Below are 54,791 nucleotides of genomic sequence, written 5' to 3' on the forward strand. Positions count from 1 at the left end.
GCGGTAGGCGATGGTGCGAATAGCCGCCATGTTCGAGCGGCGCAGTTCCATGTTGCCGGCCTTGGCGAGGTTCAGCGAACGTTCCCCGTAGGTCAGGCGCGCGGTCTCGGTCGCTTTCAACGGGCGATAGGCGGCGGAAATGGTGAACCCTCCAGGGCTGTTGCAGGCCTCGATCACAGATCCGCTCTGGCCTGTTTGCGCCACGACGGTGGTGTCAGGGCGCACCCAGCAGGCGACCGGCACCACAGCGCGCAATTGGTATGTGCTTCCAGCTTTCGGGCCGGCCGTGGCGATCTGCGGTGCAGCCACGGCCATCAGGCCAACGGCGGCTGCGAGAAGCGCGCAGCGGTGCTGCCGCATCAACTTGGTCATGGCGTCCTCATGGGCTCCTGATTGCGGAGGATCCATAAAGGTCGGGCTCTTAACGCCCGGCCATCAGACAGCCTTAGCGCGCGCTTAAGCGCTATGCTGAACCGCTGTTAAGGCTCCATCACCCGGACCAGATGCCAGCCCCGCGCAGGCGAAGCCGCCATTGCGGGGGAGCCGATTGACCATCGCGCTCGTCCGATCTCGCAACAATCGCAAAGCCAACGTCACCCAAACGTGCCGGGAATGTAGCCGAACCGTGGGCTAGCGATCATGGACGCGCCCTAGACCCCCTCCTCATCGCAGGGGGCAGGGATGAAGTTTGGTAAAGCGTCGCTGAAGCGGGCAGGCGTGACGTTCGTCACTGTGACGTGCGCCGCATTGCTAACCGTCCAGGCGGGGGCCGCGAAGGCCGAGCAAGATCCTCTGGCTGACTTGCCGTCGATCCATCACGGCGGGACGTGGGATTCCGGACATGTGCAGGGCGTGGCCGTCGATCTGGAACGCGGCCACATCTATTATTCCTTCACCAACCTGCTCGCCAAATACGACCTGCAGGGCCGGCTGATCGGCACGCTGGTCGGGTGGACCGGCCACCGGGGAGAACTGGCCTTTAATCCGGCCGACGGGAAGCTCTACGGCTCGCTGGAGTACAAGGCGGATCAGGCCTTCTACATCGCCGTGATCGATGTCGCCGGGCTCGACCGGGTCGGCGTCGAGGCGAGCGAAAGCGATCTGTTCAAGACAGTGCACCTCGATGAGGTGGCCAAGGATTACGCCGCCGACCTTGTCGGCGATGGTCGTTTCGACGGCGACGTGGCCGCGACGCGCGACTGGCGCGACGCAACCCGCCGGTTCGGGGAGGGTTGAGCCTGCATGCGCTTCGTCAACCTGCTTCCATCGGCCCTGATCGGCGCTGTCGCCAGCGCGCGGTCGATGACCCCCATGGCCGCCATCGCCGCAGCGCGGCTCGGCCGCCGCGCCACTCCAGGCAGGCTCGTGCTGCTCGATCACCCGTTGTTCAGGTATGGCGCGCTGGCGATGGGCCTTGGCGAACTGCTGGGCGACAAAATGGAATCCGCGCCGGATCGCACGGTTTTCCTCGGCTTGCTGGCCCGGTCGGCCAGCGCTGCGATCGCCGGCGGGGCGCTAGCGCCCAGAGGCCGCGAACGGGCCGGCGCCGCCCTTGCGGTGAGCGTCGCCATACCGCTGGCCTATCTGACGCTGGCCGGTCGAAAGGCCGCCATGCGTCGGATCGGCCAGACCCGCAGCGGGATCATCGAGGACTTTGTCATCGTAGCCGTTGGCGCCGCAACGGTCGCGGGTGCGACGCGACGGGCACGGCGCTAGGGAACGCGCAGGCGCCGTTGCGGTTTGGCGGACAGAGTGGGATTCGAACCCACGGTAGGCTTCCACCTACGGCGGTTTTCAAGACCGCTGCCTTAAACCACTCGGCCACCTGTCCAGCGCGACTCGGCGCGCCCGCGTGCATAGCCGTAAAGCCACGACCGATCCAAGCGGAAAGCGCGGGTCAGGCGCGCCTGGCCGGGGGTGTGGAGCGGGTGACCAGCCAGATTCCGCCGCAGACCAGGATCAAGGCGATCAGATAGCTCCATTTGAACATCGACTCGCCGAGGAATGCGGCAGACAGCGTCACGCCGAAGACCGGGATCAGGAAGTTGAAGGCCGCGATCAGGCCGACGGGATGGTGCTTCAGCAGCACGCTCCAGACAGCGAAGGCGATCGCTGACAGCAGCGCCAGATAGATCAGCAGCGTGCCCGAGGCCGCGTTCAGCGCCTCCAGATGGCCGCCCGCCGCCCAACCGGCGCTGGTCAGGACGGCGCCGCCGATGAACAACTGCCAGCCCGTCATGACCATGGGGTCGAGCCGGCGCGAAATCCGCTTGCCGTAGATAGAGGCCGCCGCCAGCACGAAGGCGGCGATGACGATGAAGCCCTCGCCCATTAGGCTGAAGTCGAACCCCAGGCCTGCTCCGCCCAGATTGACGACGACAACGCCCAGAAAACCGACCAGGCAGCCGAGCGCCTTTCGCCCGTTGAGGCGGTCGTCGGCATACAGATAGTGGGCCAGAACCACGCTGAAGAAGACGCTGGTGGAGTTCATGATCGACGACTTTACGCCGCTGGCGTGCGCCAGACCTATGTAGAAGAACACGTACTGGATCGCCGTCTGCGTCAGGCCCAGCAAGGCGACCTGCGCCGCCTGTCGTCGTTCCAGCTTCAACACCGGCTTCTTCAGCGCGACGGCGACGAACAGCAGGATCAGTCCCGCCAGGGCGAACCTCCACCCGGCGAAAACCAGCTGACTGGCGATGTCGTCCTGAGCGATGTGCAGCAGGGCGTAGCCGCCCTTCACAGCAGGAAAGGCGCTGCCCCACAGCGCGCAGCACAGGGTAGCGAGAATGAAGACCCCAAAGCGGGTCTGATACAGCGAGGGGGTCAAGATCGGCTTCAGCGAGGGGGAGGGAGACGACGCGCGACGTTCCGCCGCGCTCATAAGCGCAAACGCGACGTTAACCAAACCGGAAACCGTTCGGCCGCATAAGCAAGGCCTGTCAGTTGGTCGGAGTGCGTTGAACCATGTGGGCCCGGATCCTGAGAGCGGCGGTCGTCGCCGCCGCCTTTTCGACCCTGGCGGCGTGCGCCAGCCTGGGCGGAGGGCGCGAGGCACCCTTGAATCCGCCGGTGGTGACCGACCCTGCGCCCTTCGTTTCGGGGACCATGCGGCCCTATCAGATCCGGGGGCGTTGGTATCATCCGAAGGAGCAGCCCAACTATGACGAGGTGGGGCAGGCGTCGTGGTACGGGTCCTACCATCACGGCCGATCGACCTCGACGGGCGAGCGTTTCGACATGAACGGCCTGACGGCGGCGCACAAAACCCTGCCGCTGCCCAGTCTGGTCGAGGTCACCAACCGGGCGAACGGGCGTCGGGTGATCCTGCGAGTCAATGATCGCGGCCCCTTCGTTGACGGGCGGATCATCGACCTGTCGCGCGGGGCGGCCGAGGAGCTGGGCCTGTTGAACCAAGGCGTGGGCGAGGTGCGAGTGCGCTACGTCGGCCGCGCGCCGCGCCAGGGCGGCGGGATGGCGATGCAGCGGGCGGAGGCGGCGCCTGCACGCAACGACGCCGCGTCGAGCCGAGCGGCGGGGCCTCGTCCTTATTATGAAGTTGCGACGGCGCAGCCTGCGGCGGTTCCGGCCCCTGCGCCTGCGCCGCAACCAGCCCCTCAGCCGGTGCCGTCCTATGTCGCCCCTGCCGCCGCCTATTGGGTGCAGGCCGGTTCCTATGCGGATCGACGCGGTGCAGATCAGGTCGCCCGTCGTCTCGGCGACCGGGCGTCCATTCAGAACGTCGATCGGGATGGACGCACCCTGTTCCGCGTTGTTGTCGGCCCCTGGCCCGATGCGACGGCCGCCGAACGCGCGCGGCAGGCCGTGATTGCGCGCGGTTTCAGCGACGCCCTGTTGATAGGCGGCTGACGGGTCTTGCGTCCGCCGCGCGGGTCGCCATTGTGCGCGGGTGCAGCGAGGCAGATTCATTACGTTCGAAGGCGGCGAAGGCGCCGGCAAGACCACACAGGCGCGCCTGTTGGTCGAGCGGCTGCGCGCCGCTGGGCTGGACGTCGTTCAGACGCGGGAGCCGGGAGGCTCGCCGGGGGCTGAGGAAATCCGCAACATCGCCGTCTCGGGCGAGGCCGACCGCTGGTCCGCACGCACCGAGACCCTGCTGATGTACGCCGCCCGGTCAGACCATCTGGAGCGCACCATCCGCCCCGCGCTGGAATCCGGGCGCTGGGTGGTGTGCGACCGCTTCGCCGATTCGAGCCGCGTCTATCAGGGCGCAGGCGGCGGCGCGCCCGAGAGCCTGATCGAGGCGCTGGACGCTGCGGTGGTCGATGGCGACCAACCGGACCTGACCCTGGTGTTCGACCTGCCGGTGGATGTGGGACTGGAACGCGCATTCGGTCGCGGCCTGTTCGAGACGCGCTTTGAATCCAAGGGCATGACCTTCCATCAAAAGCTCCGCGAAGGCTTTCTGCAGGTAGCCGAACGCCACCCCGACCGCTGTGTCGTCATCGACGCGACGGGCGAGGTCGATGAGGTGTCGGAACGTCTCTGGACGGTGGTGGAGGCGCGGCTGCTTTGAGCGAGCATCCGCGCGACCGGTTCGATCTGATCGCGGACCTCAAGGCCGAAGAGGCCTTTCTGGACGCGCTGGACCGCGGTCGTCTGCACCACGCCTGGCTCTTGTGCGGGGTCGAGGGATCGGGCAAGGCCAGCTTCGCATATCGCGCTGCGCGGCGTCTGCTGGGCGCGGCGCCGGACGCTTCACGCGGGCCGCTTGGCGTAGCGCCGCATGATCCCGTCAGCCGTCTGGTTTCGGCCCAGTCGCACCCTGATCTGCTGGTGCTCGAGCGCCTGATCGAGGGCGGCAAGCAGAAGAAGTCGATCTCGGTCGAACAGGCGCGCGACCTGCCGGAGTTCTTCGCCAAGAGCCCGTCCCAGGCGCGGCATCGAGTGGCCATTATCGATGCCGCCGACGATCTGAACGTCAATGCCGCCAACGCCTTGCTGAAGATTCTTGAGGAACCGCCTGAGAGCGGCGTCCTGTTCCTGGTGACGCACGCGCCGGGCCGCCTGCTGGCGACCATCCGGTCGCGGTGTCGCCGTCTCAGCTTTCCGGTTTGGTCTGAACATCGTTTGGCGGAGCTGGTCCAGCGCCGCACGGGCGTTTCGCCGTCCGAGGCGGACGAGGCGGCGCGCATGGCCGGCGGCTCGCCGGGGGCCGCCCTGGACCTGGCGTCCGGGGCCATGTCCGAGACGGATCGTCTGGCGCGCAGTTGGGTCGAAGGCGGTGCCGTGGACCGCGCCGAGCAACTGGCCGTGGCTGACGGTTTTCGCGGCGCCGAAGGGCAGGCGCGGTTCGACGCCCTGATGGATAGGCTGATCGCGGCGGTGAAGCGGCGCGCGGTAGAGACCGGCGGCCGCGAGGGCGCGTTGTGGGCGGAGCTGTGGGGGCGGCTGTCGGAAATGCCGGACCGCGCGGCGGGCCTGAATATGGACAAGGGAGACGTGTTGGCCGGAGCTCTGGCCGACATCGCCCGCGTCAAGGCATCGGTATGAGGGCGTTCACCTGAAATGATCATCGACAGTCACGTCAATCTTCACGCGCCCCAGTTCGATGAAGACCGCGACGCCGTGATCGCGCGCGCGAGAGAGGCGGGCGTGCGGCTGATGGTCGAGATTTCGGACAAGCTGTCGACCTTTGACGCGACCCATGCGCTGGCGATGAACAACGCCGACATCTGGTGCACGGTCGGGGTGCATCCCCATGAGGCCAAGGACTACGCCGACCTGACGGCGGATCGCCTGGTCGAACTGGCGCAGCGTCCGCGTGTCATCGGCATCGGCGAGTGCGGGTTGGACTTCCATTACGACCTCAGCCCCCGTGACGTGCAGGCGGCGGTGTTCCATCAGCATATTGAGGCGGCGCGCCGCACCGGGCTGCCGCTGGTCATCCACACCCGCGAAGCGGACGAAGTCATGGCCGACATTCTGCGCGAAGAACATGGGCGGGCGCCGTTCAAATTCCTCATGCACTGCTACACCAGCGGCATGGAACTGGCTGAACTGGCGATGGAATTGGACGGTTGGTTCTCTGTTTCCGGCATCGCCACCTTCAAGGCGGCCGAAGAGGTGAGGGCGGTGATCCGGCGGATGCCCGAAGACCGTATCATCGTCGAGACGGACTGCCCCTATCTGGCGCCGATCCCGCATCGGGGCCGCCGCAACGAGCCGGCCTATGTCGGCCTGGTGCTGGCCAAGCTGGCCGAGATTCGAGGATGGACGCCGGAACAGGCGGATCGCCTGACGACCGACGCCTTCTTCAACCTGTTCGACCGTATCCCCCGGCCCGCCGAATGAGAGAACTGGAGGTCGTCATCCTGGGCTGCGGTTCGTCGGGCGGTGTGCCGCGCGGCGATGGCGACTGGGGCGACTGCGACCCGGCCGAGCCGCGCAACCGGCGCACGCGCTGCTCCATGCTGGCGCGCCTTCATGGTGACGATGGCGTCACCAGCGTGGTCATCGACACCTCGCCTGACTTCCGCCAGCAGATGCTGGCGGCGAACGTCCGACACATCGACGGCGTCCTCTTTACCCACGATCATGCCGATCAGACCCACGGCATCGACGACCTGCGGGTCTTCGCCGCTCACGCTCGCCGACGCATTCCGGCCTGGATGGATCAGCCGACCCATGCGGCCCTGACGCGGCGGTTCGACTACATCTTCGAGAGCCAGCACGGCTATCCAGCCATCGTCGAGGCTCACTCATTGCCGCCGCATGGCCATCGATGGAGCGTGCCCGGACCCGGCGGCGAACTGCCGGTCGTGACCTTCGACCAGGCGCACGGTCCGATTCGCTCGGTCGGCTACCGGATCGGCGGCGTGGCCTATTCCAGCGACGTTTCTGATCTCGACGAGCACGCGCTGGAGGCGGTGCGCGGAGCTGATCTGTGGATTCTGGACGCCCTTCGCTACACGCCGCATCCGACCCACGCCCACGTCGACAAGGCGCTGGACTGGATCGCTCGGGCGGAGGTGAAACGGGCCGTCCTGACCAATCTGCACATAGATCTGGACTACCAACGGCTGAGGAGCGAACTCCCGGCCAACGTCGATGTCGCGTTTGACGGCTGGAGCGAGCGACTCGCTCTCGCAGGGCCCGAGGTCAACGCATAGGCTTCGCCTGTCCATGCAAAAATATGTGATGCGCCCCCGGGCGTTTATCGTCTATTCGCTCCGTCGAGACGCGGGCGGGTGGGGCCCTCCGTTGGTGTAATGGCGGCGTGGGGGAGTTCTGCGCCGCGAACCTGGACGACTGTATGAAACGTATGTTCGCTTACCTCATCGTCGGGGCGATGGTCCTCGGCGTTGTGACAGGCTGGGGCCTGAACCATTTTCTGACGGCGGATCAGGCTTCGGCCGCGGCGTCGAACCTCAATCTCATTACCGACATCTTCCTGCGCCTGATCAAGATGATCATCGCGCCGCTGGTGTTCACCACCCTGGTGGCGGGCATCGCCCATATGGAGGACGCCGCCTCGGTGGGGCGGATCGGCGTCAAGACCATGACGTGGTTCATCGGCGCCTCGATCGTGTCGCTGGTGCTGGGCCTGGTGATGGTCCAACTGCTGCAGCCGGGCGCGAACATGCACCTGCCTGAGGCCGTGGCGGCCGCGGCCCCTGCGGCTTCTACGGACGCCTTCTCGCTGCACGGCTTCATCGCCCACCTGGTGCCGACGTCGATCTTCGACGCCATGGCGCGCAACGAGATCCTGCAGATCGTGGTCTTCTCGGTGTTCGTCGGCACGGCGGTCGCCGCCCTGGACGACAAGGCGCCGGCGGTGCTGCACCTGGTCGAACAGGCCGCCTCCATCATGCTGAAGGTGACCGAGTTCGTGATGAAGCTGGCGCCGTTCGCCATCTTCGCCGCCCTGGCCTCGACCATCGCCACCCAGGGGCTGGAGATGCTGGGCACCTACGCCAAGTTCGTGCTGGGCTTCTATGGCTCCATGGGCGTGCTGTGGGGGCTGCTGTTCCTGGCCGGCGCCGTGGTTCTGGGCAAGCGGGTGATCCCGCTGTTCCGCGAGATCCGTACGCCGACCCTGCTGGCCTTCTCGACGGCCAGCTCGGAAGCCGCCTATCCGCGTATTCTTGAGGCCTTGCCCAAGGTCGGCGTGCGCCGTCGCATCGTCAGCTTCGTCCTGCCGCTGGGCTATTCGTTCAACCTGGACGGGTCGATGCTCTACTGCACCTTCGGCACTATGTTCATCATGCAGGCCCACGGCGTGCACCTGAGCGTGTCGCAGCAGATCTTCATGCTGCTGCTGCTGATGGTGACGTCCAAGGGCATCGCCGGCATCCCGCGCGCCTCTCTGGTGGTGATCATGGCGACCCTGACCTACTTCGGCCTGCCGGAAGCGTGGATCGCCATCGTGCTGGGCGTCGACCACCTGCTGGACATGGGACGCTCGGCCACAAACGTCGTCGGCAACTCGGTCGCCGCCGCCGTGGTCGCCAAGTGGGAAGGCGAACTGGACGACATGCCCGAAGCGGATAGCGCGGACGGACAGGCGCAGCCCGCCGCCGTCTGACGACGCGGTCATCAGGGATCAGGGGCGTGGAGATCATCTCCACGCCCCTTTTTCTTGGGCGTAGCGCTCCGGCACAGGCGCTCTGGTTGACCTGAGGGGCTGGCGGTCCTACTGCGACGGTCGCGTCAGGTTCCCCTCAGGGGGATTAAGAGGGAACGGAGTGTGAAACTCCGGCTGTTCCCGCAACTGTAAGCGGTTAGCCCGCGCGTCAAACGCCACTGGCGGCTCGAGAGGTTTCGGCCTCCGACTGCTGGGAAGGCGACGCGCACCGGCCTTGATCCGCGAGCCAGGAGACCTGCCTGTCGCCGTCGTTCTCCGCGCGGTCGGGATGTGCCGAGCGGTCGAGGCAACTCGTGTGACGACAGTCGTAAACCAAGCCGCGTCAGCGGCCGCTTTCGCTCATCCGGGCGATAGTCGGTCCGGCGCGGCGTCGTCATATGGAGAACCGGAAATGAACCGGACCGCATTCGCCGCCCTGGCCGCCGCAAGCCTTCTGGCCGCCGCCCCATCTTTCGCCGCTGAAGCGCTTGATCAGCAAGCCGCCGCCCCGGACGTGGCGGGCCGCGCCGGCGCGACCGCCGTCGAAGACGTGATCGTCACCGCCAACCGCTCGCCCCAGCCGATCGAGCGGGTCGGCGCTTCGGTCGCCGTCCTGACCCAAGCCGCCATCGAAGCGCGCCAGACGACCGCCGTGGCCGAGCTTCTGTCGCAGACGCCGGGCGTCAGCTACAGCCGCAACGGCGGCGTCGGCGCTGCCAACAGCCTGTATGTCCGCGGCGCCGAAGGCCACCACACCGTCGTCCTGATCGACGGGGTCAAGCTGAACGACCCGTCCTCGACCCAGGGCGGCTTCAACTTCGGCAATCTGCTGGTCGGCGACGCGGCCCGCATCGAGGTTCTGCGCGGCGCCCAATCGACCCTGTGGGGCAGTCAGGCCATCGGCGGCGTGGTCAACATCGTCACCGCCGAGCCGACGGAGGCCCTTCAAGGCAGCCTCGACGCTGAGGCCGGCGCGCGCGGCACGACCTATTTCCGAGGCGGCGTGGGCGGCGCCAATGAGCGCCTGAGCTGGCGCCTGGCGGCCAGCCGCTACTCGACCGACGGTTACTCGGCCTACGCTACGGGGACTGAGGACGACGGCTATGACAACACAGGCCTGTCGGGGCGGTTGAACCTGAAGATCACCGACGCCGTGTCGCTGGACCTGCGCTCGGTCTGGTCCAGCGGCCGCGCCGACTTCGACGCCTGGAACGGCGACAGCCGCGACTATGGCAAGACTCAGGAACTGGTCGCCTACGCCGGGCTGAACATCGACCTGCTGGACGGCCGTTTCCGTAACCGCATCGGCTATGCCCACACCGATACGGATCGCCGCAACTTCAACCCGGAAAACAAGATCCAGCCCCTGACCTTCGACGCCGAAGGCCAGAACCGCCGCTGGGAGTATCAGGGCGCCTTCGCCGTCACCGAGACGCTGAACACGACCTTCGGCGTCGAGCACGAAAAGTCTGAAATGAAGTCCCGCTCGCTCGGCGACTGGAATCCCAACGCAGACTACGGGCGCGGCGAGGCTGAGCTGAACAGCGTCTATGGCCAGGTTCAGTGGACCGTGCTGGACGGCCTGACCCTGACCGGCGGGCTTCGCTATGACGATCACGCCCAGTATGGCGACCATCTGCTGGGCCAGGTCGCGGCCGCCTGGTCGCTGAACGACGGCGCGACCGTCCTGCGCGCCAGCTGGGGGCAGGGCTTCCGCGCGCCGGGCCTGTACGAGCTCTACAGCGAGTACGGCAGCCTGGATCTGCAGCCTGAAGAGGCCGACAGCTGGGAGATCGGCGTCGAACAACGCCTGTTCGACCGCGCCGTCGTCTCGGCGACCTATTTCCAGCGCGATAGCGACAACGAGATCAACTACGCCAACTGCCTGCCCGGCGACGCTCACCCGATCTGCAGCCAGCCTTACGGCGGCTACTATCAGAACATCCAGAAGGCCGAGACCAAGGGCGTCGAACTGATCGGCCGTCTCGACGTGACCGAGCGTCTGCACCTGAACGCCAACTACACCTGGACGGACGCCAAGAACGCCGTCGGCGACCATGAAGGCAAGCGTCTGCGCCTGCGCCCCGAGCACATGGGCAATCTGGCGGCGGACTACGACTGGACCTTCGGTCTGAGCACGGGCCTGTCCGTCCGCTATGTAGGCGAGACGTTCAATGACCTGGCCAACGCGGTGAAGGTCGACGCCTACACCCTAGTTGACCTGCGGGCCTCCTATCCGATCGACGACCATCTGGAAGTCTACGGCCGGATCGAGAACGCCTTCGACGAGGAATACCAGACCGTGCTGGGCTACGGCACGGCCGGTCGCGGCGTCTTCGGCGGCGTGCGCGTCCGCTTCTGATGCGAAGGCCGGGCCGCCCTGACATCGGGGCGGCCCGGCCGAACCTCTATTCCCGTTCGGCCCAGCGCAGCAGGGGGATGAGCGGCACGCCCCAGCCGATGCCCGCCACGGCGAAGAAGATCAGGTCGATCCACCAGGCCTTCGGCAACAGGGCGTGCAGCGTCACTGCGCCCCAGATCCAGAAGATCAGGAAGAACACCACCGCCACGGTGGCGACGAACCGGCGCGCGCGGGGCGGCATCAGCGCTTGTTCCTGAACAGGAAGAAGGCCGCCAGGCCGATCACCGTGGTCACCAGCGACCACAGCAGCCACTCCCAATCGGTGAGAGTGGCGACCGCGAATACCCGAATGGCTAGAAAGGCGCCGCACGCCGCGCTGACCAGGGCCACCAGGATGACGGCCCCGATGCCCCGGCGTCCGGTCAGAAGGTCGGCGATCCACGCCAGAGCCACGGCGCCGACAACGGCGATGGCGATCTCGATATATTGCACCGACCGGCGCTCCCTGACTGCTGTGCGACGCTTTGGCGAAGAAAGCGACTCGATCTTGCCACGCGGGAGGGGCATATCCCTCGGTTCCGCCGCCTGTGAAGAGGCGGCAAGCATATCGGGGCGAACGGCAGGCGTCGAATGAAGCGTATTGGGGATTTGGATCGCAGCCGCGCTGTGGCGCTGTGGCTGTTTTTCTGCGCGACTCTGGTGTTCGCCATGATCGTGGTCGGGGGGGCGACGCGCCTGACCGGCTCGGGTCTGTCGATCACCGAATGGAAGCCCATCATGGGCGCCCTGCCGCCGATGAACCACGCGGACTGGGTCGAGGCGTTCGACAAGTACAAGGCCATCCCCCAGTACACGGAAGTCAACGCCGGCATGAGCATGGCGCAGTTCCAGTACATCTTCTGGTGGGAGTGGGCGCACCGCCTGCTGGGACGCCTGATCGGCGCCGTCTTCGCCTTGCCGTTCATCGCCTTCCTGGCCTTCCGCGCGATCCCGCGTCGTCTGATCGGCCGCTGCGCCGTGCTGTTGGCTCTGGGCGGCCTGCAGGGGCTGATCGGCTGGTGGATGGTGTCCAGCGGCCTGGCCGATCGCATCGACGTGGCGCCGGAACGTCTGGCGACCCATCTGGGCCTGGCGTTCCTGATCTTCGCCGGCCTGATCTGGACGGGGCTGGAGGCGTGGGCCGGGGTTGACGCTAACCGCCCGTCGCGCGGCTGGACCTGGGCCGCGGGCCTGCTGCTGGGCGGGGTCTTCGTCCAGTGCCTGTTGGGCGGCCTGGTGGCGGGCGCCAAGGCGGGCCTGATCTACACCGACTGGCCGATGATGAACGGGGCCTTCTTCCCGCCGATCGCGTGGGGGCAGGGGGCGTTGGCCTTCCTGCACGATCAGGGGCTGGTCCAGCTGAACCACCGCATCGGCGCCTATGCCTTGCTGTTCGCCGGCACCTTCTATGCGGTCCAGGCGCTGCGGGGGCGTCTGGATGGCGGGCTAGGCGTCGCCGCGGTCGTCTTTGCGGGCGGGCTGTGGTTCCAGGCAGGCCTGGGCGTCATGACCCTGATCCACGCTGTGCCCGTGACCCTGGGCGTTCTGCACCAGGCTGTGGCGGCGCTGGTGCTGGGCGTGGCGACCGCGAACCTTTGGCTGGTGCGACGATCGCGGCCCCGGATGTTCGCGTCCACCCTGCGCTGAGCCGTCAGCAGGGCTGAACAAAAAGGCCGCCCTCCGGATCGGAGGGCGGCCTTTTCAATATGGCGATGCGCGAGGGCGTCAGCCGATCTTCACCCGCGTCGCGGATTCCGGCAGGTCCTCGCCGAAGGCGCGCTGATAGAATTCGGCGATGGTCGGCCGTTCCAGTTCGTCGCACTTGTTCAGGAAGGTCAGGCGGAAGCTCAGGGCCAGGTCGCCGCCGAAGATGATGGCGTTCTGGGCCCAGGTGATGACCGTCCGGGGCGACATCACGGTCGAGATGTCGCCGTTCATGAAGGCGTTGCGGGTCATGTCGGCGACGCGGACCATGGCGGCGATCTGACGGCGGCCGTCGGCCGTGTCGTACTCAGGCGCCTTGGCGGCGACGATCTCGGCTTCGACGTCGTGGTCGAGATAGTTCAGCGTGGTGACGATGTTCCAGCGGTCCAGCTGCGCCTGATTGATCTGCTGGGCGCCGTGATACAGTCCCGTCGTGTCGCCCAGACCGACCGTGTTCGAGGTGGCGAACAGGCGGAACCATTTATTGGGGCGGATGACGCGGTTCTGGTCCAGCAGGGTCAGGCGTCCCTGCGCCTCCAGCACGCGCTGGATGACGAACATCACGTCGGGACGGCCCGCGTCATACTCGTCGAACACCAGGGCGACCGGGCGTTGCAGCGACCACGGCAGGATGCCTTCGCGGAATTCGGTGACCTGCTTGCCGTCCTTCAGGACGATGGCGTCCTTGCCGATCAGGTCGATCCGACTGACGTGGGCGTCCAGGTTGACGCGCACCATGGGCCAGTTCAGGCGGGCGGCGACCTGCTCGATGTGGGTCGACTTGCCGGTGCCGTGATAGCCCTGGACCATCACGCGGCGGTCGTGGGCGAAGCCGGCGCAGATGGCGAGCGTCGTCTGGGGATCGAAACGATAGGACTCGTCGATCTCAGGCACATGGCTGTCGCGCGTCTCGAAAGCAGGCACGACCATGTCGGAATCGATGCCGAACGCTTCCTTCAGCGTGACCTTGCGGTGCGGTTCCAGCGTGACGAGCGGATCGGGGGAGGCGTCGAGCGGAGAGGTCATGGCCAGAGCGATTACCGCAGGCGGACCGGGTGGTCGAGACCTAGTCCGATCCGCAGGATTCTTTCCAGAATGAAGGGGAGGCGGGTGACAATGGGGATGGCGACCCGTCGGGCCACATCAGCGCTGGATCCGGTATCGCGGACGAATCGCGTCAGGGCGCGCACCCGTCGGACAACCGCCTGATCCACTGGACGGCGCAGCCGATCATAGTCCGCCAGGCGCCCCCTCTGGCCGCTCAGATCATCGGCGGCGCAGGCGGCGAAGACGAAGGCGTCCTCGATGCCCAGATTCATGCCCCGCGCGCCGATAGGCGAATGTACGTGGGCCGCGTCTCCGCCCAAGGCCACGCGGCCGACGCTCATGGCCGCCGCTATGCGATGGGAGATGTGGAAGTCTGAGCGCCAGCGGACTTCTCCGGCCCGCCAGCCGGGTGGCAGGTCGTCAAGCAAGGGAGGGCCGAAGCCGATCAGTCGAAACCGCGATCCCGAATAGGGCAGGCAGACGAACACGGCGTCTTCGCGCAGGTCGACCCAGGCCTCATCTGGCGGCGGGCCGCTCAGGTCTACGTCGATCAGTTGCCATGGCTCGGCCCACGCATCCCCGGGAAAGCCGATCCCCAACCTCTTGCGGACCGTGGAATGCGCGCCGTCGGCAGCGAACAGGATGGGCGCGCGTACCGTCTCGCCCGAGGAAAGGCGCGCGGTGGCGCCTTGCTCGTCCAGCCAAATGTCTTCGAGAGCAAGGTTGCGCTCGACCGCCACCCCCAGAGCGGCGACGGCCTGGGTGAGGAGAGCCTCTGTCCGCGCTTGGGGCAGGATCAACAAGGGCCAGGGCGCGCCCAGGTGCAGGGCCTCCAATCGTACGACGGCGAGGGTGCGTCCGCGACGGTGGATATGCAGCCGGCGAATAGTCTGACCCTCGGCCAGCAGTTGATCGGCGACGCCTGTGTCAGTCAGCAGGTCCAACGTTCGAGGATTGATCCCCAGCGCCCTTGAGGTGGCGGCGGGCTCGCTGGCGGCGTCTATCAGACGCACATGGACGCCGTGTCGAGCCAGGAACAGCGCTGCAGACAACCCGGTGGGACCGGCGCCCGCGATCAGAACCTGGGGCGCCCGAGCCATGATCAGTCAGCGCTGAGCGCCACCTCGACGTTGCCGCGCGTGGCGTTGGAGTAGGGACAGACCTGATGCGCCTTCTGGATCAAATCATCGATCACGGCGCGGTCCAGTCCATGGTCGAGGATGCGCAAGGTCACGTCCAGGTTGAAGCCCTCGCCGCGGGTGTTCTTGCCGAAGCCTATTCCGGCCTCGACCTTGGTATCCGGGCCGACAGGCGTTCCCGCCTTGCCCGCGACGAGGCGCAGGGCTCCGAGGTAGCAGGCAGCGTAGCCAGTCGCGAACAGCTGCTCCGGGTTGGTTCCGTCGCCGCCCTTGCCACCCATTTCGGTGGGAACGGACAGGCGCACGTCGATCTTGCCGTCATCGGTGGCCGAGCGGCCCTCGTCGCGGCCCCCGCCCGAAGCCGTGGCGTGGGCGCGGTACAGGATTTCCATTGGACAGACTCCGCATGCTTTGAAGGGCTGAGCTGTCTCAACGCCTCTCGGAAACAACGGTTCTGTGATTCGGAGTATCCACAGCTCAATGGTAACAATTTCAGCATCGCTCCCATTGGGGAGGGGCTGAGATGACCACGCTGCCGCAGTTCTTCTGCTACGTGTACGACGCGCCCGACCGGACGCCTCAAATGCTGGCGCTTGAGGCCGACACCTTCCTGGAGGCTATCCGCGAGACCCGTCGCGTGATGCGGGGAGAAAACGGCGCTGACGTTTTCGCGGAAATCTGGGACTCGTCCCAACTGGGCGGCCAGGTCACGCGTATTGAGGCGCCACCTGGCGGGGCGGGTCTGCTGCGATCAATCAGGCGTAACCGGCCTTTTTCAAGGTTTTCCAGGCCTTGATGACGCTCTGAAGCTTGACCTCAGCCCCCCGGTCGCCGCCGTTGGTGTCCGGGTGAAAACGTTTCAGCAGCTCATGATAGCGCGCTTTCACCGCCGCCTTATCGGCGCCCGGCTCCAGATTTAGGTCGGCCAGGGCGGCGCGTTCCAGCTTGCCCATGCGCTGCTCAGGGGCCTCGGCGACCGGCGCGTCCTGAGTGCGACGCCCGAACAGGCCGAAGCTGTCGCGCCAGGAACCGGCGCCCGCGTTGTTGTTCGTGCCGAATTTGGCGGCGAAGGCCGCAGCCTCGCGCGTCTGAGGGCCGGCCTTCATCTCCCAGGTCGGACGGCCGCCCGTCATGGCTTCGTTCTCCTGGGCCGCGCGGATCTGGCCTTCATTCATGCCGGCGTAGAAGTTCCAGCCCTTATTGTACTGGCCGGCGTGGCCCTGGCAGAAATTGTAGAACTCGTTGATCTGCTCGCGCGACTTGGGCGCCTTGGCCGTCGCTGGGCGCGAGCAGTCAGGCCACTCGCAGCGTTTCTCGCCGGGCTTCAGGTGCAGGACGTCGGCCTCGGCCTGTTCCTCCTCGGGCCGGGGCGGCTTCACACGGATATCGGTGAAGCGAGGCTTGTATTGAAAAGACGCAGACATCCTCCGAAGTGTAGGGCTGATTTGGACGGCTTCAAGGAATGACCGATGTCTTATGGCCCCGTAGCGACGATTATCCGTGAAAAACTGACTGCGGCCTTCGCTCCGAGCGTGCTTGAGCTGGAAGACGACAGCTGGAAACATGCTGGTCACCATCATGAAGGCGGGATCGACGCCCACGACGGGGGGGAAAGTCACTTTCAGCTGAGGATCGTTTCCGCGGCATTTGAAGGACTGAACCGCGTCGCGCGTCAGCGGGCGGTGAATGCGGCGTTGAAGGCGGAGCTCGACGGCCCGGTCCACGCCCTATCCATCCGCGCTCAGACCCCCGGAGAGGCGGGAGCCTGATATTCACCGATTTGGGATTACGTAGTTCTCCCCATTCACGACCTCTTAGAACATTTGGCCATAGCGTCCGCCCCCGAAGCATATTGCAGCGAGCGGGGGCGTCGCATGGTGGGTTCCGAAGGCATAGGAAAGGGGCTTGAAGGCCAGGAGGCTGGTAGCGCCGCCCAGGCCCTGTCTGCGATTCTGCAGACCCACTATCTGCGCTATCTGATCATCACCAGTTGGGCTGTGGGACTGATCGCCACAGTAGGCCTTCTGCATGGCCTGCTCTGGTTCGCCGGCACCCTGGCGGCGGGCGCCCTGCGCGGCGTCGTGGAAAAGCGGATCAGCCGCAGCCAGAACGCCGAAGCCGGCTGGGACCTGACCTTCCCGGTCGTTGGCGCCCTTACGACGGCGGCCTGGGCGGCCGCGCCGCTCATAGCCTGGTTCTCCGGCTCCCACTTCGGGCACGAACTCGCTATCGCGCTGCTGATCTCGGGCTATGTGCTCGTCTTCGCCCAACTGCGGAGTTCGCCAAAGCAGGCCATCGTGATTTCGTCGCCTTATGGGGTGGCGGCCGCCATCATCGCGGTGACCCTCATCGGCGATGTGGCTTTCTGGCCTTTCCTCATGCTGGCGCCGTTCACTGCCGCGTCCCTGTTCGTGCTCGTGACTATGACCATGCTGCGCGAGGAACGCATTCGCGCTTTCCAGGAGCATCAGGCGCATCTCATCGAGGAATTGGAGGCGGCCAGGGACAAGGCGAACGCAGCCAATGAAGCCAAATCCAACTTCCTGGGCGTCATCTCTCACGAACTACGCACGCCGATGAACGGGGTGCTGGGCGCGGCGCAGCTGTTGAGCGCGACGCGGCTGGATGGCGCCCAGCGCGAGTATCTGGCGATCATCCGCAACTCTGGCGACAATCTGCTGAGCCTGCTGAACGACATCCTCGACATGACCAAGATCGAGGCGGGACGCATGAATTTCGAGTCCATCGACATCCAGCTGGACGATCTTCATCGCCGCATCGTCGGACCGTTTGAGGCGCAGGCCGAAGCCAAGGGACTGCGGTTCGTTTCCGAGTTTGAAGGCGAAACGCCCGCCGTCGTGCGCGGCGACCCTCTGCGGGTCTGTCAGGTGGTGCAGAACCTGCTGTCCAACGCCGTGAAGTTCACGGAACGTGGCGAAATAAGATTTGTCACGCGCAGCCGCCGGATCTCCGAGCGTCGGGTCGCGTTCGAGTTCGCCGTGCACGACAGCGGCGCGGGGATTTCCGAAGACGATATGGACCAGCTGTTCCAGCCATTCACCCAGATCGATGCGTCGTCGACGCGACGGTTTGGCGGAACCGGCCTGGGCCTGACGATCTCGCGACGTTTGGCCAACATCATGGGCGGCGACATCACGGTGAATTCCCAGGTCGGCGAGGGCTCGGTTTTCACCTTCGCGGTCGAGGGCGAAGTCGTCCGCTGGGTGGATGAAGTTGCTCAGGCCGACGCTGACGCCGACTTGGTCGAACTTGATGGCATGAAGGTGCTGGTGGTCGAAGATCACCCGGTCAATCGCATGATCCTAGAGGCGTGGATGGGCTCGACCGGACGTCGCACCACGACGGCCGAGAACGGCCAGGAGGCGGTGGAAATCGCCCGCCATCAGGCTTTTGACCTGATCATTATGGACGTGAACATGCCGGTCATGGACGGCCTGACCGCCACCCGTCTGATCCGCGAGGGCGGCGCCAACGCCGAGACGCCTATCGTGGTGCTATCGGCGTCGGCCCGGAACGAAGACCACGAAGCCGGCCTGGCGGCCGGCGCCGACGCCTACCTGAACAAGCCGATCGATTTCCGCAGTCTGGCCGGTCTTATGACCCAGGCCAAGGGCGGGCGGCCTGCGCTTCAACAGTTGGTCGGGAGCGAAGCCGCCTGACGGATACGGAAACGCTTGCGAGGTTCGGCGTTCCGTAAGGCCACGACCGAATCTCAGGAGCCGATTTGCGCCGTTTCGCCGAACTGCTTGATCGACTGTCGCTGACCGCGTCGCGCAAGGCGAAGCTGGTTCTCCTGCGTGATTACCTCCGGTCGACGCCCGATCCGGATCGGGGCTGGGCGCTGGCGGCGCTGACAGGTGACCTGTCGTTCTCCGCAGCGAAGCCGGCCATGATCCGCAAGGCCGCTGAGGCGCGGGTCGATCCTGTGCTGTTCGGCTGGTCCTATGACTACGTGGGCGACCTTGCCGAGACGGTGGCTCTGATCTGGCCGTCCGATCCCGACCATCGGCCCAACCGCGAGCCGTCGCTGGGCGAGGTCGTGGACGCGCTGCAGGGCGCAGGCCGGCAAGAGGCGCCGCGCCTGATCGAAGGCTGGCTGAACGCGCTGGAGCCGAAGGGGCGCTGGGCGCTGTTGAAGTTGGTCACAGGCGGTCTGCGCGTCGGCGTATCGGCGCGTCTGGCGCGCACGGCCACAGCGATGATGCGGCCGGACGCCGTCAGCGAGCCCCCGACACCGGAAGGCGGCGAACAGGCCGCCGTCCTGCCGCCGATAGACGTCGCAGACATTGAAGAGATCTGGCATGGGCTGAGCGCGCCCTATGGCGACTTGTTCGCCTGGCTGGAGGGGCGGGGCGAACGCCCCAGCGCCGAGGCGCCCGGTCGCTTCCGTCCCGTCATGTTGGCGACCGCTCTGGATGAGGCGGTTGATCTGCCGCGTCTGGACCCGACGGATTTCCTCGCCGAGTGGAAATGGGACGGCGTGCGGGTCCAGGCTGTGCGCGAGGGAGGAGTGACGCGGCTGTATTCCCGCACCGGCGACGATATCTCGGCGGCCTTTCCCGACGTCGTTCAGGCCTTGGCCTTTGAAGGCGCGGTGGATGGCGAGCTTCTGGTTGTGCGGGACGGCGCTGTCGCACCGTTCGGCGACTTGCAGCAACGGCTGAACCGCAAGACGGCCAGCGCGCGACTGGTGCAGGACTATCCGGCGGCCATCCTCGCCTACGACCTGCTTGCCGACGGCGAGCAGGACGTGCGTTCGCTGCCGTTGACCGAGCGCCGAGAGCGGCTCGAACAACTCGTGACGGGGCATACGGGCGACAGATTGGCGCTGTCAGAACTGCTGACGCACGCGACATGGGACGATCTGGCGACCCTGCGGGCGGATCCGCCGGTCGGCGCCGCTGCCGAAGGCCTCATGCTGAAACGCCGCGACAGCGCCTATGTGGCTGGCCGCCCGAAGGGACCGTGGTTTAAGTGGAAGCGCGATCCTCATGTCATCGACGCGGTGCTGATGTACGCCCAGCGGGGGCATGGGAAACGGTCCGGTTTCTACTCCGACTACACTTTCGGCGTCTGGACCGAGGAGGGCGCGCTGACGCCCGTCGGCAAGGCCTATTTCGGCTTCACCGACGAAGAGCTGAAACAGATCGACAAATTCGTGCGCGACCACACCACTGAGCGTTTCGGCCCCGTTCGGGCGGTTCGCGCCGAACGGGATTTCGGTCTGGTTCTGGAGATCGCCTTCGAGGGGCTTCAGCGCTCGACGCGGCATAAGTCCGGGGTCGCCATGCGCTTTCCGCGCGTCAGCCGTATCCGCTGGGACAAGCCGGCGCGTGAGGCGGATACGCTGGAAACCGTTCTCGACCTGCTGGATGCCATCGAGCGCGGCGGGGGGCGGGTGAGCGCAGTGGAAAAAGCTTGAGCTTCAGGGCTTCCAATCGGCTCCACGTGCGTTAGACCCGGTCCATGCTCTTGAATTTCCTGCATAGCCCCGTCGTGCTGTCCCAGCCTCTGGCTCAGGCGATGGCCGCAGGTGAGCAAAAGCTGAGCATCGACGCCGCCATCCTGGCTAAGGCTATGGATATGCTTGGCGATTTTGCCGTCAACCTGGCCGTTGCGGCGATCATTTTCGTCCTGACGCTGCTCGCCGCGCGCTGGGCTTCGGGTGCGGCGCGAAAGATCCTGGGCCGGACGCGCCTGGTGCGCCGCGATCCCACGGTGCTGGCCTTTATGGTGCAGATCGTGCGGGTGGTGGTCATCATCATCGGCATGATCGCCGTGCTGCAGCGCCTGGGCGTGCAGACGACCTCGATCATTGCTGTCCTGGGCGCCGCCTCGCTGGCGGTCGGCCTAGCCCTGCAAGGGACGTTGTCGAATGTGGCGGCGGGGGTGATGCTGCTGATCCTGCGTCCCTACCGCGTGGGCGAAGCTATCGACGTGGGCGGCGCCTCCGGCACGGTGCAGAAGCTTGATCTGTTCACCACCCAGCTGACCAACGCCAACAACCATAAGATCGTCATTCCTAACTCCAAGGTGCTGAGTGATGTGATCGTCAATGTGACGGGGCAGCGGACGCGCCGCATCGAGATCCAGTTCACCGTCGGCTATGGCGATAACCTGAAGGACGCCTGTGGGGTTCTGGCGTCGGTCGCCAGGGTGAACGACAGAGTCCTGAAGGATCCGGCGCCGTGGACCGGCGTCACGGGCCTGTTGGACAGCGCGGTCCAGATCACCCTCCACGCCTGGGTCAACAACGCCGACTGGTGGCAGACCCAGTCCGACCTGATGCAGGCCGGCAAGGAGGCCTTGGACGAGGCCGGTATCGAGATTCCCTTCCCGCATCAGGTCGAGGTGCCGGCGAAGGACGCCAGGTTTGCGCGGGTCGTCATGGCCCCGCTAGAAAACGATGCGGCTCAGGACGGACCGTCCGGCCGAGGGGGAGAGTGACCCGTGCGTTTCGATTTCGGTTCCGACAATACGGCGGGCATGGCTCCTTCGGCGCTTCAGAGCCTGATCGCGGCCAACACAGGCTTCGCGCGGGCCTATGGCTCTGATGAGACCTCCGCGCGAGCCGCCGACCTGATCCGTCAGACGCTGGACGCCGACGCCGAGGTGCGCTTCTTGTTCAGCGGCACCGCGGCAAACGCCATCGGCCTGTCGATGCTGGCGCGCCCCTATGAGGCGGTGTTGGCCCACCACGCCGCCCATATCTGCACCGACGAGACCGGCGCGCCCGGCTTCTTCGGTCAGGGTGTCGGCCTGATCGGTCTGCCCGGCTATTCGGGCAAGATCGACGTGGCGGCGCTGCACGCCGCGCTGGACGAGCCAGTAGTCGGCCACCGCCAGCCGGCCGCCGCGCTCAGCCTGACCCAGGCGACGGAGTATGGCGCCGTCTATTCGGAAGAAGAGCTTCGTCACCTGATCGAGCCGGCCAAACGCGCGGGGCTTGGCGTCCATATGGACGGGGCGCGGCTGGCCAACGCCGTGGCGGCGGGCTTCGACCCCAAGAATATCGCGCGTCTCGGCGTGGATGTTCTGTCGTTCGGCGGCGCCAAGGCCGGCGCCCCCTGCGTCGAGGCCCTGGTGATCTTGGACAAGAGCCTGACGCGACGGATCGACAATCGGTTGAAGCAGGCCGGTCAGACGGCGTCCAAGGGACGGTTGCTGGCGGCGCCGCTGTTGGGCCTGCTGGAAAGCGATGACTGGCTGTCGGGCGCCGCCCACGCCAATCTGATGGCCCAGCGACTGGCTGACGGCATTGAAGCGAGGACGTCGTTCGTTCTCGCTCACCCCGTAGAATCCAACGCGGTTTTCGTGCGGATGCCGGACGAGGCGCATCAGGCGCTGAACGCCGCTGGTTGGGCCTGCTATCAGTTCGATGATGGTTCGGTGCGGTTCGTCTGTTCCTGGGCGACCGAAGAAGCGGCGGTGGACGCCCTCATCGACGCCGTGGCGAGCCTGAACTGAGGTGGCGGTCCGGTTCCGTCTCGATGGCATGACGACGGCGGAGCGCGGCGATGCGAGGTGAACGCTCGGGACGGCGCGGCGATGTCGCGACCAAGGCCATGAATGCTGGGGTCGATGTCTCCCAGCAGGAGGCGCCGCCGACACTGGAGGCGCTGAAGAGCCTGATCGGCGTGGTGGCGCGGTCCGGCGCGCCGCAACTGCCTTGGCGGGTAACAGGCGCGATCCTGCTGACCCTGGCGGGCAAGGGGCTGGGCGTGCTGGCTCCGCTGGTGCTGGGCGCGGCGGTCAACCATCTGGCGGCGGATCAGGGCCCTGCGGCGTCCGTGGGGCTGGGCTTCGCGGCCTTCGCCGTGGGCTGGGCGTTGGTGCGTTTCCTGTCAGCGGCGACGCCCCAGTTGTCGGACGTCGTGTTCGCCCCCGTGCGGGCGGCGGCCCAGCGCAAGACGGCGGCCGAGACCTTCGCACACGCCCTCAGCCTGTCGCTCGATTTCCACCAGACCAAGCGGTCCGGCGCCCTGTCGCGGGTGATGGACCGTGGATCGCGCGCCGTCGATTTCCTGCTGCGCATCCTGATGTTCAACCTGGGACCGACGGTGCTGGAGCTGGTGCTGGCGGCGGCGGTGCTGGGCGGCAAATACGACTGGCGCTTCGGCGCGGTCGCTGTGGCCGTGGTGCTGGTTTATGCGGTCACGACCTTCGCTATGGCCAACTGGCGGCTGGAGCATCGGCGCGCCATGAACGCCGCCGACAGCGAGGCGGCGGGCCTGTCGGTCGACGCACTGCTGAACTATGAGACGGTCAAGTCGTTCGGCGCCGAAAGCCGCGCGGCCGACGCCTATGACCGTTCCCTGTCGACCTATGTTCAGGCATCGCTGAAGGCGAACACCTCCCTGGCGGCGCTGAACCTGATCCAGGGCCTGATCATGAACGTCGGCCTAGGAGCCATGGCGGTCATGGCCGGGTTCGAGGCGGCGGCCGGACGCATGGGGCCGGGCGATGTGACGGCCGCCGTGCTGATCATGATCTCCCTCTATGCGCCGCTGAACATCCTGGGCTTCGCCTATCGAGAAATTCGCCAGTCCTTCATCGACATGGAGGAGATGCTGAAGGTGACGCGACAAGCGCCGCAGGTGGCCGACGCGCCCGACGCCGTCGCCCTGACCCGGCCTGAGAGCGGCTGCGGCGCCGAGATCGTCTTTGATCATGTGGGCTTCCGGCACGACGCGCGGGCGGCGGGGCTGGACGACGTCAGCTTCGCCACGCCCGCCGGCACGACAACCGCTTTGGTAGGGCCGTCCGGCGCCGGCAAGTCGACCATCGTCAAACTGGCTCTGCGCCTGCTGGACCCGCAGGAAGGCGCGGTGCTGATCGACGGGCGGGACGCACGCGGGTTGACCCAGGCGTCGCTGCGTTCAGCGGTGGCGCTCGTGCCGCAGGACGTGGCCCTGTTCAACGACACCATCGCCGCCAACATCGCCTTCGCCCGTCCTGATGCGGACGAGGCGGCGATCTGGGCCGCCGCCGAGGGCGCCGAACTGGCCGACTTCATCCGCGGGCTGCCCGAGGGGATGGAGACCCGCGTCGGGGAGCGGGGTCTGAAGCTGTCCGGCGGCGAGCGTCAGCGGGTCGGCATCGCCCGCGCCCTGTTGGCCGATCCCTGCATCCTGATCCTGGACGAGGCGACCAGCGCTCTGGACAGCCGCACTGAAGCGGCCATTCAGAAGACGCTGCGCAGGGCCAGGGCAGGGCGCACGACCCTGGTGGTGGCGCACCGCCTGTCCACCGTGGCCGACGCCGATCAGATCCTGGTGCTCAAGGCCGGCCGCATCGTCGAGCGCGGCGCGCATCATGAGCTGGTGGCGCGTCAGGGCGGTGAATATGCGGCCCTGTGGCGCAAGCAGACGCGCGGCGCCAGGACGCCGACGCCTCAGACCTGATTCAGCTCTAGTCCTTGGCGCCGGGAACCTTGGCCTTCAGCACGTCCTTGAGGCTTTCCAGCACCTGAGCGCGCGCATCGTCGGCCTCGGTGGGGAGCGTCAGCAGCAGGCGCAGCGCCTGCGCGTGCACGGTGACGATTCGCCAGTCGAACGCCTGATCTTCCGGCGCGGCGTCGATCAGGTCGCACAGGTTGGCGGCGGCGGTGCAGATGTCCCGCATCTCGAAGGGGCCGGCCGCATCGATCACGGCGCTGGACCGCCCATAGGCCTTATCCAGTGCGGCGGAGGCCTCGTCAGGACCGGAGGGAGGCGTCATGGCCGCCAAGGCAGAAACCTGTTCCTCGATGACCTGACGGCTGCGGGCCTCATATTCGGCCAGGTTGACGTGCGCCCGCTTCAGCGCCGTTCCGACACTCACGCCCCCAGGCTGGTCGATCAGGGTCGACAGGCGTGAGCGACGGCGATTGTGCGTGATGATGGTCATAGATCGATTGAGCCTCTCCGCTGGGCTTCGAACTCCGCCTTGCGGATCTCCTCTGAACGACGCTCGGGACCGGGCCAGGGTTCCTCCCTGAAGCGACGGTCTGGGCCAAAATAGTCGCCGACCTCCAGGAAGGGGCGATTGTCCTTCGCCACCCAAACGATGCGTTCCAGCAGCACTCCAGCGCTAAATGGCTTGGTAATCAGGAAGTTGGCGCCGCAGTCGCGCGCCTCCGACACCTTGGAGCGTCGGACGTGGGCGGCGGTCATGATGACGGGCGCATAGGCGTTCGGGTCCAACCCCGAGCGGCGCAGCCAACGCACGAACTCATAGCCGCTCATGCCCGGCATCTCGCAGTCGACCAGGATCAGATCGACCGGATGGTTCTGCAGAATCTTGATCGCCTCTGCGGCGTCGGCGCAGGTGTGGCGCACCTTGATGCCGAACCCCAGCAGCGCCTGCGCCGTCAGCTCCATCGCGAAGGGGGAGTCGTCGATGACCATGGTCATCGCCCCATCGAAGTTGAAGACCGCGCTTTCACGCAGAGTTTCTCCGACCCCGTTCATGCCGCGCATGAGAGCCTCGATTCACTCATAACCGAACCTTCGACGAATCGCATCGGCGCAGCTTTGACGCCGTCGAGCCGCCTTGCAACGGCTCAGCCGAGGCGGCCGATGGCGTAGAAGCGGTCGGCGCGCTGTTTCTTCAGCTGATCGGCGGTCAGGCCGGACATGGCCTTCAGTTCTTCTTCCAGAACCTGGCCGACGTTGTGAATCGCCTTTTCGCGATCAGCGTGGGCGCCGCCCAGCGGCTCAGGGATCACGCGATCGACGATCTTCAGCTCGATCAGGTCCGGTGCCGTGATCTTCATCGCGTTGGCGGCGTCCTTGGCGCGCGAGCCGTCGCGCCACAAAATGCCCGCCGCGCCTTCCGGCGAGATGACCGAGTAGATGGAGTGCTCCAGCATCAGCACGCGGCTGGCGGCGGCGATGGCGATGGCGCCGCCCGAACCGCCTTCGCCCGTCACCGTGGCGATGGAGGGGACGCCCAGCGTCAGCCCGCGCTCGGTCGAGCGGGCGATGGCCTCGGCCTGACCGCGCTCCTCGGCGCCGAGGCCCGGATAGGCGCCGGCGGTGTCGACGAAGGTCAGGACCGGCAGGCCGAACTGCTCGGCCATGTCCATCAGGCGGACGGCCTTGCGATAGCCCTCGGGGCGGGCCATGCCGAAGTTGTGGACGATGCGGGTCTGGGTGTCGTGACCCTTCTCGTGGCCCATGATCACGACCGGCTGGCCGCGGAAACGGGCCAGACCGCCCAGGATGGCCTGGTCGTCGCCGAACTGACGATCGCCGTGCAGTTCCACGAAGTCGGTGAACAGGCCGTCGACGTAATCGATGAAGTGCGGACGCTGCGGGTGGCGCGCGACCTGGGTGCGCATCCACGGATCAAGATTGGCGTAGGCCTTCGTGCGCATGGCGTCGGCCTTCTTGCGCAGGGCGGCGATCTCGGTCTCGAACGATCCGCTGGTCGGCGCCAGCAGCGACAGCTCGGCGATCTTGGCGTCCAGTTCGGCGATCGGCTTTTCGAATTCGAGATAGTGCGTGGCCATTAGGCGTCCGTGAGGAAGAAGCGCGCTTGGCGCTACGGAAGGCGGCGGAACCTAGAGCGCCGAACGCTTCGGAGCAAGCGCGGGTTCAGTCGTCTTTCGCCAAGGGGTGGTTGGCGTGAACCACTTGAGACAGGCGGTCGACAGCGACGTGGGTATAGATCTGGGTGGTCGAGATGTCGGCGTGGCCCAGCAGGGTCTGCACCACGCGCAGGTCGGCCCCGCCCTCCAGCAGGTGGGTGGCGAAGGCGTGGCGCAGGACGTGGGGGCTGACGCGGGCGGGATCGATCCCCGCTGAGACGGCCGCCTGGTCCAGCAGTTGGGCGAAGCGGCGCGGGGTCAGGTGCCCGCTCTTGCCGTGCGAGGGGAACAGCCAGGCGCTGTCGGGCGTGTTCGGCTTGCGCGCAGCGTCGCGGGCGTCGAGCCAGGCCTTGATGGCCTCACGCGCGGCAGCGTTCAGGGGCGCCAGCCGCTCCTTGCCGCCCTTGCCTCGCACGATCAGATAGGCCGGATCGCGCCGCACGGCCTCGGCCTTGAGCGCCAGCAGTTCCGACACCCGCAGGCCCGAGGCGTAGGCCATTTCGACCAGGGCGATCAGGCGCAGGCCCGCTGCGCTGTCTGCGGCGCCAGCGGCGGCCAGCAGGGCCTCGATCTCGTCGCGGCTCAGGGTCTTGGGCAGGCTGCGGCCCTGCTTGGGCGCGTCGAGACGGCGCGACGGATCGTCGGTCCGCCAGCCTTCGCCCAGGGCGAAGCGATAGAACTGCCGCACCGAGGCGCGCCGTCGTGCGGCCGTGGCGGCGGACAACCCGCGTCGCGACAGATCTGCGAACCACGCCTCCAGCGCCTCCTGCGGCGCCCCCATCAGGCCACCGGCGTCGCCCAGCCAGTTTTCCGCATCGGCCAGATCGCGGCCATAGGCGGCGAGCGTATGGGGCGAGGCGTCGCGCTCGACCGCCATCATCTCCAGGAACGCTTCGATCTGCGGGGTCATGCGGTGTGAGGTCTTCCCTTCATGAGGTCTGGAGCCGGGCGGCGTCTCGTGTAGATGGTATATGGACCATGCCTTCCGACGCCTCGCCTGATTCCTTCCCGCTGCCTTCGGTGCGCACCATAGCTCTGGTGGGGCTGATGGGCGTTGGAAAATCGACCGTGGGACGGCGGCTGGCTCAAAGGCTGGGGCTGCCTTTCGCCGACGGCGATCAGGTGATCGAGGAAGCGGCAGGGATGACCGTCAGCGAGATCTTCGCCTCGCGCGGCGAAGCTGAGTTCCGGGCTGGCGAGGCGCGGGTCATGAAGCGCCTGCTGGAAGGGCCGCCGATCGTGCTGGCGACCGGCGGCGGGGCGGTGCTCAACCCCGATACCCGCGCCCTGATGAAACAACGCGCCGTCAGCGTCTGGATGAAGGCCGACCTCAAGGTGATCGCCGAGCGGGTGGGCCGGCGGGACACCCGGCCTTTATTGCGCGGACGCGACCCTCTGGCGGCGCTGAATGAGTTGGCCAGCGCGCGCTATCCGATCTACGGCCAGGCCGATGTGATGGTGGACGTCGGCGGCGGCTCGCACGCCCAGGCCGTGGACGCCATTCTGAAACAGTTGCGCCGGTTCGGGCGGCAGGAGACCAAGCGATGACGACGACGATCCTGGTCTCGGGCGGCGCCTTCGCCCCCTATGACGTCGTTGTCGGGCGTGGCTTGCTGAAGGCGGCGGGGGCCGAGGTCGCCGCCCTGAAGCCGACGCGCGCCTTCATCGTCAGCGACGAGACGGTGGCGGCCATTCACGGCGAGACCGTGCGCGCTTCTCTGGCGGCGGCGGGTCTGGCGACCGGGATGGTGACGGTCCCGGCGGGCGAGGCGTCCAAGTCGTTTGAGCAGCTTGAGGCCGTGCTGGATCGTCTGCTGGTCGAGGGCCTGGACCGCAAGAGCATGGTCGTGGCTCTGGGCGGCGGCGTGGTGGGCGACCTGGCCGGCCTGGCGGCGGCCCTGTTCATGCGGGGCATCGATTTCGTGCAGGTCCCGACCACCTTGCTGGCGCAGGTGGATTCCTCGGTCGGCGGCAAGACGGCGATCGACACCCCGCGCGGCAAGAACCTGATCGGCGCCTTCCATCAGCCGCGCCGGGTGCTGGCGGATATCGAGGCGCTCGCCACTCTGCCGGTCCGGCAGGTGCGCTCGGGCTGGGCCGAGGTCCTGAAGCACGGCCTGATCTGCGACGCAGCCTTCTTCGACTGGCTCGGGGGGGAGGGCGCAGCGGGCGCAAGCGGCGACCCGGACGCGCTTGAAAGGGCAGTGATCCGCTCGGTCGAGATCAAGGCTCAGATCGTCGGCGAGGACGAGAAGGAGGCGGGCCGCCGGGCCTTGCTGAACCTGGGGCACACGTTCGGCCACGCGTTGGAGGCCGAGCTGGCTTTCGGAGACACCCTGACTCACGGCGAGGCGGTGGCGCTGGGCTGCGCCATGGCCTTCCGCTATTCGGCGCAGCAGAGCCTGTGTTCGGCAGCCGAGGCCGAGCGCGCCGAGGCGGGCATCCGCGCCGCCGGCCTGCCGACGCGGCTGTCGGACGTGGATCATAACTTCGCCGCCGACGCCCTGATCGCACGCATGGCGGGGGACAAGAAGGCCGAGGGCGGGCGCCTGACCCTGATCCTGGCGCGGGCCATAGGCGACGTTTTCACCGACAAGAACGTCGACGCCGGGGCGGTGCGGGCCTTCCTGATCGGCGAGGGCGCGGCGTGACCCTGCCGCCCCCGTCCCCGTCCTAGTCGACCGCCCGGCAGTCGGTCGGTTCGCGGTTGGCGGCGCTCCACGTCGCCATGACGCCCTTGCCGCGCAGTTCGTAACCCGAGGCGCGATACCAGATGCCGTCAGCGGCGCGTTCCTGATGAAGGTCGACCGCCTCGCCGTTGGAATTGCGTACGGTCGCCATCTGGCGCGGATTATCGAAATCGACCGACAGCCGCTCTGAGTTGTTGCACAGGTAGACCGCATGGATGACGCGGTTCAAGGCGCGATCCTGAAGCTCTGCGCCGGTGCGGCGGCGGGCGGTCTGAGCCTCGACGGCCCGCTGGCGCACCGCGTCGCCATCGGTCGGCGCCTCTCGCGGCTCGGCCCCGCAGGCCGACAATAGAACAAGCGCGGAAGCGGCGGCGGTCGGCCACAGGATGCGGGTCGGCAAGGTAGGCCCTCTCAAGGTCAAGCTTGCAGGCTCAACGCTCGGTGTCGCCCGTCGTTCCTGCCCGCGCCTTCCGCCGCACACGGAAAAAGCTGCGGAGCATCTCGGCGGCCGCGTCGGCCAAGACGCCGCGCTCGGTCGCGGGCCGCCAGTGGCAGGTCGGCTGGTCGAAGAAACGCCCGCCGTGGAGCACGGCACCGCCCTTGGGATCGTCGGCGCCCCAGACCACCCGACCGATGCGGGCGTGGCTGATGGCGCCCGCGCACATGGCGCACGGCTCCAGGGTGACATAGAGAGTCAGGTCCGTAAGGCGATAATTCTGCAACGTCGCCGCTGCATCGCGCAGGGCGATGATCTCGGCATGGGCGGTCGGATCATGGGCTGTGATGGGCCCATTTTGCCCGCGCCCAAGCACTTCGCCGGTGTTTTCGTCCACGATCACGGCCCCGACCGGCACCTCGCCAGCTTCAGCCGCCGCTTGCGCCAGATCGAGCGCCATGCTCATGAACCGCTCATCATGGATCGCCATCCCAAAGACAACGACAAGAAGCCCCGCTCCCGTCAAGACGACGGGCCGCGCGGTCCCCGTAATTTCGCCGACAAGGGCCCGCGAAAGCCCTTTGACAAGGACGGCAAGCCGGGCGGGAAGCCCCGCGACCGCGCCGAGGGCCGTTCGGGGGGCAAGCCTGCGCCCGAAGCCAAGGCGCCCGAGCGCAGCGAACGAATCGCCAAGGTCATGGCCCGCGCGGGCATCGCCTCGCGTCGCGAGGTCGAACGGCTGATCGGTCTGGGCAAGGTGGCGGTGAACGGCCGTATCCTCGACACGCCTGCCGTGCTGGTGAAGCGCGATGACAAGATCACCGTCGACGGCAAGCCGATCGGCGCGGCTCAGGCCACGCGCGTCTGGCGCTATCACAAGCCTGCGGGCCTGATCACCAGCCACAATGACCCGGCGGGCCGCCCCAGTGTGTTCGACGCCCTGCCCAGCGGCCTGCCGCGCGTGATTTCGGTCGGCCGTCTCGACCTGGCGACTGAGGGCCTGCTGCTGCTGACCAATGACGGCGAACTCAGCCGGGCGCTGGAACTGCCGGACACCGCCCTGGTGCGCCAGTATCGCGCCCGCGCGCGCGGTCGCATCACCCAGGAGCAGTTGGACAAGTTGAAGGACGGCGTGGTCGTCGACGGCATCCGCTACGGCCCGGTCGAAGCCACCATCGACAAGGCCAAGGAGAAGGCCGACGGCGAGAAGTCCTCGGCCAACCTGTGGCTCAGCGTCCAGATCACCGAGGGCAAGAACCGCGAGGTTCGTAAGGTGCTGGAGAGCGTGGGCCTGACGGTCAACCGCCTGATCCGCCTGGCCTACGGTCCCTTCCAACTCGGCACCCTGCCGGTCGGCGCGGTCGAGGAAGTCGGCCCGCGCGTGATCCGCGAGATGCTGGCTGAGCACATCCGCCCCGAGAACCTGCCGACTGGCAACACGGTCGAGACGCCGGCGCCGACGCCCGGCCGCCGCAGCGGCACGCCGATCGTGCGCGGCAAGTCCGGCTCGGCCATGTCCGACCCGTCGCGCAAGCCCAGCCGCGTGCGCGCCGCCGAAACCGCGGCGGAAGAGGGCGCTGAGTTCGGCAAACCCGCCAAGAAGGACGGCTGGGCCAAGGCCAAGCCGAAGTTCGAGCATTCCAAGACCTTCAAGCCGCGCGCCCGTCCGGGCGAAGGTGAAGACGCCGGGAACGACGACCGCCCGCGCCGCCCGTTCAAGCCGCGCGAACCGCGCGCTGACCAGTTCATCGACGACCGTCGCGGCCCGCCGAAGGGCGGCCGCCCGGGCGGCAAGCCGTTCGGACGGCCCGGCGGCGCGGGCGGCCGGTCTGACACGCGCTTCGGCGAACGCTCCGGGGAGCGGTCCAGCGACCGCCCGAGCGGCGGCGGCAAGCCGTTTGGGGCCAAGCCGTTCGGCGGCAAGCCCTCTGGCGGCAAACCCTTCGGCGGCAAGCCGTCGGGCGGCGGCGGTCGCGGCGGCCCGCGTGGGCGCGGCTGATCTATGCGCATCGTAGCCGGCAGCCTGAAGGGGCGCGCCATCGTCACGCCCGAGGGGCAGAACACGCGGCCGACCTCGGATCGGGCGCGTCAGGCGATCTTCAACGTGCTGGAGCACGCCCCCTGGGCTGAGGGCCTGCACGAGGCGCGGGTGATCGACCTGTACGCCGGCTCGGGCGCCCTGGGCTTCGAGGCCCTGTCGCGTGGCGCATCCTTCTGCCTGTTCGTGGACACGGATGACGGCGCGCGCGGCGCGATCCGCGAGAACATGGACGCCTATGGTCTGTTCGGCCGATGCCGTGTGCATCGGCGCAGCGCGACCGACCTGGGGCCGCGTCCCGGTTCGGCGGGCGAGGCCTTCACCCTGGCGTTTCTGGACCCGCCCTACGCCAAGGGCCTGGGCGAACAGACGCTGGCGCGCTTGTTGGAGGGCGACTGGCTGGCGCCGGGCGCCATCGTGGTGTTCGAGCGCGGCTCGGACGAGCCCGAGATCGAAACGCCCGGCTATGAGCGGCTGGACGCGCGCGACTACGGCGCGGCCCGGGTGCTGTTTCTGAAGGCAGCCGAGAAGCAGGCGGCGTAACGGTTCTGGCGCGCTGAAGCCGGCACGGCTAGGCTTGGCCGCATGACCATGCACCGCCGCACCTTCCTCGCCGCAAGCGCCGCCGTCGCCGCTGCGCCCGCCGTCGCCCGCGCCGAAGCCGGCTGGACGCCCCGCGCCTCCATGTCGTGGCCGACGCAGGAAATCTACTGCGCGGCGCTGAACGGCGAGATCACGGTCGCCGGCGGCCTGGTGCGCTCTGCCACAGGCGGACTTCACATCAATGATCGAACCGCCGTCTATGACGTGAAGGCCGACCGCTGGAGCGAGGGACCGCGTCTGCCGCAACCGCGCCACCACCCGATGCTGGCGGCGGCGGCCGGGCGAATCTGGGCCTTCGGCGGCTACGACCGGCGCGACGGCGGCGAATGGACGGCCATGACGGACATCTGGGCCATCGACCGGGGCGTCTGGGCTCAGGTCGGCCAGATGCCCGAGCGCTTGTGCGAGACCGTGGGCCTGTCGCTCGGCGATCGGGTGCACCTGATCACCGGCCGCTCGCCCAAGGGCGAGGCGAACGGTCAATGGAACGATCAGGGCGACGTGGCGACCCATCTGGTCTTCGACGCCGCCGCCAATCGCTGGGACGCGGCGCGTCCGGCTCCGATGGCCCGCAACAGCGCGGCGGGCGCCGTGCTGGACGGCAAGTTGTTCGTGGCGGGCGGCCGCACGGTGGACGGCGGCGGAACCGGGCGGCTGGATCGCTATGATCCCGCCAGCGACCGCTGGGACACCTTGGCGCCCATCCCGGCCTCGCCCGCGACCGGAAAACAGGTCGGCGGGGGTCTGGCTATGGCCGAGACGGGCGGAAGGCTGGTCGCCTTCGGCGGGGAATGGTTCGACCGGCCGGGCGGCGGGGTCTTCGCCGAGACCTGGCTCTATGACCCGGCGCGCGACGCCTGGACGGCGGGACCGGCCATGCGCACCCCGCGTCACGGCCTTGCCGCGGCCAGCGTGGACGGAACGGTCTACGCCATCGGCGGCGGAGAGGTGGTGTCGGGCGGCAAGGCCAGCAGCCTGGTCGAGGCGCTCAGCCTCTGAGGCGTCAAAGCCCGGCGGCGCGGGCGTCCCCTGTCGAGACTCAACATTTCAACGAACTATGATTTGTTAAATGCGCGCGCATGCGCGTTCAGTGGAGCATTCCGTGGAGAATGCGCATGGCCTTCACATTGGATGGCTCCATAAGCTTGGAGGATATCGCCGCCCTCCTGGCGTTCGCTCTCGCCTTCTGGGGCGCCTGGCGCGCAATCACGGACGTGTCGCGCCAACTGCGTGACGTCACCTACGCGGAATTAGATCGACTCTATTTCGACCTGCAGCGCGCGGCGCTGGACTATCCGGCCGCCAGCATTCCTCCGCCTTTGGAGGGGAAGGACAAGCGCTCGACCAAGATCCGGCGACGCTACGAAATCTACGCCGGCATGGTCTGGAACTTGGTTGAAACGGTCGACGACCGTTGCGATCAGGACGCCAATCTCAAACGAACCTGGTTTCCGGTGTTGGAGGTCGAGAAAAGACGGCACGAGGCCTGGATTCGGAAGCCTCAGAACGCCGCCCTGTTCAAGGAAGACTTTCGCCGCAAGCACTGCATCTGACCGGTTCCCGGGCCTCGGGGCAGTGGGCTCCGATTATTGGCCGGGAGGGCTGAGGTTGGGCGGTCAGCGCCGCCCGAACAGCTTCTCAAGGTCGTTGAGCTTCAGCTCGACGTAGGTCGGGCGGCCGTGGTTGCATTGGCCGGAGTGGGGCGTGGCCTCCATCTGACGCAGCAGGGCGTTCATCTCGGGGGCGCTGAGAACGCGGCCGGCGCGGACGCTGCCGTGGCAGGCCATGGTGCCGCAGACCTCGGCCATGCGCTCCTTCAACGACAGGGCGGCGCCGTGTTCCGACAGATCATCGGCGATGTCGCGGATCAGGCCCTGAACGTCTGTGTCGCCCAGCAGGGCCGGCGTTTCGCGCACCAGCACAGCGCCCGCGCCGAACGCCTCGACGATCAGGCCCATTTCGGCCAACTCATCGGCCTTGGCGGCGATGCGGTCGGCCTCGGCGGGATCCAGTTCGACCACCTCGGGCGTCAGCAGGGCCTGGCGGGTGACGACGCCCTCGGCCATCTGGACCTTCATCCGTTCATAGACGAGGCGTTCGTGAGCGGCGTGCTGGTCCACGACGACCAGGCCGTCGCGGGTCTGGGCGACGATGTAGGTGCCGTGCAACTGGGCTCGCGCGGCGCCCAGCGGATAGTCGATCAGATCGACCGGGACAGGCGCGCCGGGCGCGATCTGGCCCGCGTGTTCGGCCTGGATTTCGGCCAGGGTGCGGAAGCTGGGGGCGGCGGCTTCGCCGCTCCACGTATGCTCGACGCGGGCGGAGCGTTCATTGAGGCCGGGCAAATTCTGGGCCGCGGCGGCCGGTTGTGACCAGCCCTGCCAGCCGCTCCAGCCCGGAGCGGCGTTGCTGTACGACTGCGGCGCGGCGGGATTGTAGAGCGCCTCGCCCGTATGCGGCCGGAATCCCGATAGGGCGTCGGCGGCGACCGTGGTCGAGGCGCGGTGCCCGGCCGCGTGCAGCGCGTGGCGCAGGGCGCCGACGATCAGGCCGCGCACCAGGGCCGGGTCGCGGAAGCGCACCTCCGCCTTGGCCGGATGGACGTTCACATCGACATACAGCGGGTCGATGTCGATGAAGAGGGCCGCCGCCGGATGCCGGTCGCGCGCCAGGAAGTCCGCGTAGGCGCCGCGCAGGGCGCCCTGCAGCAGACGGTCGCGCACAGGCCGTCCGTTGACGAACAGGAACTGGTGCGCCGCATTTCCCCGCGAGTAGGTCGGCAGGCCCGCATAGCCGGACAGGCGCACGCCGTCGCGCTCCTGATCGATCAGCAGGGCGTTGGCCTCGAAGTCGCGGCCCAGCAGCGCGCCGAGCCGTTTCAGCCGGCCCTCGTCGCCGGGATGTTCGGCGGGCAGGCGCAGGGTGGTCTTGCCGTCCAACGACAGGGTGAAGGCCACGGCCTCATGCGCCATGGCCTGACGCTTGATCTCTTCGGAGATGGCCATGGCCTCGGCCCGCTCGGACTTCATGAACTTCAGCCGGGCGGGGGTGGCGTAGAAGAGGTCGCGCACCTCGACCCGGGCGCCGTGCGGGCCGGGGAAGGCGGCGGGCGACAGGGGGCGTTGGGCGCCGCCCTCGACTGAAACGGCCCAGGCGTCGTTCTGTGGTTGGCCCGCCTCGGCCCTGGCGCGGGTCGTGATGTTCAGTCGGGCGACTGAGCCGATGGAGGGGAGGGCCTCGCCCCGGAAGCCCAGGGTGAAGATGCGCAGCAGGTCCACGTCGCCGGCGTCGTCGGGCTCCAGCTTCGAGGTGGCGTGACGTTCGATGGCGACGGGCAGTTCCTCGCGCGGGATGCCCTTGCCGTCGTCGGCGATCAGGATGCGGGTCAGGCCGCCACCGTCCGCCTGGATCTCGATGCTGCGGGCGCCCGCGTCGATGGCGTTCTCGACCAACTCCTTGATGGCGCTGGCGGGGCGTTCGACCACCTCGCCGGCGGCGATGCGGTTGACGGTTTCGGGGGGGAGGCGGCGGATCGTCATGTGAGTCGCAAGGATAGGCGCCGTCGTCGCCGTGCGCACCTCAATCCTTTTTTCGTGAGGTTCGGGGCGAATTTTGTGATCGGGGGGTTGAAGCCCGAGAATAGCAACTTATACTGTTGCAGTCCACGGCGAGGCCGAGCGGACAATCGACCTGTTTCTGGACTGTCTGTCCATCATTCGTTTCAACCGTCTGACTGAGGTTTCCTCCCATGAAGATCAAAGCCGCCCTGATCGCCGTTTCGGCCGCCGCCCTGCTGGCCGCCTGCGGTCAACCCGCCGACACCGCCGGCGCCCCGACGACCGATGCTGCCTCGACCGCTCCGGTCGCGCTGAAGGCGACTGCCGGCGTCTATGTCATGGACCCCACCCACGCCTCGCTGCAATGGTCGGTGCCGCACAACTCGATCTCGAACTACACGGCGCGCTTCAACAAGTTCGACGCCAAGATCACCCTCGACACCGAGAACCTGGCCAACAGCACGGTCGAGGCGACCATCGACCCGGCTTCGATCGACACCAACTTCCCCGGCGACTACGTCGGTACGCACGCCGCGACCGGCTTTAAGAGCTTCAGCGAAGACATCGCCAAGAACAAGGCGTTCCTAAACGCCACGGCCTTCCCGCAGATCACCTTCAAGTCGACCAAGGTCGAGCTGACCGGCTCGCGCACCGCCAAGGTGACGGGCGACCTGACCTTCCTGGGCGTCACCAAGCCGGTGACCCTGGACGCCACCTTCATCGGCGACCTGGAACAGCACCCCTTCGTGCCGGCGCCGGCCATCGGCTTCGCGGCTGAAGGCAAGTTCAAGCGCACCGATTTCGGCATGCCGCTGGGTCCGGTGGGCGATGAGGTGACCATCCGCTTCGACGCCGAGTTCATCAAGGAAGTCGCCCCGGCGGCTCCGGCCGCCCGATAGGCTAAAGCACGACGAAGGGGCGGGGCCGTTCGGTTCCGCCCTCTTCACGTTCAGACTGACGCGAGGCTACCATGACCCGCCGCCCCAGCCGTTACAGCGCCGTCGCCATCGCCCTGCACTGGGTGATCGCGGTCGCCATCCTGTCGATGATCCCGATGGGCTGGTGGATGAGCGACGCCATCAATGAGCCCGGCAGCCAGGCTCTGGCCTATCGTGTCTTTCAAATTCACAAGTCTATCGGCTTCCTGATCCTGGCGCTGACGGCGCTGCGGATCGTGTGGCGGCTGACGCACCCGGTTCCGGCCCTGCCCGGCGCCATGAAGGGGTGGGAGCAGTTCGCTGCGCGGGCGACGCACGCCGCCTTCTACGCCCTGATGCTGGCTTTGCCGCTGACGGGTTGGGCCTATGTCTCAACGGGCTGGGCCGTGGCTACGGACACGCCGCTCGCCGTGGCGACCAGTTGGTTCGGCCTGTTCACTATTCCACACCTGCCCTTCATTGAGCATGCCTCCGAAGCCGCCCGACGCACGATCGCGTGGATGGCCATGGGCGCGCACAGCAAGCTGGCCTGGGGCGCGATCGTTCTGGTCGCCCTGCACGTCGGAGCGGCGCTCAAGCACCAGTTCCTGGATCGCGACGGCGTCCTCTCGCACATGATCCCGATGTTGCCGCACGGCGACGACAATCAGGGCGTTGCGCCTGATCCGACGCCGGCGGTCCGCTGGGCCGAGCGGTTGGCGGGCGTCGCCTTCGTGGTCGTCATCGGCGTTGCCTTCGGCATGGCCGCCAAGCCTGCGCCTACGACGGAAGGGCAGTCGGTGGCATCCGCTCCCGCTCCCGCCGCCGCGCCTGCGTCCGATACCGCTGTGACGCCGGGTACGGCGGCCGTCTGGACCGTGGACAAGGCCGCCTCGACGATCCAGTTCACGGGAACTCACACCGGCAAGGCCTTCACTGGTCGGTTCGAGCAATGGGACGCCCAAATCTGGTTCGATCCCGCCGACCTGGCCGGCTCCAAGGCTGTTGTGACTATCGAGACCGGCTCGGCCAAGACCGGGGACGCCACTCAAGAGGGCAGCCTGCCGGGCGCTGACTGGCTCGACACCGCGACCTATCCGACCGCCCGCTTTGAGACGTCGGGATTCAAGGCTCTGGGCGCAAACCGCTATGAGGCGGCGGGAACCCTGCGCATCAAGGCGACGACCATCCCTGTCGTTCTGCCCTTCACCTTTGATGAGGCGAACGGCGCGGCCACGGTTGCGGGCAAGCTGGAGCTAGACCGGAGCGCGCTGAACATCGGCATAATGTCTGACGCAGGCGGCGACTGGGTGTCCAAGGTTATCGGCGTCGAGATCAAGGTGAAGGCGACGCGAGCGGGTTAGACCTCGCTCAGCCCACCTGCGCCCGGTGCCGCAGCATGGCGTCGGCCAGAACGATGGCGGCCATGGCCTCGACCACCGGCACGCCGCGCAGGGCGACGCAGGGATCGTGGCGGCCCTTGGTGCGCAGGTCGACTTCCTCGCCGTCGCGGTTGATCGACTGGCGCAGGGTCAGGATGGAGGAGGTTGGCTTGAACGCTACGCGCGCGGTCAGGGGCTGGCCGGAGGAGATGCCGCCCAGCACGCCGCCGGCCTTGTTCGACAGGAAGACCGGTCGGCCGTCCTCGCCCAGGCGCATTTCGTCGGCGTTGTCCTCGCCTGACAGCTCGGCGGCGGCAAAGCCAGCGCCGATCTCGACGCCCTTGACCGCATTGATGGACATCATCCCTGCCGCCAGTTCCGCGTCCAGCTTGCCGTAGAGAGGAGCGCCCCAGCCCGCTGGCACGCCGGTGACCTCGAGCGCCACGACAGCCCCGATGGATGAGCCGGCCTTGCGCACGCCATCCAGGTACTCTTCCCAAGCGGGTACGACCTCGGCCGAGGCGGCGAACAACGCGTTATCGTGGACCGCGTCGAAGTCGATCGCCTCGTCGGCGATGCGATGCGGGCCCAGCTGGACCACGCCCGCGCGAATGCGGACGCTCTCTCCCAGCACCTTGCGGGCCACGGCGCCCGCCGCCACGCGGCTGGCCGTCTCGCGGGCGGAGGATCGGCCTCCGCCGCGATGATCGCGCACGCCGTATTTGCTTTGGTAGGCATAATCCGCGTGGCCCGGGCGGAAGGCGCGGGCGATCTCGCCATAGTCCTTGGACCTTTGATCGGTGTTCTCGATCATCAGGCTGATCGGCGTGCCGGTCGTGACCATGCCGTTACCGTCGTCGAAAACGCCCGACAGGATGCGAACCTGGTCGGCCTCTTGCCGCTGGGTGACGAAGCGACTGCCGCCCGGCTTGCGCTGATCCAGGAGCGGCTGGATGTCGGCCTCGGTCAACGGGATCAGAGGCGGGCAGCCATCGACGACGCAGCCGATGGCTGGCCCGTGGCTTTCGCCCCAGGTGGTGATGCGGAACAGGTGGCCGAAGGTGTTGTGCGACATGATAGCGACGCTTAGGCCGCCATGCGCTGCGGCGTCCAGACCCGAGTGAAGCGAAGCAGCATGTCCTCCGCGGCCGACGGCAGGTCGTCGGACGGGATCAGTTTGACGAATAGGTCGCCGGCGGGGCGCTTGCCGCGCGCCGGCAGGCCCAAACCGGGCAGGCGCAGGCGAACCGGCGCCGTCATGTCCGGCACCAGCCACGCCGGTTGCGGCCCGGCGTGCGTGTCGATCTCGATCCGCCCGCCATCTCGCATCAGACGTGACGCGATAGGCCACTCCATGAACAGGTCGGCTCCCAGAACCGACAGGCCGTCGGCAGGGCGGATCAGGACTGGGATCAGTCCGTTGACGCCCGCCAGGCGGATGCGGTCCGCCGTACGCACGCCGGGCGGGACATGAACGAGCAGGTGACGGCCTGACGCCCTGAAACCGACCGTTCCCCCGCTCAAGGCCTGCATCGGCGTCAGCACGATCAGAGGCGGGACGGCCTGACGCGCAGGCGGTGGCGTTTCAGTTCGGCTTGCGACGCGGATAGGAGCAGGGAGGGCAGGGAGCTCAGCCTGAAGAAGGCGGTAGGCCGCCACCGTTTGCCTGAATCGGTCGGCGTCGCCTTCAGGATGATCCGGGTGGGCAGCCTTGACGACGGCCCGAAACGCCGCTGCCAGCTCGTCGGAATCGGCGGGGCCGCGCAGCCCCAACAGAAGGCGTGCTTCCTGTTTAGAAAGAACCGGCTGCGCGTTCATTGCGCCAACCTGGGAGGTTATGGTCAAGACGAGGTTAACCGTCCGGCCGGCGTCACAATTTGTGGAGCAGTGAGGCCGCCCGCGCTTTGTCCTATTGACTCAGGCTTCATGTCAGCGACGGATGACTGACGCCTTGATGCGGCCCAGGAAGCCCCTTCATGAATACGCCTGTTATCCCTCCCAGTCCCACCGCCGAAGATTACGCCGCCCAACTGGCGGCCAACGCCGATGAGACGATCTTTGAGCGCGATGAACCAATCGGCTTGTTTCTCGAATGGCTGGAAGAGGCCAAGCGCAGCGAGCCTAACGATCCGAACGCCATGGCCTTGGCCACCGTCGATGCGGAGGGGGCGCCGGACGTGCGCATGGTTCTGCTGAAGGACGTTGCCTCGCGGGGCTTCACCTTCTTCTCGAACCAGGAGAGCGCGAAGGGCGAGCAACTGTGGGCGCATCCGACGGCCGCCTTGCTGTTCCATTGGAAAAGCCTGCGGCGACAGGTCCGCGTGCGCGGCGCGGTCGAACGGGTGAGCGAGGAGGAGGCCAGCGCCTACTTCGCCAGCCGCGCACGAGAAAGCCGTATCGGCGCCTGGGCGTCTGACCAATCCCGGCCTCTAGGCAGCCGCGAGGAACTGGAGGCCAAGGTCGCCGAACAGACGGCCCTGTTCGAGGGAGAAGACGTGCCGCGCCCTGATCGCTGGACCGGATGGCGTGTCCGCCCCGAGCAGATCGAGTTCTGGCGGGACCGTCCGTACCGGCTTCACGACCGGCTGCGGTTCGACCGCAGGGAGGCCACATGGTCGACAAGCCGGCTCTGGCCGTGAGGCCAGCCGCTCAGACCTGATAACGCGACAGGAAGGTCTGCACGGCGTCAGCGGCGATCTCTGTCGGTGCGCGCTCCGCTCTGATCTCGCCGCCCGTGATCATGGGTACGAAGAAGACGGGATGCTCGACCATCCCCATGAGCTGGCCGGCCGCCCATGACGCCTTTTCCAGCTTCAACTCGCCGCTGGCTTCCATCTCTTTCAATGCGGTGATCAGCGGACCGCCGAAGTCCATTTTAGCCTTCTCAAAGAAGTCGATGGCCGCGGCTTCAAATCGCGAGCGTTCCGTTATGACCAAACGGAAGATAGCCTGGACGAAAGCGTCGCTCAGGAAATCAGCGTAGCCAGCGAGCAAGCCCTGCAGGCGCTCTTTGGGCGTTCCCGTGCAGGCCTGGACAGAAGACATCTTTGCCGCGAAGTCGCCCGCTGCTTCCTCAATCACCGCAGCGAAGAGGGCGGCCTTGTTCTCGAACATGGCATAGAGAGTGGCCGTGGACACGCCCGCCTCACGGGCGATGGGCTCCATCCGGGTCCCCACGTAGCCTTCGGTAATAAAATGCAGCCGCGCCTGCCGGACCAATGCGGTGCGCCGAGGATCTTCAATGCCGTGGATAAGGGCCGTCATGGCGTTTACCCGCCTTTCGGCTAAGATTGCCCTGAAACGGTCGCAATTGCAACGAGATCGTATCGTCCTCCGCGTGAACGGCGTTACGCTACCCAGGGCTCCAGCAGCGGATGAGCCAGGACAGGCGCAGCCAGCCGGACGACGGCCTGAGGGTCTTCCAGGCGTACGGCCGCGGTCGCGTCGGCGACGATGAAATCGGCATGGACCCTGGACGGTTCTGTCAGGCGCTCATGACCCGGCCGCACTGTGCCAAGATATTGCTGGATAACCGATTCCGCCGTGCGTCCTCGTTCGGTCTGGTCGCGCAGCAGGCGGCGGATGAAGCGGATGTCCGCAGGCGTGTCCACGAACACCTTGATGTCGAACAGCGCCGCCAGGCCCGGGGTGCAGAGCAGGTGGGTGCCCTCGACCACGATCACGTCGGTGGCGCTGACCGGTTCGCCTTGCGGCTCTCGCCCGTGGTGAATGAACGAATAGACGGGGGCGGTTATGGCCTGCCCGCTTTTGAGCGCAGCCAGGTCCGCAATCAGCAGATTGTGATCACGCGCCGCTACGTCGTCGAAGTCGTGGGTCGCGGCGTCGAAGCCCGGAACGGAAGCCGCGTCCAGGTAGTAGGAATCCTCCCTCAATAGCGTGGCGACGCCATCGGGAAGGGAGGAAACAAGGGCCTCGGCCAGCGTGCTCTTGCCCGAGCCCGAGCCGCCGGTGATTGCGATCAAAATGGTCATGGGCGCTCTACTTCCTCCGGACGCGCGGCAACGCAAGTCCGGAAGGGTCGGTTTATGGCGATCTGTCGCGCCCAGCCTTCCCTTGCGTCACGTTGCCTGTGGCTGTTCACCTGTCTTAGCGTGACGACAAGCGCCGTTTTCAACCAGGCGCATTTACGAGGGAATGCCTAATGCTGGGTATGATGCAGGACTGGCCGCTGACGGTCGACAAGATCCTCGACCACGCCAAAAACTGGCATGGAGAACGCGAGGTCGTGACCCGTTCGGTCGAAGGGCCGATCGTCCGCACCACCTACGCCGCCATTCATGATCGTGCACGCCGGGTCTCTAACGCCTTGCTGGCCTGGGGGATCAAGCCGGGGGACCGTGTGGCCACCCTGGCCTGGAACACCGGCAACCATGTCGAGACCTGGTACGGAATCATGGGGATCGGCGCTGTCTGCCACACCCTGAATCCCCGCCTGTTTCCCGAGCAACTGGCTTACATCATCAACCATGCCGAAGATCGGATCATCTTCACCGACCTGACTTTCGTGCCTCTGCTCGAGGCTGTCCTGCCGCATTGTCCGACGGTCGAACGAGTCATCGTGATGACCGACGCCGCCCATATGCCTCAGGCCAAGCTGCCAAAGGCCGAGGCCTATGAGACGGTGCTGGAGCAGGTCAGCAGCGACGTCGTCTGGGGCGGTTTCGATGAACAGACGGCCTGCGGACTCTGTTACACCTCGGGCACGACCGGCAATCCGAAGGGCGTGCTGTATTCGCACCGCTCGAACTTCATCCATACCCTGCTTGGGCTGCAGTCGACCGTCATGGGGGCGACGCCCAGCGAGGTCATCCTGCCCATCGTGCCGATGTTCCATGCGAACGCCTGGGGCATAGCCTTCGGCGGGCCGGCGGCGGGGGCCAAGCTTGTCATGCCGGGCGCCAAGATGGACGGCGCATCCATCTACGAACTGATCGAGACCGAAGGCGTGACCTTCTCCGCCGCCGTGCCCACGGTGTGGCAGGGACTGTACGGCCATATGGTCGAGAACGGGCTGAAGTTCTCGACCCTGCGCAAGGTTCTGATCGGCGGCTCGGCCTGTCCCGAAGCCCTGATCCGCGGCTTCCAGGACCAGTTCGGCGTCGAGGTCGTCCACGCCTGGGGCATGACCGAGACGTCGCCGATCGGCACCGTCGCTAACCTGACGCCCGAGCTGAAGGCCAAGCCGTACGACGAGCAGATGGCCTGGCGGATGAAGCAGGGCACGCCGCCGCTGGGCGTCGAGTTGAAAATCAAGAACTACGGCGGCCAGGAAATGCCGCATGATGGCAAGACCTTCGGCCGGGTGATGGTCAAGGGACCAACCGTCGCCGGCGCCTATTTCAAGGGCGAGGGCGGAGACATCCTCGATCATGAGGGTTTCTTCGACACGGGCGACATCGCCAGCGTCGACACCTATGGCTTCATGCAGATCACCGACCGCGCCAAGGACGTTATCAAGTCCGGGGGCGAATGGATCAGCTCCATCGACATCGAGAACATCGCCGTGGGCCATCCGAAGGTCGCCCTGGCGGCCGTCATCGGCGCGGCGCACCCCAAATGGGACGAGCGGCCGGTGCTGCTGGTCAAGCTGAAGGATGGGGAAGCCGAGGACAAGCAGGAGCATCTGGACTTCCTGCTAGGCAAGATCGCCAAATGGTGGATGCCTGACGATGTCGTCTTCGTCGATGACATTCCTTTGGGCGCCACGGGCAAGATTGATAAGAAGGCCCTGAGAGAGCGGATGAAGGACTATCGATTGCCCGCCGCTGGCTGATGGCGTCGGAGGAAGCCCATGTCGAACACCCATCCCAAGGGAAGCTGGCTGGCTCAGCTGCTTCTGGCGGCCACGCTTCTCGCGCCGGTCCTGCTGTTGGTCGCCGTCGTCGGAACGCGAGCGCAGCTGTGGAGCCTGGAGTTCGGCATGGGTGTTCTCGGCCTCACGGTCGGGCGCATCCTTGCCTATCTCGGCCTTGCGGCGGCCCTGGCCGCCTGCCTGTTGGCGTTTCGCGAGCGTCGGCTGCTGGGGATCGCCGCCGCAGCCTTGCTGATCGCCGGGGTTACGGTCGGCGGCTTTGCGTTTCAGGAGCGCCGCTTCAGCGAGGCGCCGCGCGATGTGACCACTGACCTGGACGAGCCGCCTGCCTTCGGCCGTATTCTGGCGGCGGAACGACGTCTGGCGGGGGCGGGCGACAGCCAACCCCAAGCCTGTCCGGGGCTGGCGGCCGCGTCGACCCAGGTCGCGCCGGAAACGGCCGCCTGGGCGCTGGAAAAAGCGGGGTTCACCGTCCTGGGTACAGCCCCGTTCCGGGTCGACGGGCGTAAAGAGGGCGCCTGGTTCGGCGTGACGCACGATGTCACTGTCCGCATTCGCCCAGGCCGGACAGACGTGCGTGTGGCCGGGCGCGACAGCCTGCATATCGGCGATGAAGCCTGCCGCCTCGCCAAGGCGGTGGTGGCGGAACTGACGCCCTAGGCCGCGCCGGTCAGCCCCCAGATTGCGCCAAGCTCGGCTCGAGGCTCGACTTGCACACGGCCTTCCTTCTGCAGCTTGATCAGGTGCGCCAGTACCGAAAGGCTTGCGGCCGGCCATAGGCGCGCATCGACGGCGGCGTAAAGGGCTGGCACCATTTGCGCGATGGTCCGGTCCCCAGACGCCAGCCGGGCCATGATCTGGGCTTCGCGCTCCAGTCGGTGCGCGCGATAGGCCTTGAGGAACGGCGCGACCTGGGTGATCGCCGGGCCATGGGTGGGCCAGATGGTCGAAAAACCCCGCGACAGCACGTCGTCGAGGCTCTGCATATAGGCGGCCATGTCGCCGTCAGGCGGCGCCACTACGGTGGTCGACCACCCCATGATGTGGTCGCCGCTGAACAGAGCGTTCTCTTCCCTCAGGATGAAGGCCATGTGGTTCGAGGCGTGGCCCGGCGTGGCCATCGCCTCCAGTGTCCAGCCGTCTCCCTCGATCCGCTCTGCGCCGGTCAGGATGACGTCGGGATGGAAGTCCTCGTCTTCATCCTCATCCAGAGCGCTGTCTGAGGCGTGAGTGGTGCGCGTCGGCGGTTGCATCGCCAGAATCGGCGCGCCCCCGACCGCTTCGGCGAACGGGCGGGCGAGGGGGGCGTGATCGCGGTGCGTATGCGTGACCAGCACATGACTGACGTCGCGTCCCGCGACAGCGCGCAGCAGGGCGTCCATGTGAGCGTCATCCAGCGGGCCCGGATCAATGACCGCCACGCCCGCGCCAGGCCGATCCCGGCCGACGATATAGGTCCCTGTTCCCGTGAAGGTGAATGGCCCTGGATTGTCCGCGACGACGCGCTGGATCAGAGGCGAAACCTGATCGCGGCGCCCGTAGGCGAAGTCGAACTGGCGAACGTAGGGGATCATGGCTGACGACCGGACCGAGGAACGTAGGGCCTGCGCTTCACGATTATCATAATGGAAAATATGGACCGATTCATCGCCGAAGGCAGGGTGGGGCGAGGCATCTTGAAATGACATCGAGCCGAAACCGAGCTTTGGGGTTCGGAGACGCGCCTGCGAAAGCGGCGATGACCTTGTGATCATTCACCGAATGGCGCCGTATCAACATCGAAAGGGAAGGGCGGTGCGCCACTCCCTCAAATGCTTGAGAAGGAGTGGCGCGAGTGACGGGGCTCGAACCCGCGACCTCCGGCGTGACAGGCCGGCACTCTAACCAACTGAGCTACACCCGCGTTGCTCCCCCCGCGAGGAGGAGAGGAAGGAGCGGATACGGGGCGTCGCCGCTTCGGTCAAGCGCATTGTCGCGCTTTTGATAAAAATCTGCGAATTCAGGTGTTAGCGGCCAGAATGGGAGGAACGTCGCAGACCGAAGTTCCTCCTGTTCTCGTCAGGCCTTCTCCCAGCCCTTTTCCACGGCCCAGACGGCGAAGGCGTAGTCGTGGGCGATGTCCTTCAGATAGTCGAAGCGCCCGGAGGAGGCGAAGTGGCCCGCCTCCATATTGATCTTCAGCAGCACCGGCTTGCCGGAGGTCGAGGCGGGACGCAGTTTCGCCACCCACTTTTCCGGCTCCCAATAGGTGACGCGCGGGTCGGACAGGCCGCCGGTCGCCAACAGCGCCGGGTAGGGCTTGGCCTCGATCTGATCGTAGGGGCTGTAGGACAGGATGTAGTCATAGGCCGCCGCGTCTTCGAGCGGATTGCCCCATTCGGGCCATTCCGGCGGCGTCAGAGGCAGGCTGGTGTCGCTCATGGTGTTGATGACGTCGACGAAGGGCACGCCGCCGATGACGCCCACCCACAACTCGGGCCGCATGTTGGTGATCGCGCCCATCAGCAGGCCGCCGGCCGAGCGGCCCTCGGCTACGATGTTCCCCGCTGTGGTGTAGTTCTGCGCGATCAGATGATCGGCGGCGGCGATGAAATCGGTGAAGGTATTCATCTTGGTGAAGCGACGCGCCGTCAGGAACCAGTTCCAGCCCTTGTCCGAGCCGCCGCGGATATGGGCGATGGCGTAGATGAAGCCGCGATCCACTAGCGACAGGCGGTTGGTCGAGAAGCCGGCCGCCATCGGGATGCCGTAGGAGCCGTAGCCATAGAGGAGCAGCGGCGCCGATCCGTCGACCGGCGTGTCCTTGCGGCGCAGCACCGTCACCGGCACCAATTCGCCGTCCGAGGCCGGGGCGTTCAGCCGTTCGACCACATAGTCGGCTGGATTGTGGCCCGAGGGAATCTGCTGAACCTTGCGCAGGGTCCGCTCACGCGTCTTCAGGTCGTAGTCGTAGGTTGAGGTCGGCGTGGACGGCGAGTTGTAGCCGTAGCGCATGATTGTGGTGTCGAACTCCGACGCCCCGCCCAGCGACAGGGCGTAGGCGGGCTCGTCCACGGCGATTTCATGTTCGGCGCCGCCGCGGTCGCGGATGACGATCTTGGTGTTGGCGTCGGCGCGTTCCTGGCGGCCCAGATAGTCCTTCACCAAGGCCACGCCCTCGATGAAGCGGCCCGGCGTGTGGGGGATGAGGTCTTTCCAGTTGGCCTTGGCGGGCGCGCCGGTCGGGGCCTCCATCACCTTGAAGTCGACGGCGTCGTCAGCGTTGGTGCGGATCACCCAGCGATCGCCCCAGTGGTCCAGGTCGTACAGGCGGCCGACGTGGCGCGGCTCGACCAGGGCGGGCGTCGCCGTGGGATCTGAGGCCGGGATGATGCGGCTCTCCGAGGTCTCCTGATTGGCGATATTGATGACCAGGAAGGCGTCGTCGGCGGTGCGCTCGATGCCCTGGAACATTCCATCGTCCAGTTCCTCATTGACCAAGGCGGTCTCGCCGCCGCGTGCGGGGCGGCGGAAGATCTTGTCGGGGCGGCCGTTGTCGTCGCGGTTGGTCCAGAAGATCCACTGGCTGTCAGGCGAGAAGGTGAAGTTGGCGCTGGCCGATTCGATCGGGTTGGGCAGCACCTCGCCGGTGGCCAGATCCCTCACGTAGATCTTGTAGACTTCGGACCCCTGCGCGTCCTCGGCATAGCCGAACAGAGCGTGGTCGGGGCTGTGTTCAGTCGCCGAGACCTCCGAATAGGCCTTGCCCTCGGCCAGCTTGTTGCAGTCCAGCAGGATGCGCTCGCCGTCCGTCTTGCCACGCGGGCGGCGGCAATACAGCGGGTGTTGATCGCCGACGTTGTAGCGGACGTAGTACTCCCACGGGCCGTCTGCCGCAGGGACGGAGCTGTCGTCCTCCTTGATGCGGCCCTTCATTTCCTCGAACATCTGGGCCTGCAGCGGCAGGGTCGAGGCCATCATGGCTTCGCGATAGGCGTTCTCGGCGGTCAGGTGCTCCTTGACGTCGGCCTTGATCAGCGACGGATCGCGCAGCACGGCCTGCCAGTTGTCGTCCTTCATCCACTGATAGTCGTCGACGCGCACGCGGCCCAACTGCTCGATGCGGACGGGGACCTTCTTGGCGACGGGCGGGGTGGGCTTGGACATCGAGGCTCCGGTACTCTGGCGGGCAAGGGCGGGGGAGGCGGCGATCACGCCGACGGCGGCGGTCGAGGCGATCAGTTCGCGGCGGTTCATGGTGTGGGCTTCCCCTCGATTATCATTTGAGCCGGACCTTGTGCGCGGCGACGCTCGGCGTCAAATGGCGTCATGGTCATTCAGGATCTTCCGCCCGAACAACCCGCTATCGTCTCCGCCTCGCCGCCCGAATGGGACCTGACGGTCGGGGTCATCAACGCCACCGTGCAACTGGATCAGGCGATAGGCAGCGGACAGAGGAAGGTCGGTGCGGGCTTCCTGATCTCCGCCCCCAGACCCGACGGCGCCCCACGCGTGGTGCTGGTGACAGCCCGGCACGTGCTGGACGTCATGCCAGGCAATGAAGCGCGCATTGGCTGGCGCACAGCCGAGGCGGACGGGGCGTGGAAGTTCACGCCCGAAACCTTGAGCATACGCGATGCGGGCGGCGCGCCGTTGTGGACAGCCCACCCTGAGCGCGATGTGGCGGTGATGGAGATCACGGCGCCGCCCGCCTTTGCTCAGGCGGCGATTCCGCTCGGCTGGCTGGCCGAGGCGGACGCCTTCGACCGTTGGCGCATGGGCCCAGGCGACGAGCTTCTGGCCCTGGGCTATCCGCATGGGCTGTCGGCCAACCGGGCGGGTTTCCCGATCCTGCGGCTGGGACGGATCAGTTCATGGCCGTTGACTCCGATCCGGCATTTCCCGACCTTCCTGCTCGATTTCGTGGTGGCGCAGGGTAATTCCGGCGGACCCGTCTTCTGGACTCCGGCGGCGCGGCGCGTGCCGGGCGCGCCGGTTCCCGACCACCCCTTCATTGCCGGAGTGCTGGTGCAGGAGGTCCAGAGCGGCGGCCAGGGCATCGACCTGGGCGTTGTGGTCCATGCCGACTATGTGCGCGAGACGATCGCCCTCCTCGATCAGTCGGGGGATTGAGGCGGCGTGAATGGCTTGTCGTCGCGTAGCCGCCAATGATCGGGTGCTGGAGGTTCTTCAGGGTATTCCACAGAGCAGTCGAAACGTTCGCAGTATGCCGTCCGGATGCGCCAGGTCGACGCCAGAACGCCTTCGCCTGCTTCGGCATCACGCATCATTTCCTGTATCTCCGGCTCGTCGGAATAATAAGCAAACTCGATAGGCCTTGGCGTTTCGGTCAGGGCGATCATCCGGGCCATCATGCGGATGTTCAGGGCGTGGGCCTCTCGTGAGGAGATGCCATAACGTTGATAGAGGCTGCGGATGAGGGCTGCCTGTTCGGGCTCCACTTCCGTTCTGAGCGCCTCGTCCAGCGCTAAGGGAATGACGTCGTCGCTCAACGGCTCATTATGTATCGCGAGAATCTCGTCGGCGGTTCGGGTCGCCAGTTCGATTTGTTCCGAGGTTGGGGAAGGCCCTGTCCAGCGATCTGTCGGAGGTAGAGGCGGCGGCATGTAAGAGGTAAAAGGCAGCCTTACCGAAAAGCTCAGGTTCTCAGGCGTATCACCGGGCCAAATGGCTTTGATGCGGCCGCGCTTGACGACCTCGACAGCGTGTTGCTCCAGACCAAGGCCGGACGGGCGGGCGTTTACGACGCATTCGCGCGCATAGCCGTCGGCATCAGCTACGCACATCACCACCGCTTTTCCTGCCAGGTTAAGGGTCAGCAAAGCTTCAGGAAAATCCTCTTCGGTTGGAGCCGGAGGAATAGACCAGGCCACGCGGGGCGTTTCGGGCTGCTGCTCTGCTTTGTCGGGAGACTGAGCAAGAGCAAGGCCGGACGCGAGTGCTATAGCAGGCAAGATCATCTTTAAAAAAGCCTCCCGCTCCACACGATGCAGGAGGCTTTGCCGTTTGAACAGTCTTCGACGCTCGGATCAGCCCGCGAGCGCGTCCACCGTCATCCGTTGCAGCAGCTCCCCGCCCTGACCGACCGCGGCCAGGCGGCTGGAGACGTGGCCTAGGACGTTGGCGGCGTAGACCTCGTAGAGGTCCAGCTTGCCCTGCAGCCAGGCGGCGTCGCCGTCATTGGCGTCCAGTTTCGCCTTGGCCGCCAGGGCGCCCTTGGCCAGCATCCAGCCGCCGACCACATCGCCCATCAGCTTCAGATAGGCGTCGGCGCCGGCCAGAACGTCAGCGGCGCGCGCGGCGTCCGCCTTGGCGTCCAGCAGCCACAGGGTGGCGTCCTCGACCGCCTCGATGGCGGTGGCGAAGCGCTCGACCGGCTTGCCGCTATAGAGGTGGTCGATCTGGGCCAGGGTCGTTTTCATTTCGGCGATCAGGGCCTTGGCCGACTCGCCGCCGTCCATCGACAGCTTACGGCCCACCAGATCCATGGCCTGGATGCCGTTGGTGCCTTCGTAGATCGGGGCGATGCGCGCGTCGCGGTAGTATTGGGCCGCGCCGGTCTCCTCGATGAAGCCCATGCCGCCGTGGACCTGAACGCCCAGGGACGCGACTTCGCAGCCGACGTCCGTGGACCAGGCCTTGGCGATCGGGGTGAACAGGTCTTCGCGGCCCTTCCACGCCGTACGCTCTTCTTCTGTGGCGGCGTGGCGGGCCAGGTCGGCGGCGACGCCGGTCGACAGGCAGATGGCGCGGGCGGCGGCGACCTTGGCCTTCATCACCGACAGCATCCGGCGCACGTCGGGGTGGTCGAAGATCGGCGCGTCCTTCTCGCCGGTCCAGACGCTGCGGCCCTGACGGCGTTCCAGCGCATAGGCCAGGGCGTGTTGATAGGCGCGCTCGGCGATGCCGACGCCCTCGACGCCGACGGCCAGGCGGGCGGCGTTCATCATGACGAACATATGGGCCAGACCCTGGTTCGGCTGGCCGACCAGCTCGGCGCGGGCGCCCTCATAGCTCATGACGCAGGTGGGCGAGGCGTGAATGCCCAGCTTGTGCTCGACGCCGACCGGGCGGAAGGCGTTGCGCTCGCCCAGCGAACCGTCGGCGTTCACCGCGAACTTGGGCGTCAGGAACAGGCTGATGCCCTTCGGCCCTGCAGGCGCGTCGGGCAGGCGGGCCAGCACCAGATGGACGATGTTGTCCGCCGCATCGTGGTCGCCCCAGGTGATGAAGATCTTCTGGCCGGTCAGGGCGTAGGTGCCGTCGCCGTTGGGAACCGCCGTGGCCGTCAGGGCGCCCAGGTCGGACCCGGCATGCGGCTCGGTCAGAACCATGGCGCCGGTCCATTCACCCGAGACCAGCTTGGGCAGATAGGTCGCCTTCTGATGCTCGTTGCCGACCTGCTCCAACGCCTCGATGGAGGCCAGCGACAGCATGGGGCACAGGCCGAAGGCCATGTTGGCGGCGTGGACGGTCTCATAGGCCGCCAACTCCAGCGCCTTGGGCAGGGCCTGCCCGCCGGCCTCGACCGAGGCGGTCAGGCTGGTCCAGCCGCCGGCCGCGAACTGCTGATAGGCGTCGGCGAAACCGGGAGCGGCCGTCACGGCGCCGTTGGCGTATTTGGCGCCCGCCAGGTCGCCGGGGCGGTTCAACGGGGCCAGAACCTCTTCGGAAAACTGACCGGCGGCGTCCAGCACGGCCGAGGCGACATCCGCGTCGTAATCGGGAAAGGCGCCGGTCGCTGCGACCTGATCGATGCCGGCCACGGCGTCGAGGGCGAATGCGATGTCACGGACGGGGGCGCGGTAGCTCATCGGTTATCCTCAGAAAGACGTAGCGCTTGTGTCGACCTCTGCGCTGTTGGGCGCAAGCCCGCTTGGACTTTGGTCGAGTTTCCGCGCACTCTAGGCCCCTGTTTGAACGGCTGACGCCGCGTAAGGAAAGAGCGACCGTGCCCGCCGACCGACCCGCCAGGGGCGACAGCCCAGAAATCGCCGCCGAGGCGTTGAAGACGGGACGTTTGGTCATCCTGCCGACCGAGACGGTCTATGGCCTGGCGGCCGACGCTTCGAACCCTCAGGCGGTGGCGCGCATCTTCGAGGCCAAGGGGCGGCCGCGTTTCAATCCCCTGATCGCCCATGTCGCCAACGCCGTGGACGCCGAAGACATCGCCGTGTTTGACGCCAAGGCGCGGGCTCTGGCCGAGGCCTTCTGGCCGGGACCGCTGACCATCGTGGCGCCGGTGCGTGATCGCGAGAGGGTGTGCGAGCTGGCGCGGGCGGGGCTGGCCAGCGTGGCGGTGCGGGTGCCGGCTCATCCGCGCGCTCGCGCGGTCATCGGCGCCTTCGGCGGGCCGATCGTCGCCCCCTCGGCCAACCGCTCAGGGCGGCCCAGCCCAACGACCTTCGCCGACGCCTTGGAGGAGACGGGCCATGCCGTGGGCGCCGCTGTCGACGGCGGAGCGTGCGCCGTGGGAGTGGAAAGCACGGTCGTTTCCGTGCTGGACGGCAAGGTCGCGCTTCTGCGCCCCGGCTCGGTCACTCGCGAAGAGATCCAGGCCGTCGTCGGGTCGCTGGACGAAGGCGGGCAGGGGCATCGCTCGCCGGGCCGCTTGGCCCTGCACTATGCGCCCGACGCCCCGGTGCGGATTGAGGCGCAAGGCGTCAGGGACGGCGAAATCCTGTTGGGCTTCGGCCAAGGCGTCGGCGATCCGCGGTGGAGCCTCAGCCCGACCGGAGACCTGCGCGAGGCGGCGGCCAATCTGTTTCGACTGTTGCGTGAAGCGGACCGGATGCGGCCCGCTGGGATCGCCGTGTCGCCCGTCCCTGCCAAAGGGCTGGGTGAAGCGATCAACGACCGTCTGCGCCGCGCGGCGGGCTTTGTCGGCTAGAGAAAGCGCGCCTTCACGTCGACGCTGGACGCCTTGCCGACTTTGGGCAGGCAGTTCTCAAGCCAGGCTTCGGCCGCTGTCCGGCCGTGCTGTTTCAGCTTGTTCAGATAGCTCCACTCCGTATCGAATTTCGAGTGGAGCGACTCGCCGCCGAGCCATTCGTCGGCCTCGATGACGTGGATGCGGATGCCGCGCCGACGATCTTCGCCGGGCTTCAGCTTGCCCTCGGCGATGAGGTCCTGAACAAAGGCGACCGCTCTGAGTTCGGCGACCAGCGGGGCGTTGAAAACGATCTCGTTCAGCCGGTCGTTGATGTCGCCCGCCTCGCGCGGCGGCTCGTCGCGCTGGAACGGGTTGAGCGGCAGAAGCAGAATATCGTCCGGCGTATCGGTGTAGTAGAGCGGCCACAGCGCCGGATTGGCCAGATACCCGCCATCCCAATACGGCTCGCCCTCGATCTCGACCGCCTGGAACAATTGCGGCAGGCAGGCCGAGGCCAGAAGCACCTCAGGAGCCATCTCCTCGGATTTGAAGATGCGGGATCGGCCTGCGCGCACCGCCGTCGTCGAGACGAATATCTGGATGGAGGAGGCGCGCAAAGCCTCGAAGTCCACCGCTGTTTCCAGCACTCGGCGCAGGGGGTTGAGGTTGAAAGGGTTGAATGAGTAGGGGCTCATCGACAGGGCCAGCGTCTGGCCCGCCTGCCACATCGGCGTGCCCTTCAGCCAGTCGGGGGCCAGCGCCTTGGACCAGATGGCGCTGTCGCCGAAGACATTACGCCCGCCGGATTGGTTCACCTCGCGCCAGAGGGTGTCGAGCGCCTCGCGACCGCCCTCGGCGCCGTCGCGTTCCAGCCCGGTGATCAGGGCGGCGGCGTTCATCGCTCCGGCCGAGGCGGCGGTGACGGCGCGTACATCGAGCACATCCGCTTCCAGCAACCGGTCCAGCACGCCCCATTGAAAGGCGCCGTGGGCTCCGCCGCCCTGCAAGGCCAGACAGACAGGTTTGCGTTTCGACATCAGCAGCCTCTCCGGCGTGCGGTCCGTACGTCCGCTGTGAACGCTATTGCGCCGTCCAACCGCCGTCGACGGAGAAGTGTGCGCCGTTGGCCGAGGCGCCCAGGTCCGACGCCAGATAGAGGAAGATGCCCGCCAGTTCGTCCGTCGTGACGAAACGCTTGGTCGGCTGCGAGCCCAGGATGACGTTCTTCATCACCTCGTCCTCGCTCATGTTGCGGGTGCGGGCCTGATCCTGGATCTGCTTGGCGACGATGGGGGTCTCGACAAAGCCGGGGCAGATGGCGTTGCAGGTGATGTTCTCCTGCGCCAGTTCCAGCGCCACCGTCTTGGTGAAGCCGATCACGCCGTGCTTGGCCGCGACATAGGCGGACTTGAACGGGCTCGCGACCAGGCCGTGGGCTGAGGCGACGTTGATGATGCGGCCGCGCCCCTGGGCCTTCATGATCGGGATCGCCGCCTTGGTGGCGTAGAAAGTCGAGGACAGGTTGATGGCGATGATCTTTTCCCAGGCCTCGGCGGGGAAGTTCTCGACGGCCTCGACGTGCTGGATGCCGGCGTTGTTGACCAGGATGTCGAGGCGGCCCAGTTCGCGCTGCGCCGTGGCGATCATGTCCTCGATCTGATCCGGCTGGGTCATGTCGGCGGGGTGATAGAGGACCCGCGCGCCGGTCTCAGCAGCCAGATCGGCCCGCGTTTTCTCGATGGCGTCCGCGTCACCCAGGCCGTTCAGCACCACATCGCCGCCGCACGAGGCCACGGCCCGCGCCAGCGCCAGCCCTATGCCCGAGGTCGAGCCGGTGACGACCGCGACTCGGCCCTTGAGATCGTTCATCGCGAACATGGAAAAGAACCTGTGGCTAATGATGCTGCGACGCACCCTAGCCCCAGTCGTTCAATCTGGCGATCAGGAATTTCCCTCTCTGATGAATATCCAGTCCGTGTCGGTCGAAAGGCT

General features: G+C 66.9%; 56 protein-coding genes, 2 tRNA genes and 1 riboswitch (2 of these 59 cut by a window edge). Of the genes, 30 read left to right on the plus strand and 28 right to left on the minus strand.

Annotated elements, in window-relative coordinates:
* Positions 1-372, minus strand: partial view of a hypothetical protein gene (locus H9656_RS02410; protein ID WP_191742671.1) — the 5' portion only. The gene continues 60 nt to the left of window position 1, outside the view; 372 of the gene's 432 nt are visible here — the first part of the coding sequence; its start codon is at positions 370-372; its stop codon lies beyond the left edge, outside the window.
* Between the two features lie 309 nt (positions 373-681).
* On the opposite strand from H9656_RS02410, the gene H9656_RS02415 reads away from it, so the two are divergent.
* Together H9656_RS02415 and H9656_RS02420 are read left to right on the plus strand one after the other, a co-directional pair.
* Positions 682-1,236 carry a hypothetical protein gene (locus tag H9656_RS02415; protein WP_191742672.1) on the plus strand — a complete coding sequence of 185 codons (555 nt, stop codon included), beginning with the start codon at positions 682-684 and terminating at the stop codon, positions 1,234-1,236.
* A gap of 6 nt (positions 1,237-1,242) precedes the next feature.
* Positions 1,243-1,716 carry a hypothetical protein gene (locus H9656_RS02420; RefSeq protein ID WP_191742673.1) on the plus strand — a complete coding sequence of 158 codons (474 nt, stop codon included), beginning with the start codon at positions 1,243-1,245 and terminating at the stop codon, positions 1,714-1,716.
* Positions 1,717-1,741: 25 nt separating this feature from the next.
* Here H9656_RS02420 and H9656_RS02425 read toward each other — a convergent pair.
* Both H9656_RS02425 and H9656_RS02430 read right to left on the minus strand, forming a co-directional pair.
* A tRNA-Ser gene (locus H9656_RS02425) sits at positions 1,742-1,831 on the minus strand.
* 66 nt (positions 1,832-1,897) lie between these two features.
* A complete protein-coding gene (locus H9656_RS02430) occupies positions 1,898-2,830 on the minus strand; it encodes a DMT family transporter (protein ID WP_191742674.1) in 933 nt (310 codons plus the stop codon).
* A gap of 137 nt (positions 2,831-2,967) precedes the next feature.
* Between H9656_RS02430 and H9656_RS02435 the strand changes: the two genes are divergently transcribed.
* From H9656_RS02435 to H9656_RS02465, 7 genes are all read left to right on the plus strand, one after another.
* Positions 2,968-3,870 (plus strand): septal ring lytic transglycosylase RlpA family protein, encoded by a 903-nt coding sequence (locus H9656_RS02435; protein WP_191742675.1) that lies wholly within the window; start codon positions 2,968-2,970, stop codon positions 3,868-3,870.
* A 40-nt stretch (positions 3,871-3,910) separates the two neighbouring features.
* Complete coding sequence (gene tmk, locus H9656_RS02440; RefSeq protein ID WP_191742676.1) at positions 3,911-4,537, plus strand: dTMP kinase; 627 nt, start codon at positions 3,911-3,913, stop codon at positions 4,535-4,537.
* Positions 4,534-5,514, plus strand: a complete 981-nt coding sequence (locus H9656_RS02445) for a DNA polymerase III subunit delta' (RefSeq protein ID WP_191742677.1) — start codon at positions 4,534-4,536, stop codon at positions 5,512-5,514. The genes tmk and H9656_RS02445 overlap by 4 nt, the downstream gene beginning before the upstream one ends.
* Before the next feature lie 15 nt (positions 5,515-5,529).
* Positions 5,530-6,315, plus strand: a complete 786-nt coding sequence (locus tag H9656_RS02450) for a TatD family hydrolase (protein WP_191742678.1) — start codon at positions 5,530-5,532, stop codon at positions 6,313-6,315.
* Positions 6,312-7,133: an MBL fold metallo-hydrolase gene (locus H9656_RS02455; protein WP_191742679.1), complete on the plus strand. Its 822-nt coding sequence runs from the start codon at positions 6,312-6,314 to the stop codon at positions 7,131-7,133. The genes H9656_RS02450 and H9656_RS02455 overlap by 4 nt, the downstream gene beginning before the upstream one ends.
* A 143-nt stretch (positions 7,134-7,276) precedes the next feature.
* Entirely contained in the window at positions 7,277-8,548 is a 1,272-nt protein-coding gene (locus tag H9656_RS02460; RefSeq protein WP_191742680.1) for a dicarboxylate/amino acid:cation symporter, read from the plus strand.
* Between the two features lie 110 nt (positions 8,549-8,658).
* Positions 8,659-8,865, plus strand: a riboswitch (cobalamin riboswitch).
* 134 nt (positions 8,866-8,999) lie between these two features.
* Complete coding sequence (locus tag H9656_RS02465) at positions 9,000-10,949, plus strand: TonB-dependent receptor plug domain-containing protein (protein WP_191742681.1); 1,950 nt, start codon at positions 9,000-9,002, stop codon at positions 10,947-10,949.
* A gap of 46 nt (positions 10,950-10,995) precedes the next feature.
* Here H9656_RS02465 and H9656_RS02470 read toward each other — a convergent pair whose 3' ends face one another.
* Together H9656_RS02470 and H9656_RS02475 are read right to left on the minus strand one after the other, a co-directional pair.
* A complete protein-coding gene (locus H9656_RS02470; protein WP_025977222.1) occupies positions 10,996-11,190 on the minus strand; it encodes a DUF2842 domain-containing protein in 195 nt (64 codons plus the stop codon).
* Positions 11,190-11,441, minus strand: a complete 252-nt coding sequence (locus tag H9656_RS02475; protein ID WP_191742682.1) for a transglycosylase — start codon at positions 11,439-11,441, stop codon at positions 11,190-11,192. The genes H9656_RS02470 and H9656_RS02475 overlap by 1 nt, the downstream gene beginning before the upstream one ends.
* Before the next feature lie 138 nt (positions 11,442-11,579).
* Here H9656_RS02475 and H9656_RS02480 point away from each other — a divergent pair, with 138 nt between their 5' ends.
* The gene (locus H9656_RS02480; RefSeq protein WP_191742683.1) at positions 11,580-12,635 is read left to right on the plus strand and encodes a COX15/CtaA family protein; all 1,056 of its coding nucleotides are present in this window, start codon (positions 11,580-11,582) and stop codon (positions 12,633-12,635) included.
* Between the two features lie 78 nt (positions 12,636-12,713).
* Here H9656_RS02480 and cobS read toward each other — a convergent pair whose 3' ends face one another.
* From cobS to H9656_RS02495, 3 genes are read right to left on the minus strand one after another with little or no spacing between them, the layout of a single operon-like run.
* Complete coding sequence (cobS, locus tag H9656_RS02485; protein WP_191742684.1) at positions 12,714-13,718, minus strand: cobaltochelatase subunit CobS; 1,005 nt, start codon at positions 13,716-13,718, stop codon at positions 12,714-12,716.
* Positions 13,719-13,729: 11 nt separating this feature from the next.
* A complete protein-coding gene (locus H9656_RS02490) occupies positions 13,730-14,839 on the minus strand; it encodes an FAD-dependent oxidoreductase (RefSeq protein WP_191742685.1) in 1,110 nt (369 codons plus the stop codon).
* Positions 14,840-14,841: 2 nt separating this feature from the next.
* On the minus strand, positions 14,842-15,270 hold the full coding sequence (locus tag H9656_RS02495; protein ID WP_191742686.1) for an organic hydroperoxide resistance protein: 429 nt from the start codon (positions 15,268-15,270) through the stop codon (positions 14,842-14,844).
* A gap of 131 nt (positions 15,271-15,401) precedes the next feature.
* On the opposite strand from H9656_RS02495, the gene H9656_RS02500 reads away from it, so the two are divergent.
* A complete protein-coding gene (locus H9656_RS02500; RefSeq protein WP_191742687.1) occupies positions 15,402-15,674 on the plus strand; it encodes a hypothetical protein in 273 nt (90 codons plus the stop codon).
* On the opposite strand, the gene H9656_RS02505 is transcribed toward H9656_RS02500, so the two are convergent.
* Positions 15,634-16,302 (minus strand): J domain-containing protein, encoded by a 669-nt coding sequence (locus H9656_RS02505; protein ID WP_191742688.1) that lies wholly within the window; start codon positions 16,300-16,302, stop codon positions 15,634-15,636. The two genes, H9656_RS02500 and H9656_RS02505, sit on opposite strands and share 41 nt — an antisense overlap.
* Positions 16,303-16,347: 45 nt before the next feature.
* On the opposite strand from H9656_RS02505, the gene H9656_RS02510 reads away from it, so the two are divergent.
* The 6 genes from H9656_RS02510 (at position 16,348) to H9656_RS02535 (ending at position 24,303) form a co-directional block, all read left to right on the plus strand.
* Positions 16,348-16,647, plus strand: a complete 300-nt coding sequence (locus H9656_RS02510) for a BolA family protein (RefSeq protein ID WP_191742689.1) — start codon at positions 16,348-16,350, stop codon at positions 16,645-16,647.
* Between the two features lie 105 nt (positions 16,648-16,752).
* The gene (locus H9656_RS02515) at positions 16,753-18,558 is read left to right on the plus strand and encodes a response regulator (RefSeq protein ID WP_191742690.1); all 1,806 of its coding nucleotides are present in this window, start codon (positions 16,753-16,755) and stop codon (positions 18,556-18,558) included.
* Positions 18,559-18,623: 65 nt separating this feature from the next.
* The gene (locus H9656_RS02520; protein ID WP_191742691.1) at positions 18,624-20,321 is read left to right on the plus strand and encodes a cisplatin damage response ATP-dependent DNA ligase; all 1,698 of its coding nucleotides are present in this window, start codon (positions 18,624-18,626) and stop codon (positions 20,319-20,321) included.
* A gap of 44 nt (positions 20,322-20,365) precedes the next feature.
* The gene (locus tag H9656_RS02525) at positions 20,366-21,346 is read left to right on the plus strand and encodes a mechanosensitive ion channel family protein (RefSeq protein ID WP_191742692.1); all 981 of its coding nucleotides are present in this window, start codon (positions 20,366-20,368) and stop codon (positions 21,344-21,346) included.
* A gap of 3 nt (positions 21,347-21,349) precedes the next feature.
* Positions 21,350-22,366, plus strand: coding sequence for a threonine aldolase family protein (locus tag H9656_RS02530; RefSeq protein WP_191742693.1), 1,017 nt, complete (start codon positions 21,350-21,352; stop codon positions 22,364-22,366).
* Between the two features lie 50 nt (positions 22,367-22,416).
* Complete coding sequence (locus H9656_RS02535; protein ID WP_191742694.1) at positions 22,417-24,303, plus strand: ABCB family ABC transporter ATP-binding protein/permease; 1,887 nt, start codon at positions 22,417-22,419, stop codon at positions 24,301-24,303.
* 7 nt (positions 24,304-24,310) lie between these two features.
* Here H9656_RS02535 and H9656_RS02540 read toward each other — a convergent pair whose 3' ends face one another.
* The 4 genes from H9656_RS02540 to H9656_RS02555 form a co-directional block, all read right to left on the minus strand.
* Entirely contained in the window at positions 24,311-24,787 is a 477-nt protein-coding gene (locus H9656_RS02540; protein WP_191742695.1) for a chemotaxis protein CheE, read from the minus strand.
* Entirely contained in the window at positions 24,784-25,359 is a 576-nt protein-coding gene (locus H9656_RS02545) for a response regulator (RefSeq protein ID WP_191742696.1), read from the minus strand. The genes H9656_RS02540 and H9656_RS02545 overlap by 4 nt, the downstream gene beginning before the upstream one ends.
* Positions 25,360-25,442: 83 nt before the next feature.
* Positions 25,443-26,393: an acetyl-CoA carboxylase carboxyltransferase subunit alpha gene (locus H9656_RS02550; protein WP_191742697.1), complete on the minus strand. Its 951-nt coding sequence runs from the start codon at positions 26,391-26,393 to the stop codon at positions 25,443-25,445.
* Between the two features lie 85 nt (positions 26,394-26,478).
* A complete protein-coding gene (locus H9656_RS02555) occupies positions 26,479-27,381 on the minus strand; it encodes a tyrosine recombinase (protein ID WP_191742698.1) in 903 nt (300 codons plus the stop codon).
* Between the two features lie 68 nt (positions 27,382-27,449).
* On the opposite strand from H9656_RS02555, the gene H9656_RS02560 reads away from it, so the two are divergent.
* Both H9656_RS02560 and aroB read left to right on the plus strand, forming a co-directional pair.
* Positions 27,450-28,019, plus strand: coding sequence for a shikimate kinase (locus H9656_RS02560; protein ID WP_191742699.1), 570 nt, complete (start codon positions 27,450-27,452; stop codon positions 28,017-28,019).
* A complete protein-coding gene (gene aroB, locus H9656_RS02565; protein WP_191742700.1) occupies positions 28,016-29,122 on the plus strand; it encodes a 3-dehydroquinate synthase in 1,107 nt (368 codons plus the stop codon). The genes H9656_RS02560 and aroB overlap by 4 nt, the downstream gene beginning before the upstream one ends.
* 22 nt (positions 29,123-29,144) lie before the next feature.
* On the opposite strand, the gene H9656_RS02570 is transcribed toward aroB, so the two are convergent.
* Together H9656_RS02570 and tadA are read right to left on the minus strand one after the other, a co-directional pair.
* Positions 29,145-29,561, minus strand: coding sequence for an MliC family protein (locus tag H9656_RS02570; protein WP_191742701.1), 417 nt, complete (start codon positions 29,559-29,561; stop codon positions 29,145-29,147).
* A gap of 31 nt (positions 29,562-29,592) precedes the next feature.
* Positions 29,593-30,063 carry a tRNA adenosine(34) deaminase TadA gene (gene tadA / locus H9656_RS02575; protein WP_191742702.1) on the minus strand — a complete coding sequence of 157 codons (471 nt, stop codon included), beginning with the start codon at positions 30,061-30,063 and terminating at the stop codon, positions 29,593-29,595.
* Between the two features lie 12 nt (positions 30,064-30,075).
* Between tadA and H9656_RS02580 the strand changes: the two genes are divergently transcribed.
* The 4 genes from H9656_RS02580 (at position 30,076) to H9656_RS02595 (ending at position 33,791) form a co-directional block, all read left to right on the plus strand.
* Positions 30,076-31,596 (plus strand): pseudouridine synthase, encoded by a 1,521-nt coding sequence (locus tag H9656_RS02580; protein ID WP_191742703.1) that lies wholly within the window; start codon positions 30,076-30,078, stop codon positions 31,594-31,596.
* Positions 31,597-31,599: 3 nt separating this feature from the next.
* Positions 31,600-32,178, plus strand: coding sequence for a 16S rRNA (guanine(966)-N(2))-methyltransferase RsmD (gene rsmD, locus H9656_RS02585; RefSeq protein ID WP_191742704.1), 579 nt, complete (start codon positions 31,600-31,602; stop codon positions 32,176-32,178).
* Between the two features lie 42 nt (positions 32,179-32,220).
* A complete protein-coding gene (locus H9656_RS02590) occupies positions 32,221-33,237 on the plus strand; it encodes a Kelch repeat-containing protein (RefSeq protein ID WP_191742705.1) in 1,017 nt (338 codons plus the stop codon).
* A 110-nt stretch (positions 33,238-33,347) separates the two neighbouring features.
* Positions 33,348-33,791 carry a hypothetical protein gene (locus tag H9656_RS02595; RefSeq protein WP_191742706.1) on the plus strand — a complete coding sequence of 148 codons (444 nt, stop codon included), beginning with the start codon at positions 33,348-33,350 and terminating at the stop codon, positions 33,789-33,791.
* A 63-nt stretch (positions 33,792-33,854) separates the two neighbouring features.
* On the opposite strand, the gene mutL is transcribed toward H9656_RS02595, so the two are convergent.
* Positions 33,855-35,777 carry a DNA mismatch repair endonuclease MutL gene (gene mutL, locus H9656_RS02600; protein WP_191742707.1) on the minus strand — a complete coding sequence of 641 codons (1,923 nt, stop codon included), beginning with the start codon at positions 35,775-35,777 and terminating at the stop codon, positions 33,855-33,857.
* A gap of 209 nt (positions 35,778-35,986) precedes the next feature.
* Here mutL and H9656_RS02605 point away from each other — a divergent pair, with 209 nt between their 5' ends.
* Both H9656_RS02605 and H9656_RS02610 read left to right on the plus strand, forming a co-directional pair.
* Positions 35,987-36,694, plus strand: coding sequence for a YceI family protein (locus H9656_RS02605; RefSeq protein WP_191742708.1), 708 nt, complete (start codon positions 35,987-35,989; stop codon positions 36,692-36,694).
* A 71-nt stretch (positions 36,695-36,765) separates the two neighbouring features.
* Positions 36,766-38,076, plus strand: coding sequence for a YceI family protein (locus H9656_RS02610; protein ID WP_191742709.1), 1,311 nt, complete (start codon positions 36,766-36,768; stop codon positions 38,074-38,076).
* Positions 38,077-38,083: 7 nt separating this feature from the next.
* Here H9656_RS02610 and aroC read toward each other — a convergent pair whose 3' ends face one another.
* Together aroC and H9656_RS14060 are read right to left on the minus strand one after the other, a co-directional pair.
* The gene (aroC, locus tag H9656_RS02615) at positions 38,084-39,169 is read right to left on the minus strand and encodes a chorismate synthase (protein ID WP_191742710.1); all 1,086 of its coding nucleotides are present in this window, start codon (positions 39,167-39,169) and stop codon (positions 38,084-38,086) included.
* A gap of 11 nt (positions 39,170-39,180) precedes the next feature.
* Positions 39,181-39,639: a DnaJ C-terminal domain-containing protein gene (locus H9656_RS14060; protein ID WP_225212196.1), complete on the minus strand. Its 459-nt coding sequence runs from the start codon at positions 39,637-39,639 to the stop codon at positions 39,181-39,183.
* A 431-nt stretch (positions 39,640-40,070) separates the two neighbouring features.
* On the opposite strand from H9656_RS14060, the gene pdxH reads away from it, so the two are divergent.
* Positions 40,071-40,733 carry a pyridoxamine 5'-phosphate oxidase gene (gene pdxH / locus H9656_RS02625; RefSeq protein ID WP_191742712.1) on the plus strand — a complete coding sequence of 221 codons (663 nt, stop codon included), beginning with the start codon at positions 40,071-40,073 and terminating at the stop codon, positions 40,731-40,733.
* A gap of 10 nt (positions 40,734-40,743) precedes the next feature.
* On the opposite strand, the gene H9656_RS02630 is transcribed toward pdxH, so the two are convergent.
* Together H9656_RS02630 and udk are read right to left on the minus strand one after the other, a co-directional pair.
* Positions 40,744-41,358: a TetR/AcrR family transcriptional regulator gene (locus H9656_RS02630; protein WP_191742713.1), complete on the minus strand. Its 615-nt coding sequence runs from the start codon at positions 41,356-41,358 to the stop codon at positions 40,744-40,746.
* Positions 41,359-41,441: 83 nt separating this feature from the next.
* On the minus strand, positions 41,442-42,086 hold the full coding sequence (gene udk / locus H9656_RS02635) for a uridine kinase (RefSeq protein ID WP_191742714.1): 645 nt from the start codon (positions 42,084-42,086) through the stop codon (positions 41,442-41,444).
* A 170-nt stretch (positions 42,087-42,256) separates the two neighbouring features.
* Between udk and H9656_RS02640 the strand changes: the two genes are divergently transcribed.
* Both H9656_RS02640 and H9656_RS02645 read left to right on the plus strand, forming a co-directional pair.
* Positions 42,257-43,888, plus strand: coding sequence for a long-chain-fatty-acid--CoA ligase (locus H9656_RS02640; protein WP_191742715.1), 1,632 nt, complete (start codon positions 42,257-42,259; stop codon positions 43,886-43,888).
* Between the two features lie 18 nt (positions 43,889-43,906).
* Positions 43,907-44,587 carry a DUF1499 domain-containing protein gene (locus H9656_RS02645; protein WP_191742716.1) on the plus strand — a complete coding sequence of 227 codons (681 nt, stop codon included), beginning with the start codon at positions 43,907-43,909 and terminating at the stop codon, positions 44,585-44,587.
* On the opposite strand, the gene H9656_RS02650 is transcribed toward H9656_RS02645, so the two are convergent.
* From H9656_RS02650 to H9656_RS02660, 3 genes are all read right to left on the minus strand, one after another.
* A complete protein-coding gene (locus tag H9656_RS02650; protein WP_191742717.1) occupies positions 44,584-45,501 on the minus strand; it encodes an MBL fold metallo-hydrolase in 918 nt (305 codons plus the stop codon). The two genes, H9656_RS02645 and H9656_RS02650, sit on opposite strands and share 4 nt — an antisense overlap.
* Before the next feature lie 252 nt (positions 45,502-45,753).
* Positions 45,754-45,830, minus strand: a tRNA-Asp gene (locus H9656_RS02655).
* Between the two features lie 155 nt (positions 45,831-45,985).
* Positions 45,986-48,163, minus strand: coding sequence for a S9 family peptidase (locus tag H9656_RS02660; protein ID WP_191742718.1), 2,178 nt, complete (start codon positions 48,161-48,163; stop codon positions 45,986-45,988).
* Between the two features lie 72 nt (positions 48,164-48,235).
* Here H9656_RS02660 and H9656_RS02665 point away from each other — a divergent pair, with 72 nt between their 5' ends.
* The gene (locus H9656_RS02665) at positions 48,236-49,039 is read left to right on the plus strand and encodes a trypsin-like peptidase domain-containing protein (protein ID WP_191742719.1); all 804 of its coding nucleotides are present in this window, start codon (positions 48,236-48,238) and stop codon (positions 49,037-49,039) included.
* On the opposite strand, the gene H9656_RS02670 is transcribed toward H9656_RS02665, so the two are convergent.
* Together H9656_RS02670 and H9656_RS02675 are read right to left on the minus strand one after the other, a co-directional pair.
* Positions 49,024-49,887: a hypothetical protein gene (locus H9656_RS02670; RefSeq protein ID WP_191742720.1), complete on the minus strand. Its 864-nt coding sequence runs from the start codon at positions 49,885-49,887 to the stop codon at positions 49,024-49,026. The two genes, H9656_RS02665 and H9656_RS02670, sit on opposite strands and share 16 nt — an antisense overlap.
* A 69-nt stretch (positions 49,888-49,956) precedes the next feature.
* Positions 49,957-51,741: an acyl-CoA dehydrogenase gene (locus tag H9656_RS02675; protein ID WP_191742721.1), complete on the minus strand. Its 1,785-nt coding sequence runs from the start codon at positions 51,739-51,741 to the stop codon at positions 49,957-49,959.
* A gap of 137 nt (positions 51,742-51,878) precedes the next feature.
* Between H9656_RS02675 and H9656_RS02680 the strand changes: the two genes are divergently transcribed.
* The gene (locus tag H9656_RS02680; RefSeq protein ID WP_191742722.1) at positions 51,879-52,817 is read left to right on the plus strand and encodes an L-threonylcarbamoyladenylate synthase; all 939 of its coding nucleotides are present in this window, start codon (positions 51,879-51,881) and stop codon (positions 52,815-52,817) included.
* Here H9656_RS02680 and H9656_RS02685 read toward each other — a convergent pair.
* From H9656_RS02685 to yaaA, 3 genes are all read right to left on the minus strand, one after another.
* The gene (locus H9656_RS02685; protein WP_191742723.1) at positions 52,814-53,836 is read right to left on the minus strand and encodes a patatin-like phospholipase family protein; all 1,023 of its coding nucleotides are present in this window, start codon (positions 53,834-53,836) and stop codon (positions 52,814-52,816) included. The two genes, H9656_RS02680 and H9656_RS02685, sit on opposite strands and share 4 nt — an antisense overlap.
* 43 nt (positions 53,837-53,879) lie before the next feature.
* Positions 53,880-54,677, minus strand: a complete 798-nt coding sequence (locus H9656_RS02690; protein WP_191742724.1) for a 3-hydroxybutyrate dehydrogenase — start codon at positions 54,675-54,677, stop codon at positions 53,880-53,882.
* Positions 54,678-54,740: 63 nt separating this feature from the next.
* On the minus strand, positions 54,741-54,791 hold the end of the coding sequence (yaaA, locus tag H9656_RS02695; RefSeq protein ID WP_191743723.1) for a peroxide stress protein YaaA. 723 nt of this gene lie beyond the right edge of the window; only the last 51 of its 774 coding nucleotides appear in the window; its start codon lies off the right edge, out of view; its stop codon occupies positions 54,741-54,743.

It is taken from the genome of Brevundimonas guildfordensis (assembly GCF_014836405.1).
GTDB classification, from domain to species: Bacteria; Pseudomonadota; Alphaproteobacteria; order Caulobacterales; family Caulobacteraceae; genus Brevundimonas; species Brevundimonas guildfordensis.

What these genes read in the sequence shown, in the direction of transcription:
- H9656_RS02480 (WP_191742683.1), top strand. Translation starts at nt 11,580, where the DNA reads ATGAAGCGTATTGGGGATTTGGATCGCAGCCGCGCTGTGGCGCTGTGG.
- H9656_RS02670 (WP_191742720.1), bottom strand. Translation starts at nt 49,887, where the DNA reads ATGATCTTGCCTGCTATAGCACTCGCGTCCGGCCTTGCTCTTGCTCAG.
- H9656_RS02420 (WP_191742673.1), top strand. Translation starts at nt 1,243, where the DNA reads ATGCGCTTCGTCAACCTGCTTCCATCGGCCCTGATCGGCGCTGTCGCC.
- H9656_RS02650 (WP_191742717.1), bottom strand. Translation starts at nt 45,501, where the DNA reads ATGATCCCCTACGTTCGCCAGTTCGACTTCGCCTACGGGCGCCGCGAT.
- H9656_RS02505 (WP_191742688.1), bottom strand. Translation starts at nt 16,302, where the DNA reads ATGTCTGCGTCTTTTCAATACAAGCCTCGCTTCACCGATATCCGTGTG.
- H9656_RS02460 (WP_191742680.1), top strand. Translation starts at nt 7,277, where the DNA reads ATGAAACGTATGTTCGCTTACCTCATCGTCGGGGCGATGGTCCTCGGC.
- mutL (WP_191742707.1), bottom strand. Translation starts at nt 35,777, where the DNA reads ATGACGATCCGCCGCCTCCCCCCCGAAACCGTCAACCGCATCGCCGCC.
- H9656_RS02580 (WP_191742703.1), top strand. Translation starts at nt 30,076, where the DNA reads ATGGATCGCCATCCCAAAGACAACGACAAGAAGCCCCGCTCCCGTCAA.
- H9656_RS02560 (WP_191742699.1), top strand. Translation starts at nt 27,450, where the DNA reads ATGCCTTCCGACGCCTCGCCTGATTCCTTCCCGCTGCCTTCGGTGCGC.
- H9656_RS02435 (WP_191742675.1), top strand. Translation starts at nt 2,968, where the DNA reads ATGTGGGCCCGGATCCTGAGAGCGGCGGTCGTCGCCGCCGCCTTTTCG.
- H9656_RS02555 (WP_191742698.1), bottom strand. Translation starts at nt 27,381, where the DNA reads ATGACCCCGCAGATCGAAGCGTTCCTGGAGATGATGGCGGTCGAGCGC.
- H9656_RS02665 (WP_191742719.1), top strand. Translation starts at nt 48,236, where the DNA reads ATGGTCATTCAGGATCTTCCGCCCGAACAACCCGCTATCGTCTCCGCC.
- H9656_RS02640 (WP_191742715.1), top strand. Translation starts at nt 42,257, where the DNA reads ATGCTGGGTATGATGCAGGACTGGCCGCTGACGGTCGACAAGATCCTC.
- H9656_RS02465 (WP_191742681.1), top strand. Translation starts at nt 9,000, where the DNA reads ATGAACCGGACCGCATTCGCCGCCCTGGCCGCCGCAAGCCTTCTGGCC.
- H9656_RS02535 (WP_191742694.1), top strand. Translation starts at nt 22,417, where the DNA reads ATGCGAGGTGAACGCTCGGGACGGCGCGGCGATGTCGCGACCAAGGCC.
- pdxH (WP_191742712.1), top strand. Translation starts at nt 40,071, where the DNA reads ATGAATACGCCTGTTATCCCTCCCAGTCCCACCGCCGAAGATTACGCC.
- cobS (WP_191742684.1), bottom strand. Translation starts at nt 13,718, where the DNA reads ATGACCTCTCCGCTCGACGCCTCCCCCGATCCGCTCGTCACGCTGGAA.
- aroB (WP_191742700.1), top strand. Translation starts at nt 28,016, where the DNA reads ATGACGACGACGATCCTGGTCTCGGGCGGCGCCTTCGCCCCCTATGAC.
- H9656_RS02590 (WP_191742705.1), top strand. Translation starts at nt 32,221, where the DNA reads ATGACCATGCACCGCCGCACCTTCCTCGCCGCAAGCGCCGCCGTCGCC.
- H9656_RS02450 (WP_191742678.1), top strand. Translation starts at nt 5,530, where the DNA reads ATGATCATCGACAGTCACGTCAATCTTCACGCGCCCCAGTTCGATGAA.
- H9656_RS02455 (WP_191742679.1), top strand. Translation starts at nt 6,312, where the DNA reads ATGAGAGAACTGGAGGTCGTCATCCTGGGCTGCGGTTCGTCGGGCGGT.
- H9656_RS02500 (WP_191742687.1), top strand. Translation starts at nt 15,402, where the DNA reads ATGACCACGCTGCCGCAGTTCTTCTGCTACGTGTACGACGCGCCCGAC.
- H9656_RS02510 (WP_191742689.1), top strand. Translation starts at nt 16,348, where the DNA reads ATGTCTTATGGCCCCGTAGCGACGATTATCCGTGAAAAACTGACTGCG.
- H9656_RS02685 (WP_191742723.1), bottom strand. Translation starts at nt 53,836, where the DNA reads ATGTCGAAACGCAAACCTGTCTGTCTGGCCTTGCAGGGCGGCGGAGCC.
- H9656_RS02690 (WP_191742724.1), bottom strand. Translation starts at nt 54,677, where the DNA reads ATGTTCGCGATGAACGATCTCAAGGGCCGAGTCGCGGTCGTCACCGGC.
- rsmD (WP_191742704.1), top strand. Translation starts at nt 31,600, where the DNA reads ATGCGCATCGTAGCCGGCAGCCTGAAGGGGCGCGCCATCGTCACGCCC.
- H9656_RS02515 (WP_191742690.1), top strand. Translation starts at nt 16,753, where the DNA reads ATGGTGGGTTCCGAAGGCATAGGAAAGGGGCTTGAAGGCCAGGAGGCT.
- H9656_RS02675 (WP_191742721.1), bottom strand. Translation starts at nt 51,741, where the DNA reads ATGAGCTACCGCGCCCCCGTCCGTGACATCGCATTCGCCCTCGACGCC.
- H9656_RS02495 (WP_191742686.1), bottom strand. Translation starts at nt 15,270, where the DNA reads ATGGAAATCCTGTACCGCGCCCACGCCACGGCTTCGGGCGGGGGCCGC.
- H9656_RS02610 (WP_191742709.1), top strand. Translation starts at nt 36,766, where the DNA reads ATGACCCGCCGCCCCAGCCGTTACAGCGCCGTCGCCATCGCCCTGCAC.
- H9656_RS02595 (WP_191742706.1), top strand. Translation starts at nt 33,348, where the DNA reads ATGCGCATGGCCTTCACATTGGATGGCTCCATAAGCTTGGAGGATATC.
- H9656_RS02550 (WP_191742697.1), bottom strand. Translation starts at nt 26,393, where the DNA reads ATGGCCACGCACTATCTCGAATTCGAAAAGCCGATCGCCGAACTGGAC.
- H9656_RS02490 (WP_191742685.1), bottom strand. Translation starts at nt 14,839, where the DNA reads ATGGCTCGGGCGCCCCAGGTTCTGATCGCGGGCGCCGGTCCCACCGGG.
- H9656_RS02605 (WP_191742708.1), top strand. Translation starts at nt 35,987, where the DNA reads ATGAAGATCAAAGCCGCCCTGATCGCCGTTTCGGCCGCCGCCCTGCTG.
- H9656_RS02470 (WP_025977222.1), bottom strand. Translation starts at nt 11,190, where the DNA reads ATGCCGCCCCGCGCGCGCCGGTTCGTCGCCACCGTGGCGGTGGTGTTC.
- H9656_RS02525 (WP_191742692.1), top strand. Translation starts at nt 20,366, where the DNA reads ATGCTCTTGAATTTCCTGCATAGCCCCGTCGTGCTGTCCCAGCCTCTG.
- H9656_RS02545 (WP_191742696.1), bottom strand. Translation starts at nt 25,359, where the DNA reads ATGCGCGGCATGAACGGGGTCGGAGAAACTCTGCGTGAAAGCGCGGTC.
- tadA (WP_191742702.1), bottom strand. Translation starts at nt 30,063, where the DNA reads ATGAGCATGGCGCTCGATCTGGCGCAAGCGGCGGCTGAAGCTGGCGAG.
- udk (WP_191742714.1), bottom strand. Translation starts at nt 42,086, where the DNA reads ATGACCATTTTGATCGCAATCACCGGCGGCTCGGGCTCGGGCAAGAGC.
- H9656_RS02645 (WP_191742716.1), top strand. Translation starts at nt 43,907, where the DNA reads ATGTCGAACACCCATCCCAAGGGAAGCTGGCTGGCTCAGCTGCTTCTG.
- H9656_RS02415 (WP_191742672.1), top strand. Translation starts at nt 682, where the DNA reads ATGAAGTTTGGTAAAGCGTCGCTGAAGCGGGCAGGCGTGACGTTCGTC.
- H9656_RS02660 (WP_191742718.1), bottom strand. Translation starts at nt 48,163, where the DNA reads ATGAACCGCCGCGAACTGATCGCCTCGACCGCCGCCGTCGGCGTGATC.
- H9656_RS02540 (WP_191742695.1), bottom strand. Translation starts at nt 24,787, where the DNA reads ATGACCATCATCACGCACAATCGCCGTCGCTCACGCCTGTCGACCCTG.
- aroC (WP_191742710.1), bottom strand. Translation starts at nt 39,169, where the DNA reads ATGTCGCACAACACCTTCGGCCACCTGTTCCGCATCACCACCTGGGGC.
- H9656_RS02630 (WP_191742713.1), bottom strand. Translation starts at nt 41,358, where the DNA reads ATGACGGCCCTTATCCACGGCATTGAAGATCCTCGGCGCACCGCATTG.